The sequence below is a fragment of the Rhizobium sp. P1_E6 genome (assembly GCF_056405875.1).
The window spans coordinates 1-57,671 of record NZ_JBFUBG010000026.1; the positions used below are offsets into that span (position 1 = coordinate 1).

Annotated in this window: 56 protein-coding genes and 1 tRNA gene; 11 read left to right on the forward strand and 46 right to left on the reverse strand. The window is 58.4% G+C overall.

The window, feature by feature from the left end; genetic code table 11:
- From AC1D35_RS15290 to AC1D35_RS15425, 28 genes are all read right to left on the reverse strand, one after another.
- Window positions 1–581 (reverse strand): HisA/HisF-related TIM barrel protein (locus AC1D35_RS15290; RefSeq protein ID WP_477938860.1); only part of this gene is annotated, 581 nt, incomplete at its 3' end.
- Window positions 582–583: 2 nt separating this feature from the next.
- Complete coding sequence (hisH, locus tag AC1D35_RS15295; protein WP_477938862.1) at window positions 584–1,198, reverse strand: imidazole glycerol phosphate synthase subunit HisH; 615 nt, start codon at window positions 1,196–1,198, stop codon at window positions 584–586.
- Window positions 1,195–2,331 (reverse strand): N-acetyl sugar amidotransferase, encoded by a 1,137-nt coding sequence (locus AC1D35_RS15300; RefSeq protein ID WP_477938864.1) that lies wholly within the window; start codon window positions 2,329–2,331, stop codon window positions 1,195–1,197. Before AC1D35_RS15300 ends, hisH (AC1D35_RS15295) begins: the two co-directional genes overlap by 4 nt.
- A gap of 40 nt (window positions 2,332–2,371) precedes the next feature.
- Window positions 2,372–3,589, reverse strand: a complete 1,218-nt coding sequence (wecC, locus tag AC1D35_RS15305) for a UDP-N-acetyl-D-mannosamine dehydrogenase (RefSeq protein ID WP_477938866.1) — start codon at window positions 3,587–3,589, stop codon at window positions 2,372–2,374.
- Complete coding sequence (gene wecB / locus AC1D35_RS15310) at window positions 3,586–4,728, reverse strand: non-hydrolyzing UDP-N-acetylglucosamine 2-epimerase (RefSeq protein ID WP_477938868.1); 1,143 nt, start codon at window positions 4,726–4,728, stop codon at window positions 3,586–3,588. Before wecB ends, wecC begins: the two co-directional genes overlap by 4 nt.
- Window positions 4,729–4,734: 6 nt before the next feature.
- Window positions 4,735–5,880: a glycosyltransferase family 4 protein gene (locus AC1D35_RS15315; RefSeq protein ID WP_477938870.1), complete on the reverse strand. Its 1,146-nt coding sequence runs from the start codon at window positions 5,878–5,880 to the stop codon at window positions 4,735–4,737.
- A complete protein-coding gene (locus AC1D35_RS15320) occupies window positions 5,877–6,545 on the reverse strand; it encodes a CatB-related O-acetyltransferase (RefSeq protein ID WP_477938872.1) in 669 nt (222 codons plus the stop codon). The genes AC1D35_RS15315 and AC1D35_RS15320 overlap by 4 nt, the downstream gene beginning before the upstream one ends.
- Complete coding sequence (locus AC1D35_RS15325) at window positions 6,508–7,806, reverse strand: lipopolysaccharide biosynthesis protein (RefSeq protein WP_477938874.1); 1,299 nt, start codon at window positions 7,804–7,806, stop codon at window positions 6,508–6,510. The genes AC1D35_RS15320 and AC1D35_RS15325 overlap by 38 nt, the downstream gene beginning before the upstream one ends.
- Window positions 7,807–7,877: 71 nt before the next feature.
- Window positions 7,878–9,200 carry a hypothetical protein gene (locus tag AC1D35_RS15330; RefSeq protein ID WP_477938876.1) on the reverse strand — a complete coding sequence of 441 codons (1,323 nt, stop codon included), beginning with the start codon at window positions 9,198–9,200 and terminating at the stop codon, window positions 7,878–7,880.
- 175 nt (window positions 9,201–9,375) lie between these two features.
- Window positions 9,376–10,227: a hypothetical protein gene (locus AC1D35_RS15335; protein WP_477938878.1), complete on the reverse strand. Its 852-nt coding sequence runs from the start codon at window positions 10,225–10,227 to the stop codon at window positions 9,376–9,378.
- 45 nt (window positions 10,228–10,272) lie between these two features.
- On the reverse strand, window positions 10,273–12,120 hold the full coding sequence (gene asnB / locus AC1D35_RS15340) for an asparagine synthase (glutamine-hydrolyzing) (RefSeq protein ID WP_477938879.1): 1,848 nt from the start codon (window positions 12,118–12,120) through the stop codon (window positions 10,273–10,275).
- Window position 12,121: 1 nt separating this feature from the next.
- The gene (locus AC1D35_RS15345; protein WP_477938881.1) at window positions 12,122–12,883 is read right to left on the reverse strand and encodes an AglZ/HisF2 family acetamidino modification protein; all 762 of its coding nucleotides are present in this window, start codon (window positions 12,881–12,883) and stop codon (window positions 12,122–12,124) included.
- Complete coding sequence (gene hisH / locus AC1D35_RS15350) at window positions 12,876–13,493, reverse strand: imidazole glycerol phosphate synthase subunit HisH (RefSeq protein WP_477938882.1); 618 nt, start codon at window positions 13,491–13,493, stop codon at window positions 12,876–12,878. The genes AC1D35_RS15345 and hisH (AC1D35_RS15350) overlap by 8 nt, the downstream gene beginning before the upstream one ends.
- A 31-nt stretch (window positions 13,494–13,524) precedes the next feature.
- Window positions 13,525–14,661 carry an N-acetyl sugar amidotransferase gene (locus AC1D35_RS15355; RefSeq protein ID WP_477938884.1) on the reverse strand — a complete coding sequence of 379 codons (1,137 nt, stop codon included), beginning with the start codon at window positions 14,659–14,661 and terminating at the stop codon, window positions 13,525–13,527.
- A 31-nt stretch (window positions 14,662–14,692) separates the two neighbouring features.
- The gene (locus tag AC1D35_RS15360) at window positions 14,693–15,814 is read right to left on the reverse strand and encodes a hypothetical protein (protein WP_477938886.1); all 1,122 of its coding nucleotides are present in this window, start codon (window positions 15,812–15,814) and stop codon (window positions 14,693–14,695) included.
- Window positions 15,792–17,075 carry a lipopolysaccharide biosynthesis protein gene (locus AC1D35_RS15365; protein WP_477938888.1) on the reverse strand — a complete coding sequence of 428 codons (1,284 nt, stop codon included), beginning with the start codon at window positions 17,073–17,075 and terminating at the stop codon, window positions 15,792–15,794. Before AC1D35_RS15365 ends, AC1D35_RS15360 begins: the two co-directional genes overlap by 23 nt.
- Before the next feature lie 16 nt (window positions 17,076–17,091).
- Entirely contained in the window at window positions 17,092–17,916 is an 825-nt protein-coding gene (locus AC1D35_RS15370; protein WP_477938890.1) for a formyl transferase, read from the reverse strand.
- Complete coding sequence (locus AC1D35_RS15375; protein ID WP_477938891.1) at window positions 17,916–18,359, reverse strand: hypothetical protein; 444 nt, start codon at window positions 18,357–18,359, stop codon at window positions 17,916–17,918. Before AC1D35_RS15375 ends, AC1D35_RS15370 begins: the two co-directional genes overlap by 1 nt.
- 35 nt (window positions 18,360–18,394) lie before the next feature.
- Window positions 18,395–19,354, reverse strand: coding sequence for a class I SAM-dependent methyltransferase (locus AC1D35_RS15380; RefSeq protein ID WP_477938893.1), 960 nt, complete (start codon window positions 19,352–19,354; stop codon window positions 18,395–18,397).
- Window positions 19,351–20,139: a phosphocholine cytidylyltransferase family protein gene (locus tag AC1D35_RS15385; protein ID WP_477938895.1), complete on the reverse strand. Its 789-nt coding sequence runs from the start codon at window positions 20,137–20,139 to the stop codon at window positions 19,351–19,353. Before AC1D35_RS15385 ends, AC1D35_RS15380 begins: the two co-directional genes overlap by 4 nt.
- A gap of 122 nt (window positions 20,140–20,261) precedes the next feature.
- Window positions 20,262–21,095, reverse strand: coding sequence for an SAM-dependent methyltransferase (locus tag AC1D35_RS15390; RefSeq protein ID WP_477938897.1), 834 nt, complete (start codon window positions 21,093–21,095; stop codon window positions 20,262–20,264).
- Window positions 21,092–21,760 (reverse strand): gamma-glutamyl-gamma-aminobutyrate hydrolase family protein, encoded by a 669-nt coding sequence (locus AC1D35_RS15395; RefSeq protein ID WP_477938899.1) that lies wholly within the window; start codon window positions 21,758–21,760, stop codon window positions 21,092–21,094. The genes AC1D35_RS15390 and AC1D35_RS15395 overlap by 4 nt, the downstream gene beginning before the upstream one ends.
- Before the next feature lie 3 nt (window positions 21,761–21,763).
- On the reverse strand, window positions 21,764–24,811 hold the full coding sequence (locus AC1D35_RS15400) for a PEP/pyruvate-binding domain-containing protein (protein WP_477938901.1): 3,048 nt from the start codon (window positions 24,809–24,811) through the stop codon (window positions 21,764–21,766).
- Window positions 24,812–24,872: 61 nt separating this feature from the next.
- The gene (locus AC1D35_RS15405) at window positions 24,873–25,955 is read right to left on the reverse strand and encodes a DegT/DnrJ/EryC1/StrS family aminotransferase (protein ID WP_477938903.1); all 1,083 of its coding nucleotides are present in this window, start codon (window positions 25,953–25,955) and stop codon (window positions 24,873–24,875) included.
- A gap of 20 nt (window positions 25,956–25,975) precedes the next feature.
- A complete protein-coding gene (locus AC1D35_RS15410; protein ID WP_477938905.1) occupies window positions 25,976–26,554 on the reverse strand; it encodes an acyltransferase in 579 nt (192 codons plus the stop codon).
- A 1-nt stretch (window position 26,555) separates the two neighbouring features.
- Window positions 26,556–27,602: a Gfo/Idh/MocA family protein gene (locus AC1D35_RS15415; RefSeq protein ID WP_477938907.1), complete on the reverse strand. Its 1,047-nt coding sequence runs from the start codon at window positions 27,600–27,602 to the stop codon at window positions 26,556–26,558.
- A 33-nt stretch (window positions 27,603–27,635) separates the two neighbouring features.
- Complete coding sequence (tviB, locus tag AC1D35_RS15420) at window positions 27,636–28,925, reverse strand: Vi polysaccharide biosynthesis UDP-N-acetylglucosamine C-6 dehydrogenase TviB (protein ID WP_477938909.1); 1,290 nt, start codon at window positions 28,923–28,925, stop codon at window positions 27,636–27,638.
- A 1,951-nt stretch (window positions 28,926–30,876) separates the two neighbouring features.
- A tRNA-Val gene (locus AC1D35_RS15425) sits at window positions 30,877–30,952 on the reverse strand.
- Between the two features lie 159 nt (window positions 30,953–31,111).
- On the opposite strand from AC1D35_RS15425, the gene AC1D35_RS15430 reads away from it, so the two are divergent.
- Window positions 31,112–31,729, forward strand: coding sequence for a class I SAM-dependent methyltransferase (locus tag AC1D35_RS15430; protein WP_477938911.1), 618 nt, complete (start codon window positions 31,112–31,114; stop codon window positions 31,727–31,729).
- A gap of 11 nt (window positions 31,730–31,740) precedes the next feature.
- Here the strand turns inward: AC1D35_RS15430 and AC1D35_RS15435 are convergent, their stop codons facing one another.
- From AC1D35_RS15435 to AC1D35_RS15465, 7 genes are all read right to left on the reverse strand, one after another.
- On the reverse strand, window positions 31,741–32,766 hold the full coding sequence (locus AC1D35_RS15435; protein WP_477938913.1) for an NAD-dependent epimerase/dehydratase family protein: 1,026 nt from the start codon (window positions 32,764–32,766) through the stop codon (window positions 31,741–31,743).
- 245 nt (window positions 32,767–33,011) lie between these two features.
- The gene (locus tag AC1D35_RS15440; RefSeq protein WP_477938915.1) at window positions 33,012–33,944 is read right to left on the reverse strand and encodes a HEPN domain-containing protein; all 933 of its coding nucleotides are present in this window, start codon (window positions 33,942–33,944) and stop codon (window positions 33,012–33,014) included.
- A 210-nt stretch (window positions 33,945–34,154) separates the two neighbouring features.
- Entirely contained in the window at window positions 34,155–34,526 is a 372-nt protein-coding gene (locus AC1D35_RS15445) for a hypothetical protein (protein ID WP_477938917.1), read from the reverse strand.
- A gap of 283 nt (window positions 34,527–34,809) precedes the next feature.
- Complete coding sequence (locus AC1D35_RS15450; protein WP_477834189.1) at window positions 34,810–34,932, reverse strand: hypothetical protein; 123 nt, start codon at window positions 34,930–34,932, stop codon at window positions 34,810–34,812.
- Window positions 34,929–35,489, reverse strand: coding sequence for a hypothetical protein (locus tag AC1D35_RS15455; protein ID WP_477938918.1), 561 nt, complete (start codon window positions 35,487–35,489; stop codon window positions 34,929–34,931). Before AC1D35_RS15455 ends, AC1D35_RS15450 begins: the two co-directional genes overlap by 4 nt.
- Window positions 35,490–35,687: 198 nt before the next feature.
- Window positions 35,688–36,071, reverse strand: coding sequence for a type II toxin-antitoxin system VapC family toxin (locus AC1D35_RS15460; RefSeq protein WP_477938920.1), 384 nt, complete (start codon window positions 36,069–36,071; stop codon window positions 35,688–35,690).
- On the reverse strand, window positions 36,068–36,268 hold the full coding sequence (locus AC1D35_RS15465) for a type II toxin-antitoxin system VapB family antitoxin (RefSeq protein ID WP_025430588.1): 201 nt from the start codon (window positions 36,266–36,268) through the stop codon (window positions 36,068–36,070). Before AC1D35_RS15465 ends, AC1D35_RS15460 begins: the two co-directional genes overlap by 4 nt.
- 605 nt (window positions 36,269–36,873) lie before the next feature.
- Between AC1D35_RS15465 and AC1D35_RS15470 the strand changes: the two genes are divergently transcribed.
- The 4 genes from AC1D35_RS15470 (at window position 36,874) to AC1D35_RS15485 (ending at window position 40,299) form a co-directional block, all read left to right on the forward strand.
- The gene (locus AC1D35_RS15470; protein ID WP_477938923.1) at window positions 36,874–37,881 is read left to right on the forward strand and encodes a fatty acid desaturase; all 1,008 of its coding nucleotides are present in this window, start codon (window positions 36,874–36,876) and stop codon (window positions 37,879–37,881) included.
- Between the two features lie 320 nt (window positions 37,882–38,201).
- On the forward strand, window positions 38,202–38,450 hold the full coding sequence (locus AC1D35_RS15475) for a tautomerase family protein (protein WP_477938969.1): 249 nt from the start codon (window positions 38,202–38,204) through the stop codon (window positions 38,448–38,450).
- Window positions 38,451–38,734: 284 nt separating this feature from the next.
- Window positions 38,735–39,298 (forward strand): isochorismatase family protein, encoded by a 564-nt coding sequence (locus AC1D35_RS15480; protein WP_477938925.1) that lies wholly within the window; start codon window positions 38,735–38,737, stop codon window positions 39,296–39,298.
- Window positions 39,298–40,299: a GlxA family transcriptional regulator gene (locus AC1D35_RS15485; RefSeq protein ID WP_477938927.1), complete on the forward strand. Its 1,002-nt coding sequence runs from the start codon at window positions 39,298–39,300 to the stop codon at window positions 40,297–40,299. The genes AC1D35_RS15480 and AC1D35_RS15485 overlap by 1 nt, the downstream gene beginning before the upstream one ends.
- Before the next feature lie 625 nt (window positions 40,300–40,924).
- On the opposite strand, the gene cysE is transcribed toward AC1D35_RS15485, so the two are convergent.
- Window positions 40,925–41,773: a serine O-acetyltransferase gene (gene cysE / locus AC1D35_RS15490; RefSeq protein ID WP_477938929.1), complete on the reverse strand. Its 849-nt coding sequence runs from the start codon at window positions 41,771–41,773 to the stop codon at window positions 40,925–40,927.
- Window positions 41,774–42,162: 389 nt separating this feature from the next.
- Here cysE and AC1D35_RS15495 point away from each other — a divergent pair, with 389 nt between their 5' ends.
- Together AC1D35_RS15495 and AC1D35_RS15500 are read left to right on the forward strand one after the other, a co-directional pair.
- Window positions 42,163–43,545 (forward strand): FAD/NAD(P)-binding protein, encoded by a 1,383-nt coding sequence (locus tag AC1D35_RS15495; protein ID WP_477938931.1) that lies wholly within the window; start codon window positions 42,163–42,165, stop codon window positions 43,543–43,545.
- A gap of 540 nt (window positions 43,546–44,085) precedes the next feature.
- Window positions 44,086–44,424 (forward strand): hypothetical protein, encoded by a 339-nt coding sequence (locus AC1D35_RS15500; protein ID WP_477938933.1) that lies wholly within the window; start codon window positions 44,086–44,088, stop codon window positions 44,422–44,424.
- A 45-nt stretch (window positions 44,425–44,469) separates the two neighbouring features.
- Here the strand turns inward: AC1D35_RS15500 and AC1D35_RS15505 are convergent, their stop codons facing one another.
- The 10 genes from AC1D35_RS15505 to AC1D35_RS15550 all read right to left on the reverse strand — a co-directional run bounded on the left by AC1D35_RS15505 (window position 44,470) and on the right by AC1D35_RS15550 (window position 53,344).
- Entirely contained in the window at window positions 44,470–45,090 is a 621-nt protein-coding gene (locus AC1D35_RS15505) for an XRE family transcriptional regulator (RefSeq protein ID WP_115038609.1), read from the reverse strand.
- Window positions 45,080–45,268: a hypothetical protein gene (locus tag AC1D35_RS15510; RefSeq protein WP_477938935.1), complete on the reverse strand. Its 189-nt coding sequence runs from the start codon at window positions 45,266–45,268 to the stop codon at window positions 45,080–45,082. Before AC1D35_RS15510 ends, AC1D35_RS15505 begins: the two co-directional genes overlap by 11 nt.
- 199 nt (window positions 45,269–45,467) lie before the next feature.
- On the reverse strand, window positions 45,468–47,063 hold the full coding sequence (locus AC1D35_RS15515) for an ABC transporter substrate-binding protein (RefSeq protein ID WP_477938971.1): 1,596 nt from the start codon (window positions 47,061–47,063) through the stop codon (window positions 45,468–45,470).
- 570 nt (window positions 47,064–47,633) lie between these two features.
- Complete coding sequence (locus tag AC1D35_RS15520; protein WP_477938937.1) at window positions 47,634–47,831, reverse strand: hypothetical protein; 198 nt, start codon at window positions 47,829–47,831, stop codon at window positions 47,634–47,636.
- 213 nt (window positions 47,832–48,044) lie between these two features.
- Complete coding sequence (locus AC1D35_RS15525; RefSeq protein ID WP_113184984.1) at window positions 48,045–48,452, reverse strand: carboxymuconolactone decarboxylase family protein; 408 nt, start codon at window positions 48,450–48,452, stop codon at window positions 48,045–48,047.
- Between the two features lie 148 nt (window positions 48,453–48,600).
- Window positions 48,601–49,686: an amino acid ABC transporter permease gene (locus AC1D35_RS15530; protein WP_477938940.1), complete on the reverse strand. Its 1,086-nt coding sequence runs from the start codon at window positions 49,684–49,686 to the stop codon at window positions 48,601–48,603.
- 1 nt (window position 49,687) lies between these two features.
- A complete protein-coding gene (locus AC1D35_RS15535; RefSeq protein WP_477938942.1) occupies window positions 49,688–50,830 on the reverse strand; it encodes an amino acid ABC transporter permease in 1,143 nt (380 codons plus the stop codon).
- Between the two features lie 56 nt (window positions 50,831–50,886).
- Window positions 50,887–51,930 (reverse strand): amino acid ABC transporter substrate-binding protein, encoded by a 1,044-nt coding sequence (locus tag AC1D35_RS15540; RefSeq protein WP_477938944.1) that lies wholly within the window; start codon window positions 51,928–51,930, stop codon window positions 50,887–50,889.
- Between the two features lie 180 nt (window positions 51,931–52,110).
- Window positions 52,111–52,266, reverse strand: a complete 156-nt coding sequence (locus AC1D35_RS15545; RefSeq protein WP_162805139.1) for a hypothetical protein — start codon at window positions 52,264–52,266, stop codon at window positions 52,111–52,113.
- Window positions 52,267–52,312: 46 nt separating this feature from the next.
- Window positions 52,313–53,344 carry an isopenicillin N synthase family dioxygenase gene (locus AC1D35_RS15550; RefSeq protein WP_477938946.1) on the reverse strand — a complete coding sequence of 344 codons (1,032 nt, stop codon included), beginning with the start codon at window positions 53,342–53,344 and terminating at the stop codon, window positions 52,313–52,315.
- A gap of 441 nt (window positions 53,345–53,785) precedes the next feature.
- Here AC1D35_RS15550 and AC1D35_RS15555 point away from each other — a divergent pair, with 441 nt between their 5' ends.
- The 4 genes from AC1D35_RS15555 to AC1D35_RS15570 all read left to right on the forward strand — a co-directional run bounded on the left by AC1D35_RS15555 (window position 53,786) and on the right by AC1D35_RS15570 (window position 57,597).
- A complete protein-coding gene (locus tag AC1D35_RS15555; protein ID WP_477938948.1) occupies window positions 53,786–54,787 on the forward strand; it encodes a sulfate ABC transporter substrate-binding protein in 1,002 nt (333 codons plus the stop codon).
- Between the two features lie 73 nt (window positions 54,788–54,860).
- A complete protein-coding gene (cysT, locus tag AC1D35_RS15560; RefSeq protein WP_477938949.1) occupies window positions 54,861–55,682 on the forward strand; it encodes a sulfate ABC transporter permease subunit CysT in 822 nt (273 codons plus the stop codon).
- A 2-nt stretch (window positions 55,683–55,684) separates the two neighbouring features.
- Entirely contained in the window at window positions 55,685–56,572 is an 888-nt protein-coding gene (gene cysW / locus AC1D35_RS15565) for a sulfate ABC transporter permease subunit CysW (RefSeq protein WP_477938951.1), read from the forward strand.
- Window positions 56,569–57,597: a sulfate/molybdate ABC transporter ATP-binding protein gene (locus AC1D35_RS15570; RefSeq protein WP_477938953.1), complete on the forward strand. Its 1,029-nt coding sequence runs from the start codon at window positions 56,569–56,571 to the stop codon at window positions 57,595–57,597. Before cysW ends, AC1D35_RS15570 begins: the two co-directional genes overlap by 4 nt.
- Window positions 57,598–57,671 lie beyond the last annotated feature (74 nt).

Below are 57,671 nucleotides of genomic sequence, written 5' to 3' on the forward strand. Positions count from 1 at the left end.
GCCCTGACCTGTCGCGCTAGGTCTAGGTCGTAGCCGTTCATCATTCCGTCGCGGTCGATCGAGTTGATAACGATTTCGCCCGCGCCCAGCTCGGCCGCCTGTTGGCAGAACTCCAGTAGATTGATCTTGTACTTTTCGCGTCCATTGTGAGTATAGACAGTGTAGCCGCCTAGCAGCTTAGTCTTGCGCACATCGAGCGTCACGACCACGCTCTGGCCACCCACGGCTTCAGCCATTTCCTTAATCAGGGCAGGGCGAGCAAGCGCTGCGGAACTAATAGATACCTTCTCAAACCCCATGGCGATGATTTGGGCGGCTTGGTCGGCGGTCCTGATCCCTCCGCCATAGGCGAGCGGCATCCTGCTTTCTACTGCGAGGCTGCGCAGCAGCGTCAGATTCGGCGCCTTCTCCAACGCGCTCGCGTCGATGTCGAGGAACATCAATTCGTCGACCGCCTTCTCATTGAATATCTTGACCGCGTTCAGTGGGTCCCCGACATATTTGGGGTCCTTGAACTGCTGCGTCTTCACGAGGCCGCCGTCATGCATCAGCAGGCAGGGAATGATCCGGGACCGCAGCATTGTCACAGCTCCGCAAAGTTTCGGAAAATCGCAACACCGTTCGCGTGGCTCTTTTCCGGATGAAACTGCATGCCGAAGACGTTCCCGCGCGCGACCGCACAGGTAATGTTGTCGCCGTAGGCAACCGTTGCGGCAATGTCGTCCTGCTCGGAAGGGTCGAAGTAGTAACTGTGCAGAAAGTAAAACCCCTGTACCGTGTCCACGGCTTCGAACAGAGGCGCGCCCGGCCGTATCGTCACCGTGTTCCAGCCCATATGCGGTAGGCGAGGTGCTACTGGAAGCTTGGACGCGTCGATTCTCCGCACCCGGCCCTTGACCCAGCCTAGGCCGGAAAGTTCGCCCTCCTCGCTCGATTCCGCAAGAATCTGCATGCCGACGCAGATGCCGAGAACCTTCTTCCCACGGTCGAGAACCTGCTCGTTGAGAAGATCGATCATGCCGGACTCCTTGAAATAGCTCATCGTCGTGTCGAACGCRCCCACGCCTGGCAGGATGTAACGTTCCGCCTTCTCGAGCTCGGACAGCTTTCCGGTGATTACATGCGGCACCTTGAGCTGCTTGTAGATATTGGCGATAGCACCGACATTTCCGGAGCCGTAGTCGATGATCGCGATCATCTCTTCACCGACCTTTCGACACCCATCCACTTGAGAACCCTGGCGCCAAGGCCGAATATCCAGTCCTGGTTCTTGTAGTCACGGTAAGTCTTTTTTGGCATCGTGTGGTAGTGCCGCAATTCCTCGACCGAGATGCCGAGTTTCGTGGCGATGTATTCGAATTCCTCATCAATCGTTTCAGGGTCGTACGCGGGCTTCCGAAGCTTTTCGAGCGCCTGGTCGCGGATCATCTGCCCGGTCAGGATCAGGCTCGAATATTGTACCCGACGCGTGTCGTAGCCGAAACGCGTCGGCAGCCAGTAGCCCTCAAAGAACTTGGTGAAGCGGGATTCAAAATGCTTCTGCGGGTACGGACGCCAGCCGTAGTTCTCCGACAGGGTCTTTATCGCGATTTCCTTAGTGTAGGGCAGCCAGTTGAGCGGCTTCACGACCTTCACGCCGCGTAGGTAAGGCAGGTAGACCTTGTGGAACAGGATGCTGCTGAACGGATAGGTCTTCAGCTGGCGCGTGCCGAAACGCTTGTGGATGTCGCGGATCTGCGTCATGTCCGTGCCATGGTAGAGCCATTCCAGCGGGTTGCGAACGCACTCGGTGGCAAAATTGCCGCCGTTCAGGATGTACTTGATATTGTGCTTGTTCGCGAAGTGATAAAGCGTCGCGATGAAGGCATGGTCCTGGGGAATGTCTAGATGCGGCACGCCTGACTTGAAGAAGGCGAGCTGGAAATCGCGCATTTCCTCCCAGTTGATGACTTCCGTGTAGAGATCCAACCCCAGCTTGTCGACAAGCATCTGGATATTGTTCACTGCAATGTCGGTATTCCAGCCGCCGTCCACGTGGAACACTAGTGGTCGCAGCCCGAACTCCGACACCGCAAGATGCAGCAGATAGGAACTGTCCAGACCACCACTCATGCCCATGATGCAGTCGAACGGCTTGCCATTGCCATTCCCCTTAATCTTCTCCACCATCTCGCGGAAGAGTTGCTTGCCATGTTCGTCGGGATGCCAGTTGGGCTTCACGTCACGCTGGAACCCTTCGCAGTGATCGCAGACGCCCTGCGCGTCGAACACGATCTGCGGATCGCTGGTATCCATCACGCAGCATGTGCATATTCTATAGGGTCTACTCATGTGAATGTACTCTTTGGTTAGAGCGCGAGTGTTCTCTGGGTCAGTTCGAAGCGCCGCAAAAATCCATCGCGCTCTTGGCCTTGAGAGCGGCGGCCATCTCGACCCGCAGGAACTGACGGTGTTTCACCAGAAGAACGAACATCGCGTCTTGCTTGATTGCATCTTCGAGCGACACAATATCCAGGGCGTTGTGGCTTTCGATATTCGGCTCGACGGCAAGGACGTCGTAGCCCTGTGATTTGAGGTTGAGCGCAATCTCCAGCGCCGGCGACTCCCGAAGGTCGTCAATGTCTGGCTTGAAAGCGAGGCCGAGACAAATAATCCGCGGCTCGGCGCCGCGCGCTGCCCGCCAGCCTTGCGCGGACGCCTTGACCTTTTCGACCACCCACTCGCTCTTGTGATTGTTGACCTCGCGCGCGGTGCGGATCAGGCGCGCATTTTCCGGGTCAGATGCTACGATGAACCAGGGATCCACGGCGATGCAATGGCCCCCGACGCCCGCGCCGGGCTGCAGGATGTTCACCCGCGGATGGCGGTTGGCAAGCGCGATGACCTTCCAGACGTCGATACCCTTTTTGTCGCAGATCATCGACAGTTCATTGGCAAAGGCAATATTGACGTCGCGGAAGCTGTTTTCCGTGAGCTTGCACATTTCAGCACAGGCTGCTTCGGTCTCAAGAACATCCCCACGCACGAAGCCTCGATAGAATTCTGCGACAATCCGTGATGCGTCGGGCGTCAGGCCGCCGACTACGCGATCATTCTCGACAAGTTCGGTCATGATCTTTCCGGGCAGCACGCGTTCCGGGCAGTAAGCGATGTGCAGCGTGTCCGGGTCGACTCCGTGGGCGCGCAGTTCATCGGCGACCTGCTGAGTGGTGCCGACCGGAGAAGTCGATTCGAGAATTACGAGGTTGCCGGGCTGGACATAGGGCGCAATGCTACGCGTCGCCGCTATGACGATATCGACATTCGGTTGCGGGATCGGGCCGCTTTCGTGAAATGGCGTGGGCACGGCGATGATGAAGACATCCGCGGAATGTGGGACCATGTCGGCGCGCAGATTTCCCTGCGATACCGCTGAATGGACGAATGCGTCGAGGTCGGGCTCCACGATGTGGATGAGGCCCGAATTGATGGTATCGACCGCCTTGCGACTGACATCCACGCCGATGACCTGGTGGCCCTTGCTTGCCAGCAGGGCAGCCGTGGGCAGGCCGATATAGCCGAGACCGACCACACAGACTTTAAGCTTCAAATCAAGATCTCCTTCAAATGTGCCACGATGCGCTCACATGCATCGCCATCGCCATAAGGGTTATGTGCGTGAGCCATGACTTGATAGTGCTTTTCGTCATCCAGCAGGGCCGACATTTCCTTCACAATTCGGGTCCTGTCCGCACCCACAAGACGCACCGTCCCTGCATCGACAGCTTCCGGACGCTCGGTCACGTCGCGCATCACCAGCACCGGCTTGCCCAGACTCGGCGCTTCTTCCTGTATTCCACCGCTGTCCGTCAAGACGATATGGCAGTATTGAAGCAACAGAGCAAACGGCTCGTACTCCTGCGGAGGTATAAGATGGATATTGTTGATGTTGGAGAGCGCTGCGTGCACATGAGAAGCAACATTCGGGTTCAGATGCACAGGATATACGAAATGCACGTCGGGATATCGCGCCGCCAACTCTGCCAGTGCCGTCGTGATCTGCTCGAAGCCCTGCCCGAAGTTTTCTCTACGATGGCCGGTAACGAGAACATAGCGTTCCGACGCCAGCGGAAAGTGCACGAGTTCCGTCAGTGCCGAAAGTACGGCATCGGCCCGCGCCGGTTCGTCAGCAAACCTTTTCAGGATCCACTTCAGAGCGTCGATCACCGTGTTGCCGGTCTTGAATATCGTTTCGGCAGGAACCGCTTCAGCGGCCAGATTGGCGACGCTCTTGTCGGTTGGGGCGAAATGGACGCTCGCCAGACGACCGACGAACTGCCTGTTCATCTCCTCTGGGAACGGAGCGTGAAGGTCATGCGTGCGCAGCCCCGCCTCCACATGGCCGACGGCACTGCCGGAATAAAATGCGGCGAGCGCGGTCGCAAACGCGGTCGTCGTGTCGCCATGGACGAGTACGATATCGGGCTTTTCACTTTCGAGCACAGCCTTCATATCGATCAATATACGCGCTGTCACGTCAAACAGAGTCTGGCCCGGACGCATAATGTCGAGGTCAATATCGGGCTTGATGTTGAAGACGCCTAGAACCTGGTCGAGCATGTCCCGATGCTGGCCAGTAACGCAGATACGCAAATCGAACGCGTCCGGCTGCGCTTTAAGCGCATGGCACAAGGGAGCCATCTTGATGGCCTCGGGTCGTGTTCCAAAAACAACGAGGATTCTCTTCATAATAACTTACTTTAATATACGCGCAGCCAGGGCGCGATAATCCAAGAGACGCGATGCGATTCTCAGGGACTGGGCGGACATCGGGGCCAATGCATCCGGGTTTACCGAAATTGCTCGAAAGACGGCAAGCAGGTCGTCCGTCTTCTTCAATAGCCAGCCATTGCCTTCCACGAAGGGTATATGACTGGGGACATCATCCAGCACAACCGGGCAGCGCGCGCAAAGCGACATCTGCATGGTTGCCGATTGTGTTCCCGGCTGAACATAGACATCCGCTGCACAGWGCAGGTCGCCCAGCTCATCAGCATCCTTCCAACCTAGAAAGCTAATCCGCGTGCCGGTCGCGATCAGGGCCTCGGCCTCTTTACGCAGTTCTTCGTCGAATGCCCCCGCAAGGATGAAGCGAAGGTGGTTGCCTTCCGTCCGGATGAACGCACGAAGACTTTCCAACACCTTCTTGCGCGGACCCATCTTGCCGGACTGCAGCAACATGACTTGTCCATCCGTCACGCCTGCACTTATGCGGCCACGCTTGCGACGAGCTTGATACTCGGCGTCGTCAAAGACCCGGCCGCCCAAGGGATAGAACTCGAGCTCAGCCCGAGGAACCCCATAAGTCTCCTCGACAAAATCCATAGTTTCGATCGAAACACATAGAATCTTCTCGGCATACTTGCGGCATCTCTTGATGATGGACGCATAGTAAAGGCGGTGCAGAAGGTATTTCGAAACAAAATTCCGGGCGCTGTTGTTCGAGTCCTCGTGGCTGTCGATGTAAAGCTTCACCCGCGGGTATTTGCGCTTGTATCTCGCCGCGGCGAAAAGCTCCCATCCGCAAAGACCGTGGAACAGAATAACGTCTGGGTCGATCTCCTCGAGCAGCCGGAATACGCCCGGATGCGGCCGCAACTTCCTCATGATCTTCCGCGGCAGGAATTTCCGGTAGGGCAATCGGATCACCTTGGCGCCGTCCTTGCCCATATAGGTCGATGGCTCGACATAGGTCCGGCGTCGATCGGCATCGAAATTCTCGGTGGAAGCAACGACGGTGACGTCGTGACCATCGATCACGTGCTGGCGTACCAGTTCATTCTCCTGGTAGCCGAAGCCGTCGATGTAGAAGCAAGAAAGACAAAGATGTGCAATATTCACAGAAAGCCCTCCTGCCTTAGCAATTGCTCCGGGTCCGGGAAGAGGGGGGCAATTCGCCGCAGTTCTTCATCCGACATGTCCCACCATTTCATTTTCAGGAGCCCTTCAATGATCTTGAGGCTGAACCGCATGCGGATCGGGCGGGCCGGGTTGCCGGCGACGATCGCAAAGGGCTCGACATCCTTGGTCACGACACTACCCATACCGATAACCGCACCATGGCCAATCGTCACGCCGCCCTTGATCAGAACCCTCTCTCCAATCCACACGTCATGCCCGATGGTGGTTCTGGCGCGCCATTGGTACGGATGCGTAGAAAATTTGGTTTTGACGCTGTCGCGGTGAGACAGGAAGACGGGACTGGTCGAGACATATTCCATCGGATGGCGCGACCCGCCAATGACGACGCCCCCGGCGATCGAGCAGAAACCGCCGACGTCGCAATCAATGATTGTGCAATCATAGCCGCAGAAGGAATGCCGATCGAAGCACGAACGAATGATCGTGCTGCCGGACTCCACCTTGGATGTCGGATGGACGACACTGTCGGCGATCGCGTTGCCGCGTGCCTTCTTGAGGAGTCTCGAATAAATGTAACTGATGGAAACCATGCCAAACCGACTGTTCTTATAAACCCTTGAGGTCTTCCGACGAACACGCGGCATCACCCGGCTTGTTCTTGCGACCTGAAGCCCGACACGCCTGCCAAGTCAGCACGGCGTGGATAAATAGACTGAAGGACCAAACGGCTGCAAGCAAAACCATGAACTGCCCGAAGCGCAGTGAAAGCCAATATGTGAAAGCCGTCGCTAAGAGCATTGCAAGCAACCGTCCGGCATCCCAAATCAACTGCACATGCGTGCGCCCGAGATAGCTCAGTGTCATGGAGACGGGAGTCGTCACGAAATCGGAAAACAGCATCAACGACAAAAGCGTCGATACGATGCCAATGTTGTCCCAGCGTTTGCCGAAGATCACGGTCCCCCAGGCATTCATGACGATAACGAGGAAACCGACCGCAAACACACCCACGATAGCGAGCCGGAACAGCATCATCAGGTATTCGCGGGCGAGCGCACCTTCCGGCTTGTCGCGGAAGGTGCGGAACTCGGACGCGTATACCTGCGCGACGGCCTGTCCGAGCATGCCGAGCGGCCCGCCGCAGGCGCGCATGATGAGCGCAAAAAGCCCCGCCTCATAAAGGCCGTAGATGGAACTCAAAGCTAGAATGGGAACTTGCTGGGCAGCGAGATTGAAGAGCGCCGCCGGCGCCAGCGTCAATGGGAATCGCTTGTACTCGAGAAAGGTCTCCTTGAGGCGTGCGCCCCTGCGCCAAATCACCATGCCTCCGCGAAGACTAAGCCGCCGCAGGCCGCTCATAGCGCCGACCATGTAACCGATCGCCTGGGCCCAGATCATGCCCGCGGCGTTGTGGTGCGCCAGCCCGAACGCCAACTGCCCGAGGCCGGAAACGACGCCCTGCAGGATCTTGTTCTTGCCAACGCTCCTGATCGCGCGCTGGCGAAGCAGAAGGGCATTGATCAACTGTGAAAACGCAAAGCTGATTGCGATCACGGGCACTGCAAGGAAGGGAAGGTCCTTCCATGACGTGCTGCCCGGCATCATCGACGTCGGCAGGACGTTGACCGCAATGAGGACGAGCAATGACATCGCCGTGACGAGAACGCCGCCGAGAAAGGCGATGCGAATCGCGTCGATCGGGCCGCGCGCAATCGGTATGGCGTGTTCCAACCGACCCGTGCCGACCGACCCGACCAGCGCGCCGAAGCCAAGGATGACGGCGAAGGCGCCCACTTCCTGCGGCCCATAGAGGCGCGTGATGATAGGCGAGATCAGCAGCATGAAGCCTTGCGAGAGGCCCGAACTGATCGTCAGGAGCATGTAGCTCGAGATCTTGGACTTCATACCCGTGCCGCCCGATTCATCCCCCTTGACGACATATCGCAGGGACCGGGTCAATCGCCCCCAAACGCCCATCATGCCGGTTCCTGACCGCAGGCCGTGGCCGATGTGCCTGGCGCGGTAAAATGCGTGCGATACAGCCAGAGCAGGACAACGACCATTCCGAGGCCGTGGCTCAACAATGTCGTGAACAGGTCGCTATCGGCCAGCGCCGTGCGCAGCGGCCCGATTGTGAGCGCCGAAACGAACCAGAGCGGCGCGCCGGAGCGGACAATGGAGTTCAAAACGCTCAGGACAAGGCCGAGAATGACCGAGTAGAGCATGACGCCCCAGATCCCGGCCTGGGCATAGCCGGCGGGAACGAGACCCATGTTGGAAGCGCTGTCGGCGCCGGGAACGAAATAGCCACCGAGCAGTCGCGGCAGGTTGACCCGGACATATTCGCCGCTTGAGAACTGCGCCAGTAACTTGTCAGCCCAATAGACGTGGGGGTGGAAGGTGAAGAAATCGAACCACTGGAAGGTCATGCCGGACGGCACAAAGAAGGCGCGCCGGACGGCGATTTCTGCCACGCTTTCGATGCCACGAACCTCAAACAATAGGAGCGCAACGAGGATGCCGATCGCTGCCATATAGGGCATTGGCGTTAAGCGCTGGAAACGTTCAAGGTAGAACCAGACAGCGATGGCCAGGAACGGCAGGAAAAGCACGATGCGGTGGCTCGTCAGCCCGAAGAAGAAGAACTGGGTGAGGAGCAGGAGGCCGAGCCAGACGAACTTCCGGTTGAGCAGGCAGACGCAGACCAGGAAGATCGTGAAAACCTTGTAGACCCAAAGATTGAGGTAGGACAGCGGCCCGACGTCGAGCAGTTCCGCGACCTTGTCACGGAACTCATAGACCTTGCGGACGTCGAGGTTGAAATAGGCCAGAGCGCCTGAAAAATAGGCCCAGGCAAGCAGATAGACAACGGCCAGCACCGAGATTGCGACTGCAAGCTGCGGCCCCTTGGGAACCGGAATCCGCGAAATGAAATCGGGAACAGGAATCCGGGAGACCAGGTCCACGAGTAGGAGGGCGCTCATCGTGTAGATGACCGGCTCAATGGGCCGGGCGGCATTCAGTCCGAACTCGCTTGTCAGCGGGCCGATGAGGAAGAACGTCGCCATGATCAGGAAGACGTTGCTAACGTCCCGCGGTCGGGAGCTCAAGACTGTTGTGAAAAGCACGAACAGCAGAAGCGAAAACAGGTATCGCGTCATGCCGACGTCATATAGAAAATTGATCGGCGTGTCGAAATAATAGACGACATAGAGGAAATTCTCATACGAGACATCCAGCATCAGGCGAAACGCAAAGAAACCGAGCAAAAGAAGAAGTTCTTCCTTTTTCCATTTCATGAAAAATTCAGAAATATTGCGCACTGTCTCGGTCTCCGGTCGATGCGTTCTCGTGACGCGGCTTTTGCTTCCGCATTCCGTTCAGTCACATGGTGCCCAAATTTCAAGAATCTGTTCCGGCATCGCTGATGCCTGGAAAATATCTTCGTGCAAACTGGCATGCCTCTGAAAATACTTAAAAATATGCCTTGCTGTCGAGTATGGATTTCATCTTGATATAGGCTTTTGCGACTGTTTCGGTTTCAGGAATCATGGACTGGACCTCGTTGATCATCGCGAATTCTTCGGTTCTCTTCTCCACGGTCGCCCGGCTATAGTCGGCGGAAATGTCGAGCGTCACCTCGGAAAGCTTGGAGCCGGTCGGGTCCGGAAGACGAATTTGATACTCTCCATTCCGCATCGGCATGAAAAGGCAATCGAATTCGAATTTGCCCCGCTTGGGTTCGAAATTGTCGCCATAGTCGAGGGCGCAAGGCAGGAAGCTCAGCTTCATTCCTTCAGGGAGCTTGATATTGTAGTTCACGAGCATGAAGTAGCCCCAAGGCGCCGGCTCGCGCACCACATTTGTGATCACCGGCCAGTATTGGGTCATCGCGGCTAGCTTCTTCTTCCGTTCTTCAAGATCGACCTTGTACTTGTTCTCGCTTGCCTTCACCGCGACGGGGTCCATCATGGCAAGCTTGGCGAGCGCGGAATTGGCAATGGCAAACTGCTCGTCCGCCGCACGCATGATCTCGCCGAGCGCGACATTTCGGATCGTGGGATGGTTGCCGTATCGGCGCTGCAATTCGTCCCCTGGCAATCGACGCACGGCCCAGTTCAGGCTGGCAAGTTGCGGATCGGAGAGTTCGCCATAGCGAAACTGCCGGGAGGCCTCAAACGCAGCGCTTTTCGTACCTTTGCTGGCATCCAGCCGTGCGTGAACGCCCGATCCCGGAGCGAAATGGGATACGACGCCGACAGACAGCAGGACCACGAAGGCAAAAAGCTTCCAGTACGAATTAAAACGGTCGTTATGGCGTTCCATGGGCCTTTCCAGTCCTTGGTGACATCGCCTTCACGCGTTGTCCTTTTACTCGAATGACAGACCGTCGAGGGCAAAGGTCTCCGCCCACTTCGCCAGTGAAAACAGCCGCCAGCGCAATCCTTGATTGATTTTTGAGAGGCCATCGCCCAGCAGCGCCTCGCGGCTGCACAAGTATCTTATCAAGTCCGAGGAAGCAATAGTGCTGTCTATTGCCGCCGCGTAGCTGCGCATCCAACGGCTCTCGGGGGATTCGAAGCCGAACTTGTGCTTGCGCCAGACAATTTCAGCGGGCATCCGCGGTTCCATGGCTTTTCGGAGAAGATGTTTTCCCCAGCCATCGGTTAACTTCAGTTCCGCTGCAATCGCGGTCGAGAATTCCAGCAGTCGGTAATCGAGGAAGGGCAGGCGCGTTTCGATGGCATGTGCCATCGAGTTCTTGTCCTCGTAGCGCAGCAGGACCGGAAGGTTGGTACGCTCGATCTCCCGCTTCTGCAGGGCGAAGAGGTCATGCCCGCCTGCACGCGTCCTGTCCTCGCTCTGCGCGGCGAGCGCTTGTGGTGCAAAGAAGTTTCTTGGGAACCGTATCCCCGAGCGTCTGAGGCCGGGGACATGAAAATAGGCGAGATTCCAGAGAAGGGCCTTCAGTGCGCCCGCCCGTCCGTTGCGGCCGAGACCGCTCAGCACGCCCATCGCGCCGCCAAATTTCGCGGAAAGGAGCGACTCCACCAGATGGTCGGCGAAATAACGTTCATAGCCTAGCAAGGTCTCGTCGCCGCCCTGACCGTCGAGAAGCACGGTAATGCCGGCTTTACGGGCCTCTTGCATGACGAAATACTGCATGAAGATCGACGTGCTGGCGAAGGGCTCTTCCTGCGTCCGCACGACCGCATCGATTGCGTTGCGGAAATCATTGTAGTCGGGACGCACCGTAATCCAGTTCAGTCCGGACCGGTCGACAATCTGCTTGGCAAAGCCGGACTCGTCCGTCAACGGGTCCTCGCTGATCGCGGTGATGGCCGAGAAAGCCTGCCCGCCGCTATCGGCTCTATACATCTCGCTCGCAATCGTCGCGATGCTCGAACTGTCCATGCCGCCGCTGAGGCAGGTGCCGACCTTCACATCAGAACGCAGCCGCAGTCGGATGGCGTCTTGAAGCAGCGCGTCGAAACCTTCCAGCGCTTGCTGTCCATCAAGGCGAGCCACGTCCGCCCTGGGCGCGAGGTCGTAGAAACGCTCGATCGTGTAGGAGCGGTTTTCGACCCGGTAAATCAGGTTATGTCCACCGGGCAGCTTCTTAACGCCGGCGAAGAACGAACCTTCGATATCTTCCGCTACGCGTGAGACGAGGAAGTTTATGGCCATGCGAGCATTCGCCTTGACCTCGCGAAGTAAAGGCAGCAACTGCCGTATTTCCGAACCGAAGCCGAAACCGGAGGGCGTTTCGGAATAGTAGAATGGCTTGACGCCAAAGCGGTCGCGCGAGCAAAAGACGATGTTGCGCCGCGGGTCGAAGATGGCGAACGCCCACATCCCGTTGAACTTGCGAACGCAGTCCGGACCCCACTGCTCATAGGCCCGCAGGAGTACCTCTGTGTCCGAGCCGGAGCGAAACTGCTGCCCGAGCACGCTCAGTTCATTGCGCAGTTCGATATAGTTGTAGATCTCGCCGTTATAGGTGATGACGCAGCCGGTCTGCTCATCCGTCATCGGTTGCTTGCCAAGTTCGGAAAGGTCGATAATCGACAGCCGCCGGTGACCGAGGGCCACGCTTCCCTGCGACCAGACGCCCTGTCCGTCGGGGCCGCGATGAGCGACGGCATCGGTCATCCTTTGAATAAGGTCTGGGAATGGCTGCGTTCCCGGGCTCGCGATAAGACCTGCAATTCCGCACATGTCAGGGCAACCTGCTGCTCAGTTGATCCCTCTCGGGATAGTTAATCAGGACGGCCCGATGCGGGCCATAAAATACAAACATGCTTCCCGCCGCGACTGCCGACGCATGTCCGGTCGAGACGGCTTCTGAAAAATCGTCGATGTTTCTTGCGCCGCCGCAGGCAATCACCGGAACCGAGACCGTGTCGGCGACCTCGCGGATCAGCTTCAGATCGTATCCGGACATCGTCCCGTCGCGATCGACCGCGTTGACCAGGATTTCGCCGGCTCCGGCCTTTTCGACCGCATCCAGGTGATCGCGAAGGCTGACCGATTCCCGCTTCTTCGCCGAGCGCGAGACAAGTTCATAATTGCCGATCCATGTCTTACGCACATCCACACTGCAGACGATCGACTGCGAACCATAGATGGCCGAAGCTGCACGAATTAGCCCGAGGTTTCCATAGACGGCACTGTTGACGATCACCTTCTCGAAACCGAGCCCGAAAACACGGCGGATTTGCTCGATATTGGTCAGCCCGCCGCCATAGGCCATGGGCATGAAGGCTTCGCCCGCGATGTCCTTCAGCAGTTCGAAGGGCGGCTCGCGGTTTTCGGCCGTTGCGGCAATGTCGAGGAACACCAGCTCATCGACTTCCTTCTCGTTGAAGATGCGCACCGCATTGATCGGGTCCCCGACATATTTTGGGTCCTTGAACTTGACGGTCTTGACGAGGCCCTGGCCGCGCAGCAGCAGGACCGGGATGACGCGCGTTCTATTCATCGGCTCGGTACTTTGCGAAGGCGCGCATCAGCGCAAGGCCGTGGCTCAACGATTTCTCCGGATGGAACTGCACGCCGAATATGTTCTCGCGCCTTACCGCGCAGGTGAATTCGATGCCGTAATGGCAGGTCGCAATGACATTCTGCGGGTTTTCGCAAACCATATGGTAGCTGTGTACGAAGTAGTAGCGTGCGTCGGCTCCGGCCTGATCGAAAAGCATCGAGGCTTGCTTGGGTTCAACTTGCGCCCAGCCCATGAGCGGCACTCTCAAGCCTTCCATATCTGGAAAGCGCCTGCACTCCATGTCGATCCATCCGAGACCGGGAAGCTCGCCCTCGGCGCTTTTCCGGCCCAGCATCTGTGCGCCAAGACAGATGCCGAGAACGGGCTTGCGAAGCTCCAGGGCAAACCTGTCGAGCGCGCTCCTCAATCCGGACCCCTGCAGYATCCTCATGCCGTGATCGAAATGCCCGACACCCGGCAGGATGAGCTTGTCGGCCGCAAGAATCGCGTTCTCGTCCCGCGATATGACGGCCTCAGCCCCGGCCTTGCGCAACATGTTGCACACGGACGCTAGGTTGCCGACATCGTAGTCCACGATTACGATCATAACTTGCCGCCCCCGAGCGAGCCCTGAAACATCAGGAGTTTGGATGCAATACCATTCCCTTTGACCGCAGCCATTCCCGAAGCGCGGTCTTAAAGTTGAACAGCATGTAATTTGACGGATAATCCCGGAAGGTCTTTGGGGGCGCGTCCATGATCTGCCGGAACTCTTCCTTGCTGATCGACAGCTTCTTCAGAATGAAATCGGTCTCTTCCTCGGCCTGGCGCTCGTTCTCGACGTCGCCGGCAAGTGCCTCGAGGGCTTCATCGCGCGTCATCTGCCCCGACAGGATCATGCTCGAGAGGTAAGACCGGCGCTCGTCATAGCCGAACTTCTTCGGCCGGTAATAGAGTTGCTGCCACTTGGTGAAGCGGGATTCAAAGTGCTTTCCGCCGTAATAACGGAAGCCGAGTTCGCGTTCCAGGAACGCGATCGCGTCGTTCTTGACATAGGGCATGTAGTTCAGCGGGCGAATGACACGCATCCGCTTCACATACCTGTTCCAGAAATAATAGCGGAAGAAGCTGACCCTCGGGAAGGTCTTGAGCTTGATCGAGCCGAAGCGTCGGTGCACCGCCTCGAGATGCCGGAGGTCCATGGCATTGTAGGCCCATTCTTCCGGCATGATCGATTCTGTGGCGATATTGCCGCCGCTCAGCACATATCGGAGCCCATAGGTCTGCGCATTGCCATAGAGCGAGGCGAAGAAGGCGTGGTCTTGCGGAACATCCTGGTTGGCAAGTCCTGCGCGCAGGAAGGAGCGCTGCAGGTCGCGCATCTCTTCCCAGTCGACAACATAGGTGTGCAGGTCAATATCAAGCTTGCGGACGATGTTCTCGATATTCTTGGTGGCCAGTTCTGAGTTCCAGCCGCCATCGACATGCACGGCAAGCAGCCGCAGCCCAAGTTCCTTGCGGGCGACATAGGCGAGATAGGAGCTGTCGACGCCGCCGCTCAGCCCGATGGCGCAATCGTAGTCCTTGCCTTCGCCTTCGCGCTTGATCTGGGAAACGATCTCGTCGAGCATCCGCCGGCCATTGGCGTCCGGATGCCAGTTGAGCAGTATATTCTTGTCAAACCCGTGGCAATGGCTGCACACGCCTTCTGCATCGAAGGATATGTCGGGATCGCTCGTGTCCATAATGCATCGGGTACAGATCTGATATTGCATGGCTTATAAAAATCCGATGTTGTCTTCAGTGTCACGCCGATCTGGCGAGCATGCTCGAAAGTTCAGCAGCGCAAGCCTCGCCGAAATGGCCGAAATTTGCCCATACCGCCTCGCGCTCGTTGCGAATTCTGTCGGGCCACTCCGTATCGTGTTGCGAGAGTTTTCTCAATCCATCAATGATCTGATACACCTCCGGATCGACCACGGTTCCGATGCGATCGCGGATGGAGAGCTCGATCGGCACCGTTCCGACAGCCTTCCAGCCCGGATTGAGAACCTTCGACGCGACATCGACATAAAGGACAGGCCGTTCGCGCATGAATGCAAACTCCATCGCGAAGCCCGAATAGTCCGCAATCATCATGTCTGCCGTCCAAAGCGCCCGGCTTTCCTCAACCGAGCTTTCGAGGACGAAAGCCTCGTGTCCCTGCCAGCGTTCGACCAGAGGGGCCAATTGTGCGTCCCCCATAATGAAAAACGAAGGGTGAGGGCGCAATGTCACCCTGTAGCCTTCCGCAATAAGCCGCGCAAGCAGCGGCTCCCCGATCGTCTCGAGAATGTTGCCTTTCCCCCAGGACGGGCCGATGAGGATGTGCTTCCCAGCATCGACGGATGATGCATTGCCGGGGCGGGTCTCCATGAGCCGTTCCGCTTTGCCATATCCGATCAGCACCGCGCGCCGGTCCGTTCTGCCTTCCAGGCGGTTCATCGCGTTGACTTCTGCGACGTGGTGCGGGCCACAGCAGAATATGTCCGTGTAGGGAGCGAATGTCCCCGCGGGATAGACCATGTGCAGGCTGACGAGCGAGTGGGGGACAGCGATCCGGTGGATGGCGTGACGCGGCATGTGCTCTGCGCGCAGCCCGGTCGTTGCCGTCACGATCGCCCGGGTGCGCAGCAGCCTGAACAGCCGCGCCGGAAGATTGATGTAATCCGACCCTTGCGGCGTGATGAGATCTGGGCCTGCAAACGCGCACGCAAGGCCACACGCGCGCGCCGCCTCGTAGGCCGGGATGACCCATTGCAGGTCAACCTGGCTGCCGGCTGCGAACATCACGTCATAGCGCTCCCCGAGGCTGTGACGCAGGAGGGCGGCAGCCTGGCGAAACCCTTGTCCGCTCATCGCGTATCTAAAGAGCTTTCCGGCCACCATCTGGAATTACCTTGTTTTCAATCAGGATTGCATTGATGTCGCGAAGTAGCAGCGCATAGCGCAAGCAACCCAGCCACGAGAACAGCATGAAGCCTGTCCATGGATTGTGCAACGCAATAGCGACGCTGAATGAGAATGCTGAAATGGCGAGGTAGTGCAACTGTGTCTTCAGTTCGAAATACTGGCGATTGAACGTGTTGAGGGAGACCGACAGTGGCGTCAGATAGATCATGGCGCCGAAGAAGGGCGCGAAGATCATCGAAATCCAGCCGGCGATCATCCATTGCGGCCCGAGAAGTAGACGGAAGCCGATCGGATAGCTGACTGCGATTCCAAGCGTTGCGGCGACCGCGGTGAGGAAGATCATCCGGCGGGCGCGCGCGAACTGGTTAAAAAGTGTCTCGTTCTGGTTTCGGACGGCCTCCGTCAACAGGCCGTAGAAGACCTGGTAGAGGGTCCCGCCAATTAGGCTGACAGGTCCGAATCCGAAGCGCAGGACATAGGCATACTGCGCCGCCAGATCGGGTCCGAACCACTTGCCGATCACCACGACAGGCACGTTGTAGGCGATCAGGTTGAGAACGTTCGATGGCATCAGGAACAGCGGCGCATTGGCCGCTTTGCGCAAGGTGCCGATCATCGCCCGCCACGAGTCATATGCGGCAAGTTCCCGCAAGGGCAGGCTGAAGGCCGTGTAGGCGAGGCCGAGCGCCGAAACCAGTCCGGCCTGCCAGGCGATCATCAGATTGATATCGTGCCGGCCGGTGATGATGAAGGTCGCGAGAACGCCGCTCATCAGCAGCGCCGGCAACAGCCTTGCCGCCGCCACGCGATGAAACTGGTTGCGACGCACGTTGTACATCTCGCCAAGCCGCTGGATGGCGGCGCCGGCAATCCAGGACGCGATTGCGGCCCAATGATCATAGCCCGCCACGTAGGCTGTGGCCGAAACCATGAGCGCCATGGGGATGGGGAGCAGGGCGACCGACTTCAGATATGGCCGGATCTCCTCATCGGCCACCGCAGGGACGAGCATCTCGTAACCCAGCATGGCCGCTGGCGTCAGCGTGCCGATCACCGCGAAGAACACGCTGTAGACGCCGACATCTGACAGCGGATAGAACTTGGCGAGCACAACGAGGTTGAGAAGCTGGATTGCCTGCGCGACCATCGTCCCCGTCGTCAGCGCGCCCATGCGCCGCAGGAGCGTCGACTTCCTGAAACGCTCGATCCATCCGGGGATAAGGGACAACACGGTCATGGCAGCCTTCCGGGGATCAAGCGCACAGGCGCGACAGCACGCGGTCGCGCAATGTCCGGTGCATGGTATAGTAGTGGCCAACGTGATGCGCCTGTTGGGTCGCCGGCAGTGCGGAAAGACCGTGTTCGCGTCCGGGGCCTTCCAGCACATCAATGAGAAGCGATGCCCTCAGATGCGGGTCGTAGCAGTAAATGAGGGCGTTGTAGAGCATGCCCGGGTCCGCGTTAAGGTCGCGCCAGCGCGGCAGTGGGTATTCGGCCGTCGCAATCAGCTGGCCAGTGTCGATCCCGGCATCCATGTAAAAGCAGCTGGCCCCGGGTTTCTCGCGTGCGACGATGGACCAGAGAAGGCCGTCCGAGCCTTTGACATGCGGTACGACGCCCGGATGAATATGCAGGATCTTGAAGCCCTGGTCGAAAACCGCTGCGGGAACGCGCCCTCCCGAGCAATAAAGGAACGCCTCCGCGCCGCAGTCGTTCATCGCCTTGCGCAGCCGGGGGTCTGAATAGTTCCTCACGGTGACATAGACGACACGTTCGGCGAAATCCTCGAACCGAGGTTCATGGCCGGGGTTCAGCTTGATCGCGCAGTTCTCCTGCAGCTTTTGCACCAGGTCGCCCGCAATCCGGGCTGACCTGTTCCTCCAGCGTCTCAGGAGCTTGGCTGCTAGATGCGTTCCGAGAACGCGTTCGAGCTTGGCGGCTTTCGTCCCTTCGCCGACATAGTCGACCGCCAGGATGACTGCCGGCCTGAGGTCGCGCGCCTTGAGCGCGCGCAGATAGGCCTCGGTGACCGGACAGCCGCCGCGAAATGCCAGGATGCCGAGGGGAATCATCTTCATCACGTGCGCTCCATGGGGATGAGCGTGTCGAGCGTCGCCTGGGCGAGAGTTGCCAGCTCCTGAGATACCCTTGCGCCGAATGGCAAAGGCAGTTCGTCAATCACCTTGAGCGCGGAATTGAGAAAGCGAGCGTCGCGCTCGTAAAGCGAGGCCAGAAGCATGACGGCGCAAAGCTGGTTCACGCCGGCCGCCGACAGGGGCGTAGTCGTCGCAGGGCGGGAGAGGTCGCGTTCATAGCGTTGATAGAGCTTGCGCGCGACCTCGATCTTGCGGCGGAGCCTGTCGAGTTCGGGCCCCGAAAGCTGGTTGAAGGCCGAATGCGCCCCCCCGGCAAGCAGGCCTTCCAGATCCAACACATCCGGCGCGGCTGCCTCTGCGTCGTGGGCTGGGTCCACCGGTGTCGATGGGCCGACGGCGATGATCCGGTCAACGAGTGCCCGCACGCCATGCTCCAGCTCGGCTTTAGGACCGGGGACCCTCATGCCTTCACATAGGTCATGGCGATGCGGCGTTGCACGGCGTCGTCCTCGCTCACGTCGCTGAAATAGAGGGAGGCGTCGTAATATTTGCGGGCGAACGAACGCAGCGACCAATGCAGGCTCGAAGGCCCACGGTCCCAGTGAAAATAGCCCTCGTCGAAGCGGGCGCGCGGTTTCAACCTGGCACCTGCCGCAGCATCGTTGAGGTGGGCCTCGGTGTACTGGCGCAGGTAGGTGTAGTCATCGAACATCCAACGCAGCATCACCGTGCGGGATGCTGGGCTAAAGGAAATGTAGAGCAGACCACCCTCCTTGAGGAGCGGCGAGAGCTTGCGCATCAGTTCCGGCACATCAAGGCAGAAGCCGATGGCAAAGCGGATGAAAATGAAGTCGTAGGGTTCGCGCCCTCCATGGGCCTCGACCTTGGACGTGATGTCGTCCGCGTTGAAATCGTAGGTGAATGTCTTGAGCTTCAGGTGATCCGTCATCGCGCGTGCGACATCATCGGCGAAGGCAGAGACGAGCACATCCGCGCCGGCTTCCGCCAGGTCGTAGGCGAAATAGCCGGGCTCGCCGCTGATTTCGAGGACGCGCTTACCTTTCCAGCTGTCCAGCAGGCCTTCGTTTTTGAGTTCGGCCGTGACCATGTCGGATTGGCCGCCCCAGGGGCCGCGATCAGGAGAGGTCAACTGATCCGAATAGTAGCGGTAGAAGTCGACGCCCTGTTCCTTGCGGGCCAGCGACTTCAGGAACCCGTTCACCTTCGGCACGGAGCCGAAGACGCTCAGAAGCGCGCCGGGGACAACCTCATGCGGATAGCGGGTCTTCTGGTTGCGCGACGAGCAGCCGCATGCCGCGCAATCATACCAGGTCGACTTGTAGGTATCGACGATCCGAACGGAACCCACCTTGCCGCAGATCGCGCATGCGGTATCTGGTGACGTGCGGGGATTTGTCATGCCTGCGTTTCCTGTAGATTGTAGAATGGCGCAAGCGTGCCGTCGGCAGCCATGCGATGATAAAGTTCCAGGTCGGTGACGCTGTCCACTTCCAGCCAGCCATTTTCGGTCGGCGCGACGCGCACATCCCATCCCTGGTCGATCTGGTACTGGATGAAGCTCGTCATGTACATGTTATCGAAGTCCTTGCCGTCATAAATGGCGGAGCGGTCCATCGTGTGGTAAAGCTGTTTCAGCGCGTGCACCTGGTCTGCGCGAATCTTGATCAGGCCGATATACTGGCCCTCGATATCGGCATAGGTTCTCGGCTTCTTGCCCAGTTCCAGCAGGCGTCCCCCGGGGCCGAGCTTAAGCGTCTCCGCGTCGGTCAGCGGATCATCCAGGCGCAGCTCCCAATACCGCCGCCATTGACTATCGATCACCACCGTCACCGGAGCGTCCACCTTCAGGAGCGTCGCGAGAACCCGGGCTTCATAGACGATGTCTCCGTAGCAGATCAACAGGTCCTGCGTCTCGTCCATCAGGTGCTCGGCTGAGAACAGCGTGGCGACCATGTTGGTGGCGGCAAAGCGAGGATTGACGCAGGTGGCGAAGCCGGCTGCGGCGATCTGGTCGGCCCGATAGCCGCTGACGACTGTGATGTCGGAAATGCCTAAGGCGCGCAGCGTGGCAGCCTGCCGTTTGATGAGCGGCCGACCGGCCAGCTCGACCATGCATTTAGGACGATTATCGGTGAGTGGGCGCAGCCGTGTGCCCTGGCCAGCCGCGAGAATGAGAGCTTTCAATGGCGGTCTCCTGTTCCGGCGACCGATCGCGGCGGAGTTACCGGCGATCGGGTCGGGACTTGCTGGATGAAAATGAAAACCAGATTGCCGGTATCCCAGCCGGGCCGACAATCGCGATGCCATCACGGCTTCGGCGCAATCTGCCGCATCAGGTACAGTTCGCGTGTTCCCTTCGCCATGGACCGGCAGCCATCCCACGAGAAATGGCCGCGCATCTCCTCGAGCGCTGAATAGAATTCGGCATTGCCAACATCCGCCGAGTGCGACTCGAAGATCAAGAGCCCGTCGGTCTCCATCATCGCATGGATGCGCAGGAGGTGGTCCTGCAGCCGCACGCGATAGTTCTCGTCGTCGGTCCAATGTGTCGCAAACGACAGGACGACGGAGTAGAGCCGTTCCGGCTTGTAATCGAGGAACGACTGCGCAATCAGTTTCACGCGATCGCTCATCTGGAGATAGTCGGCGCAATATTGCCCGACACGGATCATGTAGGGATTGATGTCGATGCCGTCGGCGCTGCACCCTGTGCGAAAGGCGGAATAGATCGCCATGAAACCGCAGTTGCAGCCGATGTCGAGAACATGGTCGCTCGTCTTGATCAGTTTCGCGAGGTCGTAGGCGTCGAAGCGTTCTTCAGTGCCGCGCTCCCCGAAGACCTGCAAGATGCCGAGCGACTGATACGGATAGCCATGGAAGTAGGAATAGCTGTCATATTCCCGCCTCTGCAGGTCAAGCTCGTGCCTGATCTTCTTGTGCAGCGTGGGCAATTCGATGACGAAACGGTCGGACGTCTGGTCGATCGTGTGCATCTCCGTCAGGCGAACCAGCTTTCGCGCGGATACGATCATGAAGACGCCGGCGCGGTGCATGAGCGATGCCGCCGTCACCATGGAATGCCGGATGAACTGTTTGATCTTGGTCAAAGTGCGTCGCGCACCCGAAATCTGTTGGGTCATTCCGGACTTTCCAAGTTGGATGGATCAGGGTCAAGTCCGAGCGCCTGCGCCAGGAATGCCATGGCCTTGCCAGACAGGCTGTGCTCGCGCTCGGGATGCCAGACAATGCCGGTCACGGCATTGTCGCTGGAATAAAAGGCTTCGATGGAGCCGTCCAGGGCCCAGCCGGCGGAGTTAAGGCCGCTCGCAAGGCCATCACCCGGAATGGCCCAGCCGTGATAGCTGTTGACATCGGCCGGACGATCCCATGCGGCAGGCAGACTGTCATTCCATCTGATCGCGTGACGCAACGCGACATGGTTCGAAATCCGCTCCAGCCGTCCGCCGGACAAAAGGTTGATCATCTGCGCGCCACGGCAGACGCCCAGCACGGGAAGGCCCTTTTCGCGGCAATAGGCGAAGGCCTCCGCCTCAAAATGGTCGCGCTCCGGCGCCGGATCCGACGCTTCTGGCAGGGCCGTCATGTCGTTACCGCCGGTCATGATCAGGCCGTTGATGCCCAGGGCGTCCAGATAGCGCCGTGGGTCGTGAACCGCGTTGGCAAGCGGCACCGGGCAGGCGCCCAGCCGCTCGATCAGCCCCGCCCAGCGCTGGTCGAGCATGTCGCGACGCTCCGTGATGCCGGGTATCGTATGCGCGCGCTGGGTAAGGCCGATACGTTTCATGGCTCAGGCTTGCACTTCGATTTTGCGGGCGGCGCAATCCAAAAGGATCATGCGCGCGGCCGACAGGCGCTCGAAATAGGATTCGCCAACCCCGATTGCCGCCGGAAGGCCGAGTTCGGCCGAGCGGATGGCCATATGCGAGTTCGCGCCGCCATACTGCGTGACAAGGCCGCCGATGCCATGGGCGAAGAGCCAGTCATAGCCGGGATCTGCACGCGGAATGACGACGATCTTGCCGGCAAGCGGCTCGGTCGTGCTCGCCTCGCCATCGGCCATGACGACGATCTCGGACGAAAGCCGTCCCTGTCCGACGAAATTCGGTTCGCTCGAGGGACGTTCGAAAGCCTCGAAATCCTCGACGCGGGTGATCAGCGGCGGCAGCTCGATCGCGCAGCGCAGTTCATATTCGCTCGCGCCTTCCTCGGCTCGCGCGGTCAGCCAAGCCGTGATGTCCGCCGGATGCGCGCCGACGCGCAACTTGTTGAGATCGCTCACGTCGACATGCGATAGTGCCTCACGATCGATATGGCCGATCTGCCCCATGGCCGTCAGCGCGGCGCTGAGATTGCGGGTGAAGAGGAATTTCGCATATTCGCGCCCGGCAATCGCTCGCCTGACGAAATGTTCGAAACCGTCGACGCCAACCGTGATCCCCAGCGCCTGAAGCTGTTCTTCGATGCGGCTGCGGATGGCCGGCGACCATGTGTAGGCTGCGGACGGCGCGCGATGCGGCTTGATCATCGGCTTCAGGTAGCGCTCGGGATCGTCCGCATAGGCGTCTGAGGTTATTTCGTAGGTCCCGGGGCGCAGATGGCCATAGCGGCTCGCAAAGGTCTCGAATGGAAGCGTGCCAGCGTGAACGCTGCCGCCATCCTTCTCGAACATGCCCGTGACGGTTTCCAGCGAGCCAAGGAATGCGCTCGTATCCTGCGACGTCGTGAGGCCGATGCGCTCCAGAGAGCGCAGTAGGGCCATGGCCACGAAGGCGCCGCGGGCAAGGTGGGCAAAGGCGATGGTCCCGAAGCGGCTGCAATCGTCCAAGAGTTCGAAGGCGCGGTCTAGCGGGGCCATCTGCCGAGCCTGCAGCGCCGCATAACGCGCTTCGAGAACCTCAAGCACCGCGTAGTCGCCCTCGACGCGAGCAATCGCCTGGTTTGTCAGGTCCAGGAGCGCCCGCTTCAGGCTTGCCACCTCCGCTGCCGAAAATCCGTTCGCCGAAAGCCTCTCCGCCGCCAGGCTGTCGAAGTCGAACACGAGACAGGTGAAGGCGATGTCGAACTCAACCTTGTCGTGAAGCTCGGGATGCCGTGTCAGGCGCATGAGATAGTGGTTGACCAGCCGCGTTGCCAGGTCGTCATCGAGCGCGGCCGGAACAAACGAATTGAAGCTCGCCCGGATATCGACATAGGGGTGTCCGGCGAAGCTGACGATCAACGGGCAGGGCCGAACGTCCCGGTAGCCGTATTCCGCCCGCTGGCGCGCCCATATCTCGTCTGTGATCAGTTGCCGGTAGAGCGAAAGAGCGAGATTACGCGGCTTCGTGCCGACGATTTCCGCCGGGTTCCAGTCGGTCATGATGCCGAAAAGCGGCCTTTCACCGACAAGGCGGCTGCCGCGGGTGGAGGCCGCGTCAAACCAGCGCGCCGCCTGATTCAACGCCAGATCGATATTGTCGTCGGACACATGGCTTGCCTTGTGGTGCGCAGCAAGCGGCCGAAGCTGGAGGATGTGAACGACGCTCTCCGTATCCATCGCGAATTCGATGTCGAGCGAGGTATGCCCGACAAGATCTTCAAGTTCTGCGACCGAGCGGACGACCTTGGCAATTCGCGGATCGAGCCGTTCGGCGGAAGCGAGGCGGCTGCGGCGGACAAAGAGCGTCCGCAATTCCTGCCGCCCCCCGCCTGTCACGCTATCGGTCCTCGAACTGCTGTCGTCATAGTTCAGCACGTGATACGGGGCTCGATGCGTCAGCGTCCGCGTGAAGGCGACTCCGCTCAGCGCGACATCGCGCAGCATTTCCTGCACGAGAACCTGGTCGGTCGCCACCGACGAGCCGTAGCTCGCGATGACGCGCTCGATGGCCTCGCCGGTCTTGCCTGTGTTGGAGGAAGGTACGTTCAGGACACTCTCGTAGCTGCCTGCATTCGACACGGCCCAGCCGTCTTCCGAATGCGCGCTGCTGCGCACGATGACGGCGGCGCCGCCAAACTTTGCCTGGATCGCAAGTAGCACGGCCTGCGGGTCATTCTGCCAGTCGCCGGCGGTGAAGCTGACCTGCACGCCGATGACGCTGGTTCGCACCAGCGGGCGCAGGCGCTCGAGCGTCTCCGCCTTGGTGCCGAGGACGAAACGCGCGAGATCCTGCGGTGCGTTCAATTCGGCCCATCGCCCGCGATTTTCAATGACGTCGACCTTGAGCCCGGCATCGACGAGCCGGTTGATCAGGCCAGGCATGTCGAGCCTTCCGAACCGGTCGAGGTCCTCCTTCACCGCCATTGCCTTGATGGCGGCAACGGCGTGGCCCGAGAACTTGAAAACCCCGATCAATTCGCCGTCGGCGTTTGCCACGTCGAGCGCACGCCCGACCTCGACACGGCCTGCGTTATTAACACAAAGCTTCTCTGCGCTGGCGATGTCCTGGGGCGAAYGGCCTTCATACCGATTGCGCCAGAGGCGATCGACGCAGAGAACAACGTCCGCCGTGCTGCCGACCAGGTCGTCGACGATTTCCGGCGAAAACACCGTATCCGAATAGCAGACATAGGCATCGCGGTTGTCTTCAAGCGGCGCCGAGAGCAGGGAGCCGGTCGCCGAACTGTTCTTCCAGTCCGAGTTCACTGAGAAATAGATGTTTGGGTACTTGGCTATGACGTCCTGCAGCCGATAGCCGCCGACGAAATGAAATTCAGCGTTCTCAACGCCCGAGAAGGCCTCCATCACCCAGTCGAGAACCCGACGCGAATTTCCCGGCGCCTGCACCAGCGCCGAAGGATGCTCGCCCGAATAGGGTTTTCCCGCCCCTAGTATGATGACTTGCGGCTGTTTCAAAGAGTACTCCGACAAATTGTCGGTCCCAGTTAGCGCGGGACCGCATGCAATGGTTGGCTCGTCAAATCGTCTTCAGCGCAGCGGCAACGCGCGACTGTTCCTCGGCCGTGATGTACGGGCTCATCGGTAGGCTGAGGACTTCGGTCGCGACAAGATCGCCGATAGGCAGGTGGGCGTCCGGATTGGCCACTGCCGGCTGCTTGTTCAGCGGCATCGGATAGTGCACGGCGGTCGGAATCCCCGCGGCCTTCAACACTTCCTGCGCGCCCGCCCGATTGGCGGCGCGGATCGTGTACTGCGCCCAGGCGCTGACATTGTGCGGCGCGACCGATGGGATCGCCTTGAGATTCGCGTCGCTCAGAAGATCGGCATAACGGCCAGCCGCTTCCTGACGCTTGGCCATCTCCTCCTCGAAGACGGTCAGCTTCTGCATGAGGATCGCTGCCTGGAGCGTATCGAGCCTACTGTTCACGCCGACGCGGATATGGTGGTAGCGCCGGTCCTGCCCATGACGGGCAATCTGCCGGATCACCTTTGCCAGCTCGTCGTCATTGGTGAAAATCGCGCCGCCGTCGCCGTAGCAGCCGAGAGGCTTGCTGGGAAAGAAGCTGGCGCAGCCGATCGTCGACAGGTTGCAGCTCTTGCGTCCCTTGTAGGTCGCTCCGAAGCTCTGCGCCGCATCTTCGATCACGGGAATGCCGTGACGTTCGGCAATCGCGTTGATGGCGTCGAAATCGGCGCATTGACCGTAAAGGCTTACGGGAATGATGGCCCGTGTCTTCGGCGTGATGGCGGCCTCGATGAGAGCGGGATCGAGGTTGTAGCCGTCTTCCTGGATGTCCACATAGACCGGCTTCGCACCGAGAAGTGCGGAGGTCTCGGCCGTCGCTATATAAGTGAAGCCCGGCGTGATGATCTCGTCGCCCGGACCAACGCCCAGTGCCATCAGTGCGATCTGCAGGGCGTCGGTTCCGTTTGCGACACTGACGCAATGGCGCGCGCCGGTAAAGGCGACAAGCTTCTCCTCAAGCTCGGCGACCTCGGGTCCGAGGATGAACTGACCATGGTCAAGCACCCGCTGGATGGCGAGATCCATCTCGGGCTTGAGGCGCTTGTACTGGCTTTTGAGATCGATGAATTCCATTGCGAACCTTCCAGGAGTCTTCAGTTGATGGCGATACAGCGGCCGTCGCGGAGTTCGTATCTTTGGCCTGTATGTTCACAGACCATTTCCGCGTCGCCGGTCAACGGCAGGTCGAGGCGCTCGCCGAACTGGCTCATCCAGCCGATCTGTCGGGCCGGCACGCCAACCATCAGCGCATAGTCGGGCACGTCGTGGTTTACCACGGCACCGGCACCGACAAAGGCAAACTCGCCGACGGTGATGCCACATACGATGGTGCAGTTGGCGCCGAGCGTTGCGCCGCGCCGGATGCGCGTTTCGCGATATTCGCTCTTGCGCTCGATCAGGGCGCGCGGGTTGAAGACATTCGTGAACACCATGCTCGGCCCACAGAACACACCTTCCTCAAGCGTGACATTGTCATAAACCGAGACATTGTTCTGGATCTTGCACTTGTCACCGATCGAAACCTTGTTCCCGACGAAGACATTCTGGCCGAGGGACACCCCCGAACCGATCTTCGCGCCCCCGCAGACATGCACCCAGTGCCAGATGCGGCTGCCTTCGCCGATTTTGGCACCTTCATCGATGATCGCGGTCGGATGAACAGTGAACGACATGTCAGAGTTCCAGCGGCAGTGAGACGGTCTTTCCGTCGCGCGCGGATCGGTAAGCGGCAATCAGCAGTTCCAGCGACTTTAGGCCCTCACGGCCATCCGTATCCGGCTCGTGTCCATGCTTCAGAACGTCCACAACATTCTTGTAGTAGAGCGGATGACCGAAGCCATAGACGGACGTCGTCTGGTAGCTGGCCGTCTCGATGCCCGTGTCATAATCCTCAGGTTCCGAGAACTCCCACATCTCGATTTTGTTGACCGCGACGCCGCCTATCCGAACGGAGCCCTTCTCGCCGAGGATCGTAATACTGCCCTCGATATTGTTGGGATAGGCGAGCATGGTCACGCTCATGGATCCCAGTGCCCCGCTTCTCCAACGGATGTTCATCACGCCGGTGTCCTCGACTTCGATGTCGCGATGCGTGCTGGTCATGCACTGGACCTTTTCGACTGGCCCGATCAGCCAGTCGAGGAGATCGACATAATGGCTCGCCTGGTTCATGAAAGCACCGCCGTCAAGCTCCCACGTGCCACGCCATTTCGCCTGATCGTAATACGATTGCGGGCGGGCCCAGAACACGTTGATCTGCACCATGTGGATCTTACCAAAACGCTTCTCCTCGACCGCGCGCTTCAGGAGCTGCAACGTCGAATTCCGACGGTTCTGCTTGACGACGAAGAGATGCACACCGGCCTCGTCGCAGGCTCGCACCATCTTGACACCGTCCGACCAGCGGGTCGCCATCGGCTTCTCCGTCATGACGTGGACGTCATGACGGGCCGCGAGCGCGGCCTGATCGGAATGGATGCCGCTTGGCGTGCAAAGCGCGACCACGTCCGGCTTGATCTCTTTCAGCATGTCGCCAAGGTCGCGGTAGCCCGGCACGCCATATTGCTGTGTATGAGTGGCAAGTACCTCGGTATCGATGTCGCAGACAGAGACGAGTTCCATCTCGTCAGCGTGCTGTTCGATGGAGCCAAAATGGTTCTTGGAGATGCGACCGCATCCAACCACTGCGATCCTGATTTTCCGGCTCGTTATGCGCTGCATTTTGTCCACGTAAATTGCCTTGAGATAAAGAAATTAAAGCCTGAAGAGGGTGAAGCCCTGATCTGCAGCCTCGTGACGGTCGAAGAGCGACTTGAGGTCTGCGAGCACGGGCTTGTCGCCTCGGCACAAGGTGCGCAGATCCGCCGGTGACATCGCCCGATATTCGTGGTGTCCGACGGCAACTACGATCGAATCCACCGGATTATCCGGCGTGATCGCATCGAGCTTGATGCCGTATTCCCGTTCGACTTCCTCGTGATCCGCCCAGGGATCATCAACCACCACCTTCGCGCCCCATTCCTTCAGTTCGCGAATCAAGTCAATGATCTTGCTGTTGCGGATATCCGGGCAGTTTTCCTTGAATGTCACGCCCATGACGCCGACTGTGCTGCGGGGCACGTCTATGCCGTTCTTGAGCATCAGACGGATGAGATTACGAGCTGAATAACGTGCCATGTTGTCGTTAATACGTCGTCCGGCTAGGATGACCTGCGGGTTATAGCCGACTTCCTCAGCCTTATGTGTGAGGTAATAGGGATCGACGCCGATGCAGTGTCCACCAACCATGCCGGGTCGGAACGGCAAAAAGTTCCACTTGCTCCCAGCCGCCTCCAGCACTTCGAGTGTGTCGATACCCAGCCGGGCAAAAATGATGGAAAGTTCGTTGACGAATGCGATGTTCAGGTCGCGCTGGCTGTTCTCAATCACCTTCGCGGCTTCGGCAACCTTCAGGCTGCTCGCCTTCCAGGTCCCGGCTGCGACGATGGACCCGTACAATGTGTCAACCAAAGTGGCGACGTCCGGGGTGCTGCCACTTGTGATCTTCTTGATCGTTGTCAGCGTGTTGACCTTGTCCCCGGGGTTGATTCGCTCGGGGCTGTATCCGCAGAAAAAGTCCTTGTTGAAGACCAGGCCGGAGGCCTTCTCCAACGCGGGAACACAGATTTCCTCCGTGCACCCCGGATAGACCGTCGATTCATAGATTACGATCGCGCCCGGCCGCATGACGGAGCCGACCGTCGTGCTTGCGCCGATCAGCGGGTTGAGGTTCGGGCGGTTGGTCTTGTCGACCGGCGTCGGCACGGTCACGATGAAGATATCGCAATCCTTCAGCGCTTCCATGTCGCTGGTGAAGACAAGTTGGGAGGCCTCCCGCAGGCCCTCTTCGGTCACTTCAAGCGTTGAGTCCTTGCCGGCCCGCAGCTCCAGAATTCTCGCCTCGTTGATGTCGAAGCCAATGACCGGTCGCTTCTTTCCGAACTCCACAGCCAGCGGAAGCCCGACATACCCCAAACCGATGATGCAAATCTTGCTCTCTGCCATATCGCGTTTCTGTCAATGCGGTCCGACGGCTGCTGTCCCCAGAAGGGCATTCCGGTCGCCGGCACCTAGTAATTTCGCGATGTCCCCCGGACCCCGCGCGAAACGAAAGGTTCATCTCTAACGAAAGGCCATTGCCCGCCCCGCAACGATCACCACCACGGTGTTCTACGGAACGGCGCGAGCCGACAGCCAGGCCACGATCTCAGGGCCCGCGGCTATATACTCTTGAACCAAAGGGCACTGCAAGCGCTCAGGCAGCTCCAAATGTCGTGTATTTTCCCATGGCGCACACCCGTGTGAAGCCATAGCGCATATCTTCAATGGGGAGGCAGGGCCCTTGCCATGCCTTTCGATGACCGCAAGCATCCCTTGGGCCACTGTCTCCGAGGGGCGATGTCACGTTGCTTCATCGCTGATCAAAGAAGCCGCGGATCTGCAACATCAGGCACACGCGCCGGTCACAGAATTCCAGTGCGCCAAGGCGCGGATTCGATGGATGTGAGTGGCGCGAGCTRCTCGCTCTAATGCTCTACTGCGAAGAGGTTTCTGACCGCGGAAAAGATCGGTACAAAGCTTCGCAACCGCCAGCTGATCGAAATCCCTGCTTCATTCGTTTTCGTTGTCGCAGCCGCGAGGTCTCCGCCCGGTTAGTGATGATGCCTTTGGTCTCTTGGTATCGAAACCAAGGTGCTGCAAAAAAGATCCGAGCATCAATGTGAAGTCGGTACAGCAGCCGATGTCGCTTTTCGTCATCGCTGCGAATGAAAGGTCCTCATTAGGTGTGAAGTTTGTATTCTGGTTGATTGACACCCCCTCTTTTGTATCGTTCGGAGCACGGTTGCCGAAATCAAAAAGGCCCCAACAACCAGCATAGCCCCAATTGCGAGGTCTTTTCAGTCTCCATATCGTCGATAATTGGCGGCCATCAGTTTAAGTTGTGACCACATAGCCGGTATCGAGGTCGACGACTTCTTAACGCGCCGGATTTCGCTGCTTGGATTGTTCTTTGGCTTGATCGCGATACGCTGATCACCTGAACACTTGCCGCCCGAGCTTCTCCGTTGGAGACTCACATACCCCCTCTCTTCACTGGGGAGGCGGCTATCCTGACCGTGTCAACCTGGTTGAAGGCGGCTCGTTTTCGGCGAGTGAATTTCCGGCCAACGGGGGGAGATTGCGCCGCCTTCGGTCGCGGCGATTATCCCGGCCATGATCGCCCCGCCCAGCACGATGACTGCAATCGCTTTATAAACTACTGGCCAGATTCGTTCGAACATCAATGCCATCTATAGCCAGACCAACCCGAGTAATCCATCAACTAAATGGTGAAAGCAATCTGGCCTTGGAGGCATTACTGCGCTCGGCAATTTGTAGGCAGATGCCCGATCCTCCTGCTGACCGGGCCTCCCCTTTGCCACCTCGCCGGGGCTGAGCATGGCGGTGGGTCGATTAAGCGTGTCACCGTTTATCGTAGATCCGGGCCGCTCCACTGGGCGACTTTTCACTATCCGCGCGCGACGGGCGCGCCAGCCGCCTTGGGACTAGCTTAAAATCAAGTGCATCCAGAGCGACAGCTCCGCCATCGTCGGGTGGGAACAGTCGATGGCAGCGCGGCGCGTTGGTTCTTCGCTGCTCGCCGCGTGGAAGCGGCAAACCGGTTTATGTCGGCTCGATCGGGATCGGCATCAAAGATAGCGAAGCGTAGAGGCTTCCGGGACTGATGGACAAGCTGAAAGCGGCGAGGGGGCCGGTGGTCTATAGCGGCGGCGGCAGACACATCACGCGAGTCACTGCTCCTTCATCGCCCGACGACACCTCAGCAATCGGTGAGAACAGGTACTCCAATATGTGCCGGCTGCCCGTCTTGGCCTCGACCGACACGGCCACCAGTGTACATGACTCAGATCTCACCTAGCTACTGATGTCGTTTTTGCAAGATAAGAGGAAATCATGGTGGGCGATGAGAGACTCGAACTCCCGACATCCTCGGTGTAAACGAGGCGCTCTACCAACTGAGCTAATCGCCCGCGATGCTCTGCGTCATCGTTCGGTGCAGCGTCTCTAGCGATATTGAGAAAGAACCGCAAGCCTCTTTTTAAGTTTCCGAGCAATTTGCCTGTGCACGCCGCTCTTCCCCACGGGGGGCATTGTCTGTAGAGGTGCGTCGGTCAGAATATGGAGCGAAAATGACGACGCGCGAGCAGCGACTGGCCCTTCGGCAAAGCACCCCCCGGACTTTTTTAAATTACGCTCACACCGAACAGGCGAGGCTGCTGCCTGACCGCGGCAAGCTTCTCGACAATCTGCCCAAGGGCGGGATTGTGGCCGAACTCGGCGTTGCAGAGGGGGAGTTCAGCGAGCAGATTCTGGCCCGTAACCAACCCCATCAGCTCTATCTCGTTGATCCCTGGAATATGGACAGATACTCTGAAGGCSTCGAAATCATCAATGGCAAATTTGGACAGGAGATCGCCGGGGGCAGCGTCGTCATTCGCCAGGGTACGTCGCTCGATAAGCTGTCTGAATTCGACGACAGTACGTTCGATTGGGTCTATATCGACACCGATCATTCCTTCGCGCTGACATGGCAGGAGCTCCTGCTGGCGGACCGCAAAGTAAAGCCGGATGGCAGGATCGCCGGCCATGATTTCTGCACTGGTAACACAGTCAAACCGGTCGTTTATGGGGTTGTCGAGGCGGTCAATAAGTTCTGCGTGGAGTATGGCTGGCGCTTCGAATTTCTGACGCTCGAGCCGGATGCTCACTTTTCCTACTGCCTCGAGCGTATCGGCACATCGCGATAGCCGTCAGGAGCTTACATATCGATCGTGCCAAGCTCCTGCTTGGCTTCCAGATACCACTCGACGAAAGCCTTGGCGCCGAGTTCTAAAGGGGTGTTCGGCTGGTAGCCCGTCAGGGCCATGAGAAGGTCAGGGCTTGCAAAGGTTCGGGGCACGTCGCCCTTCTGCATGGGAAGCATGACGTGCTTTGCTCCGTGCCCGATGGCATTCTCGACCTTCTCGATGAAGTCCATGAGGCTGACCGGTTGCCCGCCGCCGATGTTGACGATGYGGAAGGGGGCCTGATGCGAAAGGGTTTCAATTCCTGTGTCAGTGACGCGGTTTGTTTCTGACGGAATGACGTCCGACAACCTGACCACGGCTTCGACGAGATCGTCGATATAGGTGAAATCGCGGCTCATATTCCCCTTGCCGTAGATCTCGATCGGCTTGTCCTCGATCATATTCTTGACGAACTTGAAGAGCGCCATGTCGGGCCGGCCCCACGGGCCGTAGACGGTGAAGAAGCGGAAGGCCGTGGTCGGAATCTTGTAGAGATGTGAATAGCTATGCGCCATCAACTCCATCGACTTCTTGCTGGCAGCATAGAAGCTTAATGGCTCGTCGGCGCGGTCGGTTTCGCGGAAGGGGACGGTCGTATTGGCGCCATAGATCGAGGAGGTCGAGGCAAGCATGAGATGGCGAAGCTCGATACGGCTTGCCAACTCCAGAATGTTCCAGGAACCCTCGATGTTCGAACGCAGATAGGCTTGCGGGTTTTCGATGCTGTAACGCACGCCGGCCTGAGCCGCCAGATGAATGAGAACCTCCGGCTTTGCAGTTGAAACGGCGGCTTCCAGCGCTGCCTTGTCTTCGAGCATGGCAACGACGGGGCGGAACGCAGGGTACTGCGTCAGCGCCGCATGACGCATCTCCTTCAGCCGGACATTGTAATAGGGTGTCAGCCCGTCGAAGCCCGTTACCTCATGCCCGTCCTGCAACAGCCGGCGAGCCAGATGGAAGCCAATGAAGCCTGCCGTTCCCGTAATGAAGTAGCGCATTTCTACCTTTTTCTCGGGTCTCCTGCCGGTGGCAAAGGAACCGAATCCGTATTTGATCGCTTCACTTACCGGATAGATGCTCCCGAGATCAACAATCACCTGGATCTTCGGGCTTTTAAGCGGTCCAAAACTAGGACACAAACCGTGGCACTTCAGCTATAGGATTCGCTGTCAGCATTAGTCTCGCGAGCAGTCCGCTCGAATGTCTCCAACTCCGCGGCAATGTTTTGCTATCGGCCGCCGCATTAGAGGAGGCGTTCCTCACAGATAGACGCGACCGATGCCTGCAGTGCCTGCACTCGTTCGACCAACCATCCAAGTTCCTCCCTGGTGATCGAATAGTTCGGCGAATAGCGCGCCTCGACATATGCGCGGGAGAGAAGCTCGAAACGACGACGGGTCATGCGGCTATCACGCGGCCAGGCGTCAATTAATCTCTTGTCGAGATCTTCGGCCTTCGAACGTAGCACTTTTATGCGATGCGATTTGTGGCTGTAGAGGGTTAGCGTCAGCAGAAGGCAATGATAGGCGCGCTCGGTTGCCTGATGAAGCATGAATGCGCCGTCTCGCCAGATGTTTCGTTCGAGCATCAGTTGGGCTCCGACGAGGGCCTCCTGCGACAGCTTGTACCATTGCTCGAAATTTTTCTGCGCCTCAGCTTGCGCCTCTTCCTTGGTCAGCGGCCTCGGCTGGGCGAGGGGATTGCCATCTTCCTCGTAGAGAACCTTTCCATCTCTTTTGATATCAACGAAGAACGGCCGGCCGCGCGATAGTTGTTGGTTGACGTCATGCAGACTATGGATAATCGGGATGACCGGCGTTTCGATCCGGTGGCCAATCTGCTCTCGGAGGAGCCGCTCATCCAGGCCAAGCCACAGTTCCTGCTCCTGCGCGAAGGCCTCTGAATTGACGACGATCAGGATATCGTAGTCGGAGCGGTAGCCGCTCAAACGGTCCTCCACCCAGTCGCCGCGCGCATAGGATCCGTAGAGAATGACCTTCAGAACCTGGCTGTTGGCCCGCTTGGCCGACAGCTTTGTGGCACGGAACTGCTCGACCTCGGAAAAGATGATTTCGAGCACACGGGCGAGCTCGCGCCGCTTGGCTGCCGGCAGATGGTCGAGAGTATCGGTCAAGGTAAACGCCGCGTCAAAATCTTCGGTAGGAATCGTATCCATCGTAACGGCTCACCCGATGTTTCGCACCCTGTAATTTCTACGCGATTTTTTCCGACTGAGCAACCACAGATAGATTTAGGGGCTGTTGTGATCCTGGTTTTCGCATCTATGTTTTTGGAAGCTGAAACTTGTACCAGAAGCGACGCGAAACGACGCGAGTGTATGTTCCTTTCGGATTCAATACCGAAATCCGGATTGCCTGAGTGTGCCTCATCGCTTGAGCACCCAAACGGTCTTGCCGTTCTGTGACGCTTCGATGCCGGCTTTGGTCCGGGTCAGTTGAAGGCATTTTTCAGCATCTCCCGGCCGCGGTCTTATGCAAATCCCGTCTGGAGCGGCCCTCCATGTCGGATTTATGCTCACCAGGCTGTCGCTGATCGTTCCGCCGCCGTCCGGACGAAACACGAGGATGTTTGAGGCTTTCCGTTTGACGACGACCATCTCCCACGGCTTGCCGTCGGCGATGACGCTGGAAAGAGGTTCTTCGGCTCGCGCCGGCGTGCCGGCAAAAATCGTAAGGACGAGCAATGGCATGAAAAATCGGTGAGAAGAGCGGTCGCCTGGCAAGCGAACTTTGCGCATTACGTGTTCCTTTGGGTGAGTACCCTCTGATGGCAGGGCGTGGTCGAGGAAAAAAATTGAGCGGGTGGAAACGAGGCCATGCCTTCGGCCAGCGGTGATGTTGTCGCGATATTCTTCAACGTGCTCGGCAATGTCATCACGAGAGATATTTTGATTTGTTAAGCGCGCCGGTCGTATATTTCCGCATGACCGTCGCCTCGCGGGCTCATGCGGCATCTCTGCGACAGTGCGGGCGGGCACGATTGCCGCGCACGGGAATGTCCTAGCTGGCGTTTCGCCATCGTCATAGCGCAAGCCGTTCCGAAATCAGAATGAGCATCACGATCGGACCGCCGAGAAGGGCACCGAACAGGATCGTCGCGAAAAGCAGGTTTGCGAGCAGGTGAAGCATGGTCTTGCGCGTCATGGCTGCACGCCGACCCGTCTTGCAGGTTCAAACCGCACGGGCTGCAGTTTCATATCGGCCATTCGCACCTTGCCTGTCCAGACATCGACGATCCCGCGGTCCCTTCTGAAAACGAGGATGATCAGCCATTGTCTTGTACCGAGCGTGCCGCATGTCGCATCGAAGATCATGAAGGCTATTTGAATGGATCCTATAACCAGCAGCGCCGCAGCTGATCTTACTGTCCGTTGCAAAGCCATAGCTCTGTTCCAAAAGATGAGGTCGGATGAGGTCATGTCCTGCAGTTTCCAAGTTGCGTGGCTTTTCATTTGGGCTTCGACAATTGCGGAAACATGACTGGGTTTGCTTTTCTGTGTGTAATGCTGCCGCAATGCGAAAGGAACGGGTGGGTCGCATGGAGCGCATGGAGAGGTCATGGGACTGCCGAGCGCACCCAGGAAATTGTCAGATGTCGGGTTCTGGTCATAGGTGTTGGTSGCGACGACGACCTGGGTCGAGGAACCGGGCGCCTGCACCGACTTCTGCGTCACTCGGCCCGTCGGGTCGTAGCTCAGCAAGGCGACGGCACCGCGGGCATCAACCTGCGAGGTCAGCCGGTTTACGCCGTCACACCCGGCCGAGCTGATCCTAGGTGTAATTTAGAGAGTTTTCTAGCGACCTCACTCTGCCACCGTGCAGGCCGCTACTCACCCCTGATGGGATCTCAAGGCGAGAGATCGAAAAAATCCGAAAACTCGGCAGGACTATTTTGGTGTTTAGTTGCGAGCATTGGCCGGCTTGTGCAATGAAGCGCCAGCTTTTTCGGCTGCCGCCTGCAGACGCTTGTCCCTCGTCCATAACGCCGCTCGCCGATCAAGCAGTATCGAGGCGAGCAAGTGGGCATCTGTATAGCTGATGCCCATACTGAAAATGCCGTGATGATCGATCATTGTCATCACTTCGTCGTGCGTTGCGACGAACACTTGGCGCTGGGCTTCCAGAAACGTTATCACGCGCTCGCGCTCGCGAAGGGTGCCAAGCGTCAGTTCGCCAACCACAGCCGGATGGCAGAGTAGACGATCGTCCTCAATGATCGTCCGAAGCTCCGCATCAACATGACGGAAATGATCGATCCATATAGAAGTGTCTGCCAGTATCACTTGGCCGCTGCGCTCCGGCGACGTGGAGCCGCCTCTGCATCGGGCATAGTTCCGCCGAGCGCGATGAGGCGTTTTCCGGACTCTACTCGGACAAGCGTCTCCAACGCCTGGCGCACGAGAGCAGCGGTTTCTTTTGTGCCGGTAAGGGACCTGGCCCTTTCCATGAGAGCATCGTCGAGATTGATAGTCGATCGCATCGTTTCTTATCCTTGTCCTGATGCTTCAAATAGCACCATTTGGTGATAATATCTACGCCTAGGTCCCCGTCGATATTTCCGGCGTCATGACAAAAACCAAGCGGCCACCTGTCAACCGAGATTGCCCGATCTGACCAGCATGCTCAACGCGATCGTCAGCGCTTACGATCAAAGTCAGATTGAGGAACACCTACCGAGGAATTGAATGTGCTTGGAGTTCCTCTTGTGAGGGGCGATGGTTGCGTTTTGTAACCATTTCCAAGCAGTTTAGATGCGAGCCAATGCCCTTGTGGTACAGAACAAGAGAGAACGAGGTGCGGCGTAACCTCCTGGCAGTTGCCAGGGAGAGCTGCTATCTAGCTCGGGGTCGAAGATGCCTCCGAAATGTGCGATTGAAACCTCCTTTAGCCGCTGGATCCGAAGGTGACCAGCCACGGAAGATCGCGGATTAATCTATAATTCTTGTAGATAAATATTTTCGATCTTGCGTTGTAGCGCGATGACTTTTCCTTGTTTGAAACGCGGTCGGCAAACTTGTGCGGCGCAAGCGCGGCTTGATCGCCTCTATAGTGGTTGTTCAAGATATCGCTTTTTGGATTAAGTGAATGCCGCTCCGTACGGGTGTCGAAAATCTTCCCTCCCAGTCCGTCGTTTCCATTGCACGCATTGAATGGCAGACCGTTGCCTTGGCGCTCGTCATCTATGGCGGCTTTCTGGCGCTGACTTGGTTTTGGCAGAAATTGCCGCTCGCTGTCGTGATCGCGCTTGGAAGCTGGTTGATTGCGTGGCACGGATCGCTGCAACACGAGGTGATACATGGGCACCCGACGCGAAATCGGCGTATCAACGATGCGATCGGTTGGCCGCCGCTATCACTCTGGTTACCCTATGCCATCTATCGCGAGACCCATCTGGTCCATCACCGCGACGAACATCTGACTGATCCGATTGAGGATCCGGAGTCCTCATACTTTACCCAACTGGCTTGGAACCGCATGGGCCGCTTCGGCCGCGGTTTGGCTGTCTGGAATACAACGCTATTGGGACGGTTGACCCTTGGCCCCCTCGTCATGATCCTAAACTTTGCGGGGGAAGAGTTCGTCAGGGTCACGGGCGGAGACAGGCATCGTGCGATATTGTGGGCATGGCATTTCGTCGGCATGGCGGTCGTTCTTTATTGGATTGGCGCAATTTGCCAAATCCCGATTTGGCTTTATCTGTTGGGATTCGTCTACGGCGGCGCGGCCCTCAGCAGGCTGCGCTCCTATGCCGAACACCGCTTTGCCGATCATCACCACGAACGCACGGCCATCGTTGAAAACAGCCCGCTGTTCGGTCTGCTGTTCCTCTACAACAACCTGCATGTTCTCCATCATCAGAGACCCAGCATGCCATGGTATCGGATTCCGCGTCTCTACCGCCGGCATCGGAACCTGCTTGTCTCGATGAATGGTGGTCTCGTCTATGATGGCTATATCGATGTCGCCCGTCGCTTTTTTCTGACATCACATGATGATCCACGCCATCCACGTCACGCTTTTTCAGAACCTTTCGCTCGATCGCACGATGAAGGCGTTGTCACGACGGGAGAGACACAGCTCACCGGGGCATAACGGAACGCAGCGCTTGCCAGGAACGACTGAGAGCACACGTGTTCCGATCGCCAATCGATGAACCAGCGTCGCGGCGTATCATCAATCGAACCTTGGAGCGGGGCGAGCGTTGCTTGGCGATGAATTGCGAAAAGAACGCCATGCCGATCATCCCGCATCACGTGCTGGACTGAAGATTTTGATGCCTTCGACTCGGATCGAGACACGGAGTGGATGTATAAGGGAGCGCAAGCTCGAGCTTATCGAAGCCGTGCAACGTGCGTTATCGGACGCTTTGAAACTGTCAAGTGACGACCGGTGTGTGCGTCTCTTTGAGTACGATGACGACACCATTATCACCCCGCCCGGGAAAGGTTCCTCCTATATGGTGGTGGAAGGTACCCCTCTTTTCCGGCCGTACGGACGACGCCGAGCGGCGGCTGTACGCTGGCTTGGCGAGGGAGCTCTCGCCCCTTGGTATTCCCGCCTCCGATATCAAAACCATCCTCGTCGAAGCGCCGGCCTCAGACTGGGGGCTTCATGGGAAAGCGGCGAGCGACATTGACCTCGGTTACAAGATCGATGTTTAGACCGCCGGCCGATGCGGACCTGCTTTGCGAATCAACGGACAGGACAGAATGATCGGCGGCATCCGTTTCTTCCGACGGACGCTTTCGCATCGGATGCCGGTCATGTCGGGACGCCCGATGAAGTGATTGCGCAGCAAATCTGTGTGAGTGTCTTCGACAAATGGGGAACTCCGGTGTTCGGTCTTCGGCTTGGCGCGATTTGTCCGCTATCTGTCCGCAATCGGCATTTCGCAGTATGGTGTCGTCGGTAGACTGTCTTCACGCTCATCCTTGGAGATAATCACATGTCCGCAGATACCGCACTCCTCGTCATCGATGCCCAGGAATCCTTCCGTCATCGACCCTATTTTCGCGAAGATGAGATCGGGACTTACATCGCGCCTCAGCAGGCGTTGATCGATGGCGCAAAAATGGCCGGTCTTCCGGTCGTCCAGATATTTCACGTCGAGGAGACAGGCGTTTTCTCTGAAGGCTCGGGTTTCATCCGTCCGCTGACGCCGCTTCAGATCGAGGCGGATGCGGTGTTTCGCAAGCGCCGCCACAGCGCGCTCGTTGGCAGCGGCCTGGACGTCTGGCTGACTGAAAACCACATCCGGCGCGTTATCATTTCCGGCATTCGCACAGAGCAGTGCTGCGAGACGACGACCAGGCACGCCTCCGACCTCGGTTATGAGGTCGACTATGTCGGTGAGGCGACACTGACCTTTCCAATGACCGATACATCCGGCCGCGAGTGGAGTGCCGCCGAGATTAGGGCGCGCACGGAATTGGTCCTTGCCGATCGTTTTGCCCGTATCGTTACCGTGGAGCAGGTGCTCAACGGGCTTGCAGCCCGGGCGGCCGCATAATGGGGGAAGGCCTCCGGCGCATTATCCCGGTTTTTGTGGTCGTGCCGCCGCGGGCGCTCCTGCTCGATATCGCAGGTCCGATGGAAGTCTTGCGCAGAGCCAATCTCGAACAGGAATCGATAGGGTTCGTGCCGACCTACATCGGACCTGCCGCTGAGGTGCGAAGTTCAACCGGTCTCGACCTGGCCAGGATTTCCCCGCTTCCGGCACGCCTGCCCGATGACGCACTTCTCGTTGTTTCCGGTGCGGTGGATGAACCGCTCGCCGGAGCGGTCGAGACTGCTCCAGGAGACGCGGCTCTGGAAGCGGAAATCGTTGAATGGCTGCGGGGGATTGTCCGTCCTGGCATTCGGCTTGCGACGATCTGTTCCGGTGCCTTGCTTGCGGCGCGCGCGGGACTGCTCGAGGGACACGAATGCACCACCCACCATTCCATGCTGCAGGATCTCGTCCGACTTGCTCCGACCGCTCGCGTCCGCGAAAACCGGCTCTATGTCGAGGATGGCGAGYGCTTGACCAGTGCAGGCGTCACCGCAGGGATCGATCTCATGCTTGCCGTTGTCGCAAAAGAGGTCGGCCACGCCGTGTCGCTTGCCGTCGCACGCACTCTGGTCATCTATCTGCGACGGGCCGGCGGTGATCCTCAGCTATCGCCGTGGCTGGAAGGGCGAAACCACCTCCATCCGGCAATCCACAGAGCTCAGGATGCCATCGGTGCCGATCCGTCGCAGAACTGGTCTGTCGAGGCGCTTGCCAAGATCGCCGCGACGAGCCCGCGCAATCTGTCACGGCTTTTCAACGAGCACACCGGCATGAGCGTGACCGACTATGTGAACCGCATGCGAATTGCGCTCGCACGAGAACTCATCACCGGTTCAAGACTCGATATGGAAAACGTCGCCGAACGCATCGGCTTTTCGTCGGCTCGCCAGTTTCGGCGGGCCTGGAGACGAGTTCACGACACGCCACCGGGCCACATCCGAGCGCCTGCCAAGGGCTGAAAGCTCGATCAAATCCCCGATCCAGACACAGAATTCGAAATTGTACTGAGAACGCGTCGCCGTTTGTTTCAGCGGCAGGCGGTGCGGGTTGCAATTTATAGACAACAAACTCCAGCCGATGGGGTCTTTTGGAAAAGAGCGCGCAAACAACGGCTGTGTGGCAACAGGGTCTGTGCCTGATGGACAAAAAAAGAGACCCTGGGCATAAAGCCGGGCCTCGAGGTGTGAAGGTCAAGAACCTCCAGAGGGGGAACAGCCGACGTAGCGGGTCGGGAGGAATGAACCGCGGAAGATCGTCGACTGTCGAGATGATGACCGAAGGTCGTTGCTGACGCGAAGTATAAGGCACTCAAATCGAGGCGCTACTTGACAAATTCTACCGCGGCGGTCTCAGAACGACCCGCAATCAGCCGATGGATGGAGAAAGACGATGTCAGCAAGAACCCGCCGCTGCGCATCGAGAACGTTGCTGTTGTTATTCCCGATTGGGCAAAGATAGCAGAGCCTGAAGCCGCGAGTACGGTTCTTCGAAAGATGCGAAACCAGAACGCAACGAGGGGCAATATCCGCTCCGGAGTCTCCTAGAGATAGGGGTCCGGGACATGAGCGGCTGCGAAAGCCTGCATCAGATGATGTATTCCGGCTCTGCCAGCGCTTGATCCATCGTGATCCCGGGAAGGCTTGAATGGCGTTTTCCGGTCGGTGTCGCCGGGATGCCGACGACGGAGGTGTAGGGCGCAACGGAACCGACGACCACGCTGCCGGCCCCAACCTTGGCGCCCACGCCGATCTCTACATTACCGAGGATTTTGGCTCCGGCTCCGATGAGCGCCCCACGCCTTACTTTCGGATGGCGATCACCGCTTTCCTTTCCTGTTCCGCCCAAGGTCACGTTTTGGAGGATCGATACGTCGTCTTCGACAACCGCTGTCTCGCCGATAACGAGGCCGCTTCCATGATCGAGCATGATGCTCTTTCCCATTTTTGCGGCGGGATGAATATCGACCCCAAAGACTTCGGAAATGCGGCTTTGCAAATGCCGGGCCATATGGATGCGATCATGATGCCAAAGCCAATGCGCGACACGCTGTCCCTGCAAAGCCACGAACCCCTTGAAATACAGGAATGGCGTCAGGATTTCCGCATTTGAGGGGTCACGTTCCTTGATCGCCGCCAAATCCGCAGCAGCATGATCGACGATATCCGCGTTGCTGATCAGCGCCTGGGCGACCACCGACAAGAGTTCATCCTGATCAAGGTCGTGGTTGGCAAGTTTGAAGGCGATGCGCTGCGCGAGCGCCTGAGCAAAACTCGCATGATAAAGAACTGCGGAATTCATTGTACGGGTCAGGGACGGATCCTTCGAGGCTGCATTCATCGCCTCGCCGCAAAGCGCGTCCCACAATCTGGAAACGTTTGACGAAGGAGGCGGTTCTTTTGACAGATCGCTCAAGCTGCGGTTCAAACCTGCCATGCCAACCTCCTCAGACCGCGAGCACTCATCTCCATTGTAGGGAGCGATGCTAGACCGGTTGCTGCCGCGGGGGGAGGTCGCAAAGGTTCGCGACGACGACGAAAGCTCGTTTATTTTCCTATATATTCGATAGAAAAAGAGAAAATTCTGCTTTCGAAGCAGGTCAGAGGTCGCATCCCGCGGCAGCTCCGTGCGGACGTGGTTGAGAAATTACCCAGCGAATTAAACGGCTTGCGTCCTATGGAGAGGGGTCGGCGAGGATAACTTGCCGAATACATCTTGCTATCCAGTGACCATTGTCTATCATCTTTGTAGAGATTAACGCGGCAAGAACAGTTCCGGCTATGTTTTTTTAAACCGGGCTGATCCGACGCAGAAGGAGCCAACGCATGACTCTTCTCTCGCCCCACTCTTTGGACCCTCAGGGGAAAGACGCGGACCGCCTTGCAAGAATTGCGATTGTCGGCCGGGGTTTTACCGGCATCATGGCCGCAATCGCTCTGTTCAAAGGCATCGATCGTCCTTTTCACCTGATAATGTTCGATCCTCGACCCGAGATCGATGTTGGAGAGGGCGTGAACCATGCTGTGGCAACGGTACTGAACAGCCGTGTTCGTGACTTGTCCGTCGATCCCACGCGCAGGGACGACTTCCAGAACTGGCTGGAAGCGGACAGGGATCGGCATGGTGGCCTTCCCGCCTATTCTGCAGGGCTCGAGCACTCATTCGTTTCGGAGCGGGTGTTTGGCAGCTACGTCTACAAGCGTTTCGCCGAGGCGTTGATGGCGCGGCCAGACGTGGTTGTTCAATTCCTTCCGGAGACCGTTACCGCAGTCGATCGCCATCCGCAGATGGGCTTTTCTGTTTTTTTCGGCAATGACCAGAGGAAGCATTTCGACGTCGTCTTCCTGGCGACGGGCTATGGTTTGCGCGACAGTCTGGAAAAACCCACAATACCCGTCGGAGCCCAAAGCGGTGTCGTGATCGGAGGCGGTGTCAAAGCCGTGGGTCAGGCCCTCGCGCTTCTGAAAGACGGCAAGGTCCCTCATATCAATCTCATTTCCGAATCCGGCTTACTGCCACAATCGCATGCCCAGGCAGCGGTCGGATCCGCCGCTGCGGGCGAACCCATCCCGCGGACGTTGCGTGGTGCGTTCCGCTATCTGCGCGATGCGGCAAGGCGGGCGGACGCCGAGGGTTCTGGATGGCAGGGCATCATGAACGGGTTTCGGCTACAGGCACGCGAGCTTTGGGAGGAGTTGAAGCCGGATGAACGCGCAAGGTTCAAACGCCATGTGAAGGCAGTGTATGACAGCCATCGCCGCCGGTTGCCGCCAGAAGATTACAGGCACCTGCATCAGGCTATCGACAGTGGCGCCATCACATTGAGGAAGGGCAAGGTTGAACGCATTGCCAGCAATGGCGTGTTGCTGTCGGTCTCGCAAACTCTCGAAGTACTTCACGCCGATTTCACGGTTGACTGCCGGTTTCGTCCGTCCAGCAATGACAGTTCCCTTATAAGATCCGTTGTTGCATGCGGTCTGGCAAAACGCGATGAACTCGAACTCGGTCTCCTCGCAGACGAATGCGGGCGCATAATTGGTGCGCACCGTTCAGTTCGGGGTCTTTTCGCGATGGGCCTCCTGGGTCTTGGCAGTGTTGCCGATATCGATCTGGTGCCGCAGATCGTCTCACAGAGCCATGCCGCCGCTGCGTCGCTGAATGAATGGATTGGCAACGTCGCGAGCGCTGCGCAGGCAGCATCCGTGTGATGGGTAACTGAAGAAATCCGTATCCGCGATTAGCTCCTGTTGGATGGCTCGGATGCTCCCATTCTACGACGGACGGGGTGATCAACGAACGGCTTTTTGAATTCAACCGGATCTCGGCATGCTCGACAAGTCGCTGCCGTTTGGCAGGATCGTCACGGCTAACCTCTTGCTGTTGAACTTGAGATGAGGCGGCCCCACCGTTCCATCGTGACGCTCGGCTAGATTGCCGGCAGCTTGCCGCCTGTGATCAAAATTCCCTTTCCGCAATCTTGCATGTGCTCTTCGACAAGATATGCGCAACAAATCCACGTCCACCGCATGCGGCTGCCATGGTGGCGACGTACCGATACGGCATCTTCTGCCATAATGGAGAAAATTCTAAGATAATAGGCAGATATTCGCAATCCAGAGACGGATATTCCGTACTAGCGGAGGAAAATAACTAAGAATATTATTCTCTATTGAGGCTTATAGTTAGGTAATATACCTCGAAAATCATCAAGCATTGAAAAAAACAGAACTGATGATTTGGAGAGCGATATGAACCCCGCGATGAACATGATGCCGATGATGAACAACATGATGCCGATGATGGGTGGCATGATGCCGATGATGAACCCCATGATGGGCGGCATGATGAACCCCATGATGATGCCGATGATGGGCGGCATGCCGATGATGATGCCCATGATGATGATGGGCGCAATGAAGTGCACCATGACGGACCAGGGCATGGTCTGCGAAATGAAGCCGATGGAAGGCATGGACAAGGACATGTTCATGGAATCCTGCAAGCGCATGATGTCGATGATGTCCGGCGGCATGCCGATGATGATGTCCTGCGGCGGCATGATGATGTGCTGCACGATGGCTGCCTGAGCGCCGTTGCTGCCTCGACAAAAGCCTCCGGAGACGGAGGCTTTTTTAACCCCGGACCTCTTCGATATAGGTGGTCACGAGGTAAAGAATGGCTTCGGTTCCTGTCATGTTGCGATAGACATGCGCTACGTCGGCATCGAAGATGATCGCATCGCCCTCACCGAGGATTTGCGGCGGCTGTTTGCCGGCGATGATTTCGACGGTTCCTTGTGCCACGACGAGGTTCTCGACCGTGCCGTGCTGGTGGGGATCAGCCTGTTCGCTGTGATGCGGTGAAATTCTGATTTCGTAGAATTCCAGCTTCCGCTCCCCTTCGAAGGGAAAGAGAGCCCGGCTCTGGAACCGCCCTTCCGAGGAAAAAAGAACCTTAGATTTCGATCGAGGTATGGTCACGATCGACGTTTCTTCGCGCTCGGCGATCAGAGCGGAACAAGGGATCTCAAGCGCCGCGGCGATCTTGGATAGGATGCTGAGCGTCGGGCTACTCTTGCCCGTTTCAATCTGACCAAGCATGGCGCGGCTGACGCCTGCAATCTTGGCCAGTCTGTCAAGGGAGTGGCCTCGGCGCGTTCGCATGCGGCGCAGGTTCCGGCCGGTGCGGATGGTGACCTCGTCCTCGTCCTCTCTTCCGATGCTGTCGTCAGTGATCGCTAGGTCAGACGCCATATCCGGTAAGACCCACTGTCATGACAGGCATAAAACCCCAAAGGGGCACCCACATGAAGACAGGCTGCATTGCAAAGGGTGCCATGTAAGCGATGCGTGGGGCGCCCTCGGTGTGCGCTTGACTGCGGGATTTCCGGTACGCCTGCAAATCGATGACGTCAGCCGTCTGAGTTTGCATGAATGTCTCCTTGAACAAGTGACTGTGATCCTACAGGCAGCGCCGATGGGAGGGGAGGCGTTCTCATCCAATCCTGACGATGGCAGGAAAATCTTGTGCTAATGATCTGGTCTGTCTTGCCAAAGCAGTTCGCAATTGTGTCGACGTCATCAATGACGCGCACCCAGCCGCCGTTCCGGTCAGCCGTTTCCATCAGGCCCTATTGTAAATAGGTATCCGCAAAATTACGCCTCAGACCTTCGGCACCGAGTGCGAAGTTCCTGACGCGCTTGTTGTAGACGACGACCTCGGCGGGGGCGACCGTGTTGATCGCCGGAACGTCGTCAATGATAAGACGCTGGAAGTCGAAAAACAGCGACCGGCGTTTGTCGGCGTCGGGTTCGCGGGCTGCCGATTCCAAAAGCCTGTCGACCTCGGGATTTGCGTAATGCGCCGCATTCGAGAACGGCAATCCGACCTTGAAGTTCTTGCTCCAATAGACGCGCTGGACGCCGACCGTTGGGTCGAAGGCGTTGTTGAGGTTTTCCGACGTCAGGTCGAAGGCGCGGTCGGAATAGACGACCTTCACATAGGTCGCAAAATCATAGCTCTCGATGGCAGCATCGATGCCAATCGAGCGCAGCGCCTGACGGAAATATTCTGCCAGCCGTTTGTCCTGTGCCGGATTGAAGAGAAGGCGCAGGGAAAAGCGCGCCTGTCCGCCTTTGCGCGGATATCCCGCCTCGTCCAGCAGCGTGTTGGCGCGGTCGAGATCGACTGCATAGGGCTTGATGGCGGGATCGACGAAGCTTGGCAGGGTGACACTGACAGGTGACGGCGAGACCGCCGCAAAGCCGTAGAAAACGGTATCGACGATGACGTTCAGATCGATCGCATGGGCAATCGCCTTCCTGACCTTCTGGTTCTTGAGGTAGGGATTGTCGAAGTTGAAGATCAGTTGATACTGGCTGCCGGAATAGGCGTAGGCCTTGGTCTCGACCCCAAGGTTGGGCGAGCCCGAGATCTGCTCGATATCGCCGAGCGGGACGGAGCCGGCGTCGCCGATATCGACATCGCCCGACTGGAAAGCGGCCGAACGGGCTGCCGCATCGGTGATGAAGCGGAAGACGATCCTGTCGAGATAGGGTTTGGGCGCGTTCCAGTACGCGGCGTTGCGTTCGAGAATGATGTAATTGCCGCGCACATATTCCTTGAAGACGAAAGGTCCCGTTCCGATCAGCTGGTCGTCACGGGGGACCGAGGCAGGATCGCTGCCTTCAAAGATATGCTTGGCGATGATCGGGCTCTCGGTTGCGGCAAGGGCGCTCAGAAGATAGGGAGCCGGTTTGTCGAGCACGATGGTTGCTGTCAGCGGATCCGGCGTCTCGATGTCGATGACGCTCGAGAAGGTGCTGCGGCCGCGCGGATGGGCGACCTTGAGAAAATTGRTCGAAAAGGCGACGTCTGCCGAGGTGAAGTCGTGGCCGTCATGCCATTTGACGCCCTGGCGAAGGGTAAATCGGTAGCGAAGCCCATCAGGCGAAACCTCCCATTGCGTCGCCAGCTGTGCTTCGGGGGTCATGTCGTCACGATATTGCAGAAGGGCGTCGAAGATCTTCGGCCCGACTGTCCAGGCCGTGCCGGACGTATTGTTGGTCGCCACGAGTGTCGGGGACTCATTGCGGAAAGCATAGGTGAGCGTTCCCCCGCTTGTCGGTTCTTGCGCCAGCGCCGGCAGCGAGACAAGCGGAGCAATGAACGGTATGGTGGCGGCCGCCACGCTCAAGGAAAGCATGCGACGGCGCGAAAGGAGGATGCTGGACGACATGGGTGCCTCGCCATTGACAGTTTTGGTGAAACGTTCACCGCGAGGGGCAGTTGGTCAAAACTATTATTCTTCGTGGGCCCGAAAGAAAAAATTCGTTGGTATTTGCAAGGCGAGCTCTGATCAGTGTGGCCATCAAACGGTTCGGTTGAAGTTCAATGATGAAGCTCGGCGTAATTCTCGATCGCCGAGACGGGTCCGGCGTAGCCGATGATCGCCATCGAAATCGATAGGGATGCTGTTATGGCAGCCAAGAATAGCTATCCGGTCTATGTCGACGAACGACATATCAGGCGTGATGAGCGATTGCCCTGATCAATGTGACGATGATCTGGCCCTGCCATGACGAGGCTGCTGTGGGGCCTAGCGAGAGAGACGATTTAGGAAGGAAATCTCATCGGAGACTTCCCGCAGGCTTGTCCGCATCTCCGCTTCGGCCCGCGTCGAAGTCGTCGAGAAACAGGGCTCGAAACTCGTTGATGATGAGACCCCGTTCCAGCTCGCGGTGGCGTACCGCCAGTCGAAGTAGGCGTCGCAATCATCCCATTGGGAGGCCTCCTGTCAGGCTGCCTGTCTTGCCGTTGTCCTGCGGCCCGCCATCAGAACGTGGATGGCGCGCAGGACATCCGATGCGGACGCAAACCATTGCTCATCGAGATCGTAGACCTCATATTTGACGGCAACGAACTTCAACCCATCACTGTCCGGCACGACGATGCCGACCGGCAATCCTTCATACTCGATAACCTGCCTGCTCATGGCGCCTCTCCGTTGAGCTTCGCAGCGACTGAACCGGCCGAGGCCAAGATCAGGAAGCGAAGCGTCAATAATAGTCTATAATTTATATAGACTATAGCATTGGCGAAAACGGAAAGGTATTCGAAGTTGTCCTAGAACTCCGCCTCTCTGTAAGAAACTGTTCTAATTTTACAGGATTTTCTGACTTCGGCAGTTTTCTCGATGCCCTTTCGCTCAGTGGACATCGAACGCCGGATCGGGCGGAACCTGCATTGCGAGCGCAAGGTGGTTTGTCTGCGCGGCAAGGCCGATGATCGTCAGTAGTTCGCCGTGCTGGGCGTCCGTCATCCCGCGTGCGCGCGCAGCTGCGGTATGGGATTGCACGCAGTATTGGCAGGCATTGGCGGCGGAGACGGCTATGTAGATCATTTCGCGGGTCAGCGGATCGAGGGTTCCAGGGGTTCCCATTACCGATTTCACGGTCTCCCAGACACGTTTCAGGTTCGCCGGATCATTGGCGAGCGCCCGCCAGAAATTGTTGATGAAATCGGTCTGACGCGTCGCTCTGATGTCGTCGAACACCATTTTCACGGCAGGAATTGCAGCCGCTTCTTCGTCGCTCAGAAGCCTGACTGTTGCCATTGATCGTCTCCTTGTACTTGCGGGCGTTGTCAGCAATCCTCCGGAAAAGAAACCTCAAGCCAGAGTGCTTGATGAGAACATAGCGCAAGTCGCAAGGCCTGCCATGGCGCGGGCAATAGCCCACTCTCGCCGATGGCGGGCCGCCACGCTACTCCTGCCCGCTCGTGCCGACATGGCCGCGTTGCAGGCGCCGTTCGAGCCATTGGCTGAAGCGTGATGCGCTGAAGCTGATCGCGAAATAGATCACCCCTGCAAATAGGAAAGTTTCGGAATAGAAGCCAAGCCAGTTCGGATCGGTCGCGGCGATCTTGGCGGTGTTCAAGAGATCCGAGATGCCGATGACGGCGAGAAGCGCGGTGTTTAGAAGGATGCCGATCGACAGATTGACGATCGCGGGAATGACCGCCTTCAGCGCTTGTGGCAGCACGATGAGATGCATGGCGCGCCAGTAGCCAAGGCCAAGCGAATAGGCGGCTTCGGTCTGTCCGGCAGGCACGGACTGAAGGCCCGCGCGGATCACCTCGGCAAGATAGGCCGACACGAAGAGCGTGATGCCGATCTGCGCCCGCAGGAGCTTGTCGGAGAGCGCCTGCGCCGGCATCGCCATCGGAACGATCAGCATCGCCACATAAAGCACGGCGATCAGCGGGATACCCCGCAGGCATTCGATGAAGACGATTGCCACCGTCCGCAGAAGGCCCATCGACGAGCGGCGAGCAAGCGCAAGCAGGGTTGCCAAGGGAAATGCGCTTGCCAGGCCGACCAGCGAAATGAGGATCGTAATCGGAAGGCCACCCCATTGGTTTGTGGGCACACCTGGCGGTGTCACCATGCCGGTCATCAACAGCCAGGAGAGCAGCAGTCCAACGAACCAAGCCGGCAGCAGCCTAATGCTCCAGAATCGCGGCATTGCAGAAACGCAGAGCAGGGCGCCGATGATCAGCAGCACACTCAGCGGTCTCCACTGCAGGTCCGGAGGATAAAATCCGAAGAGGATGAACCGTGCCTTGGCGCCGATAAAGGCCCAGCAGGCCCCGGCATCGGTGGTGCCGCAATCTTGAGCCGAGCCCCACCAGACCGCGTCCCTGACAGCCCAGTCCCAAAGCGGCACGAAGAGCCAGAGAAGGAACAGCAGCGATAACAGCGTGATCAGGCCGTTCAATTTCGTATCGAAGAGCCCGGAGATCTGCAGAGGCGAGCGCCACCTCGGCTGGCTGAATTGCAGTTCGCTCATTCTACCGCCGCTCCTTCATCATGATGCGGCGGTTATAGAGGTTCATGATCAAGGAGACGGTGAGATTGAGCGCGAGATAGGCTGCCGCAATGATCGCTATGGCTTCGAGCGATTGTCCGGTCGTATTGGCCGTTGTATTGGCGACGCTCACCAGATCCGGAAAGCCGATCGCAACCGCCAGACTCGAATTCTTGGTCAGGTCGAGATAGCTCGACGTCATCAGCGGCGTGATCACGCGCAGGGCCTGAGGCAGCACGACGAGACGCATGATATGACTGGGGCGAAGGCCAAGCGCCCGGGCCGCCTCCCACTGTCCGCTGGTCACCGACTGGATGCCGCTGCGCACGATTTCTGCAATCGTTGCGGCGGCATTGAAAACGAGCCCGGTCAGCAGGGCCGCGAATTCGGGCGTGAGCGACAATCCGCCGCTGATATTGAAGCCGCCTTTCACCGGCAGTTCGAGCGTCACGGCGACGCCGGCCAGCCAGAGAGAGACCAACGCGCTGATGGAGCAGGTCACAAAGAGCCGCGTGGCGTAGAAGGGGCGTCCAAAGAAGGCCTTGCGCGCAAACACATATGATACCCCGATAACGGCGACGCCAATCGGCACCCATAGAAGGGGCGAGGGACCGGCGAGGACCGGCTTTGCGACGAAGACGCCGCGGTTGGTCAAGAAAGCGCCGAAGAGCTCGATCGCCCGGCGCGGCGCCGGCAGGGCATGATAGATCGTGCTCCAGAGAAAAAGCTGCAGGAGAAGTGGTGTATTGCGGAAGATCTCGACATAAGCGCGCACGGCATTGGAGAGAATGAGATTGCCCGACAGGCGGGTAACACCCAGTACGACTCCAAGCACGGTCGCAAGCAAGCAGCCGAAGAATGCGATATTGATCGTGTTGAAAAGCCCTACGAGCAGCGCCCGGCCATAGGTATCGGCAGAAGAATAGGCAATCAAGCTCTCGCCGATCTCGAAATTGGCTCTCTGGCCGAGAAAGCCGAAACCAGGTCTGACCCCGAGCCTGTGCATGCTGTCGACGATATTGGCCCCGAGATACCAGAAAAGCCCGGCGGTCAGAAAGAGTGTTGCAAGCTGCAGCGGCAACGAAGGACCGAGCCAGGACCGCATGGCGTAAAGAAGGCCGGGCATCGAGATGCCCGGCCGATGGTGACGAACGGATCGCGCGCTCTCTTGCACGTAAGCGCTCAACGGAATGGCGGCGAATAGATGAGGCCACCCTTCGTCCATAGCTGATTGTAACCGCGTTCGAAGTTCAGGGGCGTGCCCTTGCCGACATTGCGCTCGAAGATCTCACCGTAATTGCCGACCGCCTTGATGATGTTATAGGCAAATTTCGGATCCAGTCCGATTGCTTCGCCGAGTGATGGATCGACGCCGAGGAACCGCTTGATGGCGGGGTCGTCAGTCGTCAGGAAGCTGTCGACGTTTTCCTTGGTAATTCCGAACTCTTCTGCCTGGACGGTGGCGTAAACCGTCCAGTTGACGATTTCCAGCCACTGGTCGTCGCCGCCGCGGACTGCGGGTGCGAGCGGCTCCTTGGACAGTCGTTCCGGCAGGAGAACATAGTCGTCAGGGTTCTTGAGCTGCGTGCGTTTTGCTGCAAGATCGGTCGAATCCTGTGTCAGGGCGTCGACGCGGCCCGAATCCAGCGCCTTGGTGAATTCGCTCGTTTCCTCGATCGTGACCGGCGTGAATTTCTTGCCGGTCTTGCGGAAGAAGTCGGCGATGTTCAATTCACCCGTCGTACCGCTCTGGACACCGATGGTCGCACCATCAAGATCTTCGCCCTTGGTGACGCCAAGGTCCTTGCGCACGAGCAGGCCCTGGCCGTCATAGAACACCACGGGACCGAAGTGGAAGCCGAGCTTGAACGCACGTGTAACGGTCTCGGTGACGCCGGACAACAGAATGTCGAACTCGCCGGCCTGGAGGGCCGGCAGGCGCTGCTGGGGTGAGGAGTTGGTGAACTCGACCTTGTCGGGATCGTTGAAGACCGTGACCGCGAGTGCCCGGCCGAAATCGACGAAGAACCCCTGCCAGCGTCCGTTGCTGTCGGGTGTAAAGAAACCTGGCGTCGTTCCGACACCGACCTTGATGACACCCCGTTCCTTGATCTTGTCGAGTGTCGGACCGGCCTGTGCCGTCGTCGGCAAAATGGACGCGGCCACAATCGCTGCGGTTCCGGCAGCGACCGTCAACTGCCGGAGAATAGGTGAGAATGCACGCATGAAAACCCCTTAAAGTTTGCCCCTTCATGCAGGCCGGTCGAGCTTGGGAGGATCGGATCACGTCCTGCACGATCAAATTTAAATAGATAAAATCTATATAATAGATAGATTATTGCAAAGTACTGCCCTTTATTGAAACAGAATGCCTCTTTTTTCAGCCGATCCTGCCGCGGCGAGCAATTATGGGGAAGGCTCGGTTGCGCCGTCGTAGGCCACTTGATTAGGCTCCGACGCCGCGCGCGTGACGAGGTTGCGCCCGAAAGGATTGACAGCGACGAGAGCGCTCATGAGGGCGAGGGCTGCGAGCGTGGTGAGGATCGATCTGTCGAGCTTCATTGATCGCTTTCAAAAGGATCTGTCCATCGGTGCGACGGGAAGATGTCTAGGAGCCGATTGACGGTTCTGCCAGAAGATCGGCATGATGTTCGTGTGCGACGTCGGGATGGGATCGCAGGCGCGACTTCAGGACGTTTCTTCCCACTTCCCTAAAGAGCGGGTTCAGCGGATCTTGAGTGACGCCGGGCACTTCGGCGCGCAGCGAGGGCGGCAGATCAAGCACTGGGATGGTGGCGGCGAGGTTGGCGCCCAGGAAGAAGGGGATCGAAAGCCGGTCGCCCCCGGCAGGCGGGGTGACGACGCGATGAATGTTGGCTTTTAGATAGCCGTTCGACGCCAGTTCGAGCAATTCCCCGACATTGACCACGAATGTCCCGCGGATCGGCGGTGCATCGATCCAGCCGCCAGCGCCGTCGTCGACCTGCAGGCCACCGACGACGTCCTGAAGCAGGATGGTGACAAAACCGCCATCCTTGTGAGCGCCGACGCCCTGGTCGCTTTCAGTCTGATCGCGGCCCGGATAGCGCACGATCTTCAAGAGCTGATTGGGGCCGTCGGCATAGATCGGCGCGAAAACATCCGGCTCCTGGCCGAGCGCTTCGGCAAGCGCCCGCAACACTGCGAGCCCAACGGCGGTAACATCGTCGATCCATTTGAGGACCGCCGTACGAAGCGACGGCAGAGCCGCGGGAAACTGGTTCGGGCCGATGAGACGTTTCCAGGCAGGATCGCCCGACGCCACCTGCAATCTTTGGCGTTCAGGCCCGAAATCGACCTGTTCGCGCCAGTCTTGCTTGCCCCTCGTGAACTCGAAGCCAGCGCGATTGTAACCGCGGAAATGCGGCGAGCGACGCATTTCGATTTCCAGTTTTTCCTCCTCCGGCAATGCGAAGAAGCGGCGCGCAAGCAAAATCAGATCGTCGATCTCTTGCTGCGGGATATCGTGGCCCGACAGGTAGAAGAAACCGAGGTTGCGGCTGATGTCACGAAGTTCGGCGAGCGCCTGCTGGCGTTCCGGATGATCGGTCGAAAACCGCTTGAGGTCGAGTATCGGAAGTTTCCTCGGGGCGGACGTCACGTCGTTCTCCTTCGTTCGAATAGTTGCGCGCGGTAACAGCAATGCGCCGGGCGCTCCAATCATTCCAACCAAAAAGCAAAGATTCAAAGAGACGCAACGCATTGATCAATCAGTAAAATGAAATGGCCTTTTAATTTTCTAGTGAATTTGTGGATTATTTGCCTGTGTTGACCTGGGGCCAGTGGCCGAATGAGCTCGCAGTCACGCCCTCGCCTTCGGGGGAGACGAGGATTTCCGCCACGCCGTCCCGGGGACGCAGGATCGAAAGCCGGGCGCCGGCAAGGCAGAATCCGCCATTGATGCGGGAAGATTAAAGCCTGATATCGTTCTCGTTGAGAGGAAAATTTCTCAGCAAGAGCACGCTGTAACCGTCCATTTCTCGTGCCCGTCCGCCGAAGCCGGTAGCTTGCCGCCGTTGAACTTCTTTTGGGGGACATTTCTATGGGTCGTATTCTCGCGCTTAGCGCAGCTTTTGCCCTTATTCTTTCAGGTCAGACCTTTGCCCAGACGCCGGGCAAGATATTGAACGCGTCCTACGACGTTTCGCGCGAACTTTTCGTGGCCGTCAACGGCGCCTTCATTCCGAAATACAAGGCCGACACGGGCAAAGATATCACCATCGACCAATCGCATGCCGGATCGTCGAAACAGGCGCGCTCTATCCTGGAAGGTCTTGAAGCCGATGTCGTCACCTTCAACCAAGTGACCGACATCGACACGCTCGCGAAAGGCGGTTTCGTGTCGAAGGACTGGCAGAAGGATTTTCCGAACAATGCTTCGCCCTTCTATTCCTTCCCGTCCTTCCTCGTTCGCGCCGGCAATCCCAAGAACATCAAGAACTGGGACGATCTTGTCCGCAGTGACGTTAAGGTAATCTTCCCGAACCCGAAGACGTCGGGCAATGCGCGTTACACTTATCTCGCGGCGCTCGCCTTCGCCAAGCAGGCTTACGGCAATGACGATGCCAAGGTCACGGAATTCGTCAAGAAGCTGTTCGACAATGTCCCGGTCTTCGACACCGGGGGGCGCGCAGCCACTACGACCTTTGTCGAGCGCAATATCGGTGATGTGCTCGTCACGTTCGAATCCGAAACCCGCGGTATTGCCAAGGAATTCGGCGCTGACAAGGTTCAGGCCGTAACACCCCCGGTCAGCCTGCTGGCTGAATTTCCTGTCGCCGTCGTCGACAAGGTTGCTGATGCGCGCGGTTCGCGTGATATCGCCAAGGCCTATCTCGCGTTCCTCTATACGCCGGCTGGCCAGCGCATTCTTGCCGAAAACGGCAACCGCGTGATCGATGCCACTGTATCGGCCGCTTACAAGGATCAGTTCCCGGAGGTAAAGCTGCTCAAGGTGGAAGACGTGTTTGGTCCCTGGGAGAAGGTCCAGAAAGACCATTTCGCCTCCGGCGCACTTCTGGACCAGATTTACGGTCAGCGCTAAACAGCCGGCCATGAATTGGCATTTACCCGGCGGAATATTCCGCCGGGTAAATTGTGTTTAAGGGGACCCGCCGTTGAAACGCCGTGTATTGCCCGGCCTGCCGCTTTCGCTGGGCACAACGCTCTTATATGTCGCACTGATCGTGCTGCTGCCGCTCGCCGCCCTCGTCTTCAAGGCGGCAAGCCTCGGACCCGCCGACTACTGGACAATCGTCTCATCGCCGCGCGCAGTCGCGAGCTATCGGGTGACGGTTCTGTGCGCCCTGGCTGCGACCATCTTCAACCTGTTTTTCGGCCTGGCGCTTGCCTGGGTTCTCGTACGCTACCGGTTTCCCGGGCGCCGGCTCGTGGATGCGATCGTCGACCTGCCCTTTGCCCTGCCGACAGCGGTTGCCGGCATTTCGCTGACGACCCTGTTTGCGCCGGGCGGATGGTTCGGCCATGTGCTCGACCCGCTCGGCATCCAGGTTGCCTACACACCGTTCGGTATTGTTGTCGCCATGGCATTCACAAGCCTGCCTTTCATCGTTCGCACAGTGCAGCCGGTGCTCGAGGAGATCGATCCGGCCCTCGAGGAAGCCGCCCAGTCGCTTGGCGGAAGCGATCGCGAGATCTTTAGCCGGGTCATTCTTCCGCTCTTGTCGCCGGCCCTCCTGGCAGGCGTTTCGCTTTCCTTTGCGCGCAGCCTCGGAGAATTCGGAGCGATCATCTTCATTGCCGGCAATCAGCCGTTCAAGACCGAGATCACCGCGCTGCTGATCTTCATCCGTCTGGAGGAATATGATTATCAGGCCGCGGCAGCAGTTGCTTCGATGCTCCTGATCACTGCTTTCCTCATGCTGACAGTGACGGGGATGCTGCAGAAGCACGCCCTGCGCTACACGGAAAGGAACTGACCATGCGCGCAAGACATGCGCCTCCACGGATCGGTGACGGCCCGATCGTCCGCCTCCTTTTGATTGGCGTAGTTCTGATTGTCGGTGCCTTCTTTATTCTGGCGCCGTTGATTGTCATCGGTGTCGAAGCTTTCTCCCAGGGCGTTGGGGTCTATTTCGCGGCCATCGCCCATCCGGACACCCGAAGCGCGATCTTCATGACCGTCGTGACGGCCCTGATCGCCGTACCGGTCAATACTGTCTTCGGCATTTGTGCCGCCTGGGCGATCACCAAGTTCGACTTTCCGTTTCGCCGGCTGCTTCTGATCGTCATCGAAATTCCCTTTTCGATTTCACCGATCGTTGCCGGTGTCTGCTACCTCTTCGTCTACGGCCTGCAAGGCCTCTTTGGTCCGTTGCTTCAGGACGCCGGCATCAAGGTCCTCTTTGCGCTGCCCGGCATCGTTCTCGCATCGATGTTCGTGACGGCGCCTTTCGTGGCGCGCGAACTCATTCCGTTGATGCAGGCGCAGGGCAGGGACCTGGAGGAGGCCGCAAMGTCGCTCGGTGCATCCGGCTGGCGCACATTCTTCGCCGTGACGCTGCCGAACATAAAATGGGCGCTGCTTTACGGCGTGGTGCTCTGTAACGCCCGCGTGATGGGCGAGTTCGGTGCAGTATCAATCGTATCGGGCAATATTCGCGGCGAGACCAATACGCTGCCGCTGCACATCGAGCTGCTTTACCACGACTATCAAACGGCCGGTGCCTTCGCCGCCGCCTCCATCCTGGCGATCCTGGCGGTCGTCACAATCGTCGCCAAAGTGCTTCTCGAGCGGCGCGGCGCCGGACGTGTGTATGCGTCTGCACAGGCGGCAGGTTCAATGTCTTACAATGGGGAAAAGCCATGAAGATCCGTCTCGATCAGGTCGTCAAGACGTTCGACACTTTTCGAGCCGTTCACGGTGTCTCTCTGGACATCGAAAGCGGTGAGCTCGTGGCCCTGCTCGGTCCATCCGGTTCCGGCAAGACGACCATCCTGCGCATGGTCGCAGGACTCGAATTTTCCGACGGCGGGCAAATCCACTTCGGCGACCGCAATGCAACGGACATTCCCGTGCGCGATCGCGGAGTGGGTTTTGTCTTCCAGCATTACGCGCTCTTTCCGCATATGACGGTGGCTGAAAACATCGCCTTCGGCATGAGAACGACAAAGGCTGCCAAGCGCACCAAGGCCGAGATTGCGGAACGCGTAAATGATCTATTGCGCCTCGTGCGTCTTGAGGGCCTGGACCGGAGGTTTCCCGGTCAGATTTCCGGCGGCCAGAAGCAACGCGTTGCCTTGGCGCGCGCCCTTGCCGTCGATCCCAAGGTGCTGTTGCTCGATGAGCCGTTCGGCGCGCTCGACGCCAATGTCAGGCGGGACCTGCGCCGCTGGTTGCGGGAGATCCACGAGGAACTCGGGATTACGACATTATTCGTCACACACGATCAGGAGGAGGCGCTCGATCTTGCCGATCGTGTCGTCATCCTGAATGAGGGCAAGATCGCCCAGCAAGGAACACCTGAACAGATCTGCCGCAATCCGGCCTCTGCCTTCATCATGCGCTTCCTCGGCGATACCAATGTGATCGAAACAACGGTAAATGGCGGCCGGGCAGTCTTCGATGGACTGCTGGTCGACGCTCCCGGTTGCGCCGACGGCCCCGCCGATATCCTCCTGCGCCCCAACGATCTTGCCTGGGCACCCAACGAGGCGARCGGCATTCCTGCAACGATCAGCAGGGTTTTGGACCGTCCTGGTTCCCGCCGGCTCGTCGCTCTCACGCCATCGGGCCGGACCCTGGAAGTCGATGCGGGGCCCGACCTGACGGTCGCGCGCTCCTCTCAAGGCTATCTCAAGATCGTGCGGTCCAGGGTCTTCGCACGGGAATAGCCGATCAACGGATACGACCGTTGTTCGACGATCCGCGCGTCTGCCCTCCGCAAAGTCTGCTCCGCAGGCTTGAC

Excerpts from the sequence above, each read along its gene's own strand:
- AC1D35_RS15440 (WP_477938915.1), bottom strand. The coding sequence starts at position 33,944 with ATGGATACGATTCCTACCGAAGATTTTGACGCGGCGTTTACCTTGACC.
- AC1D35_RS15465 (WP_025430588.1), bottom strand. The coding sequence starts at position 36,268 with ATGCGATCGACTATCAATCTCGACGATGCTCTCATGGAAAGGGCCAGG.
- AC1D35_RS15380 (WP_477938893.1), bottom strand. The coding sequence starts at position 19,354 with ATGACAAATCCCCGCACGTCACCAGATACCGCATGCGCGATCTGCGGC.
- AC1D35_RS15495 (WP_477938931.1), top strand. The coding sequence starts at position 42,163 with ATGACTCTTCTCTCGCCCCACTCTTTGGACCCTCAGGGGAAAGACGCG.
- cysE (WP_477938929.1), bottom strand. The coding sequence starts at position 41,773 with ATGGCAGGTTTGAACCGCAGCTTGAGCGATCTGTCAAAAGAACCGCCT.
- AC1D35_RS15525 (WP_113184984.1), bottom strand. The coding sequence starts at position 48,452 with ATGGCAACAGTCAGGCTTCTGAGCGACGAAGAAGCGGCTGCAATTCCT.
- AC1D35_RS15365 (WP_477938888.1), bottom strand. The coding sequence starts at position 17,075 with ATGACCGTGTTGTCCCTTATCCCCGGATGGATCGAGCGTTTCAGGAAG.
- AC1D35_RS15395 (WP_477938899.1), bottom strand. The coding sequence starts at position 21,760 with ATGAAACGTATCGGCCTTACCCAGCGCGCGCATACGATACCCGGCATC.
- AC1D35_RS15345 (WP_477938881.1), bottom strand. The coding sequence starts at position 12,883 with ATGAATAGAACGCGCGTCATCCCGGTCCTGCTGCTGCGCGGCCAGGGC.
- AC1D35_RS15470 (WP_477938923.1), top strand. The coding sequence starts at position 36,874 with ATGCCGCTCCGTACGGGTGTCGAAAATCTTCCCTCCCAGTCCGTCGTT.
- AC1D35_RS15390 (WP_477938897.1), bottom strand. The coding sequence starts at position 21,095 with ATGACCCAACAGATTTCGGGTGCGCGACGCACTTTGACCAAGATCAAA.
- AC1D35_RS15445 (WP_477938917.1), bottom strand. The coding sequence starts at position 34,526 with ATGCGCAAAGTTCGCTTGCCAGGCGACCGCTCTTCTCACCGATTTTTC.
- AC1D35_RS15505 (WP_115038609.1), bottom strand. The coding sequence starts at position 45,090 with ATGGCGTCTGACCTAGCGATCACTGACGACAGCATCGGAAGAGAGGAC.
- AC1D35_RS15355 (WP_477938884.1), bottom strand. The coding sequence starts at position 14,661 with ATGCAATATCAGATCTGTACCCGATGCATTATGGACACGAGCGATCCC.
- AC1D35_RS15370 (WP_477938890.1), bottom strand. The coding sequence starts at position 17,916 with ATGAAGATGATTCCCCTCGGCATCCTGGCATTTCGCGGCGGCTGTCCG.
- AC1D35_RS15500 (WP_477938933.1), top strand. The coding sequence starts at position 44,086 with ATGAACCCCGCGATGAACATGATGCCGATGATGAACAACATGATGCCG.
- AC1D35_RS15320 (WP_477938872.1), bottom strand. The coding sequence starts at position 6,545 with ATGCCGCGTGTTCGTCGGAAGACCTCAAGGGTTTATAAGAACAGTCGG.
- AC1D35_RS15325 (WP_477938874.1), bottom strand. The coding sequence starts at position 7,806 with ATGAAGTCCAAGATCTCGAGCTACATGCTCCTGACGATCAGTTCGGGC.
- AC1D35_RS15520 (WP_477938937.1), bottom strand. The coding sequence starts at position 47,831 with ATGAGCAGGCAGGTTATCGAGTATGAAGGATTGCCGGTCGGCATCGTC.
- AC1D35_RS15545 (WP_162805139.1), bottom strand. The coding sequence starts at position 52,266 with ATGAAGCTCGACAGATCGATCCTCACCACGCTCGCAGCCCTCGCCCTC.
- AC1D35_RS15335 (WP_477938878.1), bottom strand. The coding sequence starts at position 10,227 with ATGGAACGCCATAACGACCGTTTTAATTCGTACTGGAAGCTTTTTGCC.
- AC1D35_RS15360 (WP_477938886.1), bottom strand. The coding sequence starts at position 15,814 with ATGGTGGCCGGAAAGCTCTTTAGATACGCGATGAGCGGACAAGGGTTT.
- AC1D35_RS15480 (WP_477938925.1), top strand. The coding sequence starts at position 38,735 with ATGTCCGCAGATACCGCACTCCTCGTCATCGATGCCCAGGAATCCTTC.
- AC1D35_RS15330 (WP_477938876.1), bottom strand. The coding sequence starts at position 9,200 with ATGAAATGGAAAAAGGAAGAACTTCTTCTTTTGCTCGGTTTCTTTGCG.
- AC1D35_RS15530 (WP_477938940.1), bottom strand. The coding sequence starts at position 49,686 with ATGAGCGAACTGCAATTCAGCCAGCCGAGGTGGCGCTCGCCTCTGCAG.
- AC1D35_RS15450 (WP_477834189.1), bottom strand. The coding sequence starts at position 34,932 with ATGACGCGCAAGACCATGCTTCACCTGCTCGCAAACCTGCTTTTCGCG.
- asnB (WP_477938879.1), bottom strand. The coding sequence starts at position 12,120 with ATGTGCGGAATTGCAGGTCTTATCGCGAGCCCGGGAACGCAGCCATTC.
- AC1D35_RS15555 (WP_477938948.1), top strand. The coding sequence starts at position 53,786 with ATGGGTCGTATTCTCGCGCTTAGCGCAGCTTTTGCCCTTATTCTTTCA.
- AC1D35_RS15410 (WP_477938905.1), bottom strand. The coding sequence starts at position 26,554 with ATGTCGTTCACTGTTCATCCGACCGCGATCATCGATGAAGGTGCCAAA.
- AC1D35_RS15535 (WP_477938942.1), bottom strand. The coding sequence starts at position 50,830 with ATGCCCGGCCTTCTTTACGCCATGCGGTCCTGGCTCGGTCCTTCGTTG.
- wecB (WP_477938868.1), bottom strand. The coding sequence starts at position 4,728 with ATGAAGAGAATCCTCGTTGTTTTTGGAACACGACCCGAGGCCATCAAG.
- AC1D35_RS15510 (WP_477938935.1), bottom strand. The coding sequence starts at position 45,268 with ATGCAAACTCAGACGGCTGACGTCATCGATTTGCAGGCGTACCGGAAA.
- AC1D35_RS15540 (WP_477938944.1), bottom strand. The coding sequence starts at position 51,930 with ATGCGTGCATTCTCACCTATTCTCCGGCAGTTGACGGTCGCTGCCGGA.
- AC1D35_RS15405 (WP_477938903.1), bottom strand. The coding sequence starts at position 25,955 with ATGGAATTCATCGATCTCAAAAGCCAGTACAAGCGCCTCAAGCCCGAG.
- AC1D35_RS15415 (WP_477938907.1), bottom strand. The coding sequence starts at position 27,602 with ATGCAGCGCATAACGAGCCGGAAAATCAGGATCGCAGTGGTTGGATGC.
- AC1D35_RS15475 (WP_477938969.1), top strand. The coding sequence starts at position 38,202 with ATGACGACACCATTATCACCCCGCCCGGGAAAGGTTCCTCCTATATGG.
- AC1D35_RS15300 (WP_477938864.1), bottom strand. The coding sequence starts at position 2,331 with ATGAGTAGACCCTATAGAATATGCACATGCTGCGTGATGGATACCAGC.
- tviB (WP_477938909.1), bottom strand. The coding sequence starts at position 28,925 with ATGGCAGAGAGCAAGATTTGCATCATCGGTTTGGGGTATGTCGGGCTT.